This is a genomic window from Geothrix sp. PMB-07 (genome assembly GCF_030758935.1).
GTDB lineage: Bacteria > Acidobacteriota > Holophagae > Holophagales > Holophagaceae > Geothrix.
On sequence record NZ_CP132333.1, the window covers coordinates 3711486 to 3768350 of the forward strand.

52 protein-coding genes and 1 pseudogene (2 of these 53 running past the window's edge) are annotated in these 56865 nt (G+C 66.1%); 36 read left to right on the forward strand and 17 right to left on the reverse strand.

Going from position 1 to position 56865, the window contains the following annotated elements:
* Window positions 1-608 carry the 5' portion of a PAS domain S-box protein gene (locus Q9293_RS16145; RefSeq protein WP_306248301.1) on the reverse strand. The gene continues 1579 nt to the left of window position 1, outside the view, so the window shows 608 of its 2187 coding nt (coding positions 1-608); the start codon lies at window positions 606-608; the stop codon falls past the left edge of the window.
* 439 nt (window positions 609-1047) lie between these two features.
* Here Q9293_RS16145 and Q9293_RS16150 point away from each other — a divergent pair, with 439 nt between their 5' ends.
* Window positions 1048-1521: a (2Fe-2S)-binding protein gene (locus Q9293_RS16150; RefSeq protein ID WP_306248302.1), complete on the forward strand. Its 474-nt coding sequence runs from the start codon at window positions 1048-1050 to the stop codon at window positions 1519-1521.
* Between the two features lie 70 nt (window positions 1522-1591).
* The gene (locus Q9293_RS16155) at window positions 1592-3697 is read left to right on the forward strand and encodes a molybdopterin cofactor-binding domain-containing protein (protein WP_306248305.1); all 2106 of its coding nucleotides are present in this window, start codon (window positions 1592-1594) and stop codon (window positions 3695-3697) included.
* A gap of 16 nt (window positions 3698-3713) precedes the next feature.
* Here the strand turns inward: Q9293_RS16155 and Q9293_RS16160 are convergent, their stop codons facing one another.
* Together Q9293_RS16160 and ruvX are read right to left on the reverse strand one after the other, a co-directional pair.
* Window positions 3714-4358 carry an alpha/beta hydrolase gene (locus Q9293_RS16160; RefSeq protein ID WP_306248307.1) on the reverse strand — a complete coding sequence of 215 codons (645 nt, stop codon included), beginning with the start codon at window positions 4356-4358 and terminating at the stop codon, window positions 3714-3716.
* A 22-nt stretch (window positions 4359-4380) separates the two neighbouring features.
* Entirely contained in the window at window positions 4381-4818 is a 438-nt protein-coding gene (gene ruvX / locus Q9293_RS16165; RefSeq protein ID WP_306248309.1) for a Holliday junction resolvase RuvX, read from the reverse strand.
* A gap of 17 nt (window positions 4819-4835) precedes the next feature.
* Here ruvX and Q9293_RS16170 point away from each other — a divergent pair, with 17 nt between their 5' ends.
* Window positions 4836-5315 carry a methylated-DNA--[protein]-cysteine S-methyltransferase gene (locus Q9293_RS16170; RefSeq protein WP_306248310.1) on the forward strand — a complete coding sequence of 160 codons (480 nt, stop codon included), beginning with the start codon at window positions 4836-4838 and terminating at the stop codon, window positions 5313-5315.
* Here the strand turns inward: Q9293_RS16170 and Q9293_RS16175 are convergent.
* Together Q9293_RS16175 and Q9293_RS16180 are read right to left on the reverse strand one after the other, a co-directional pair.
* Window positions 5302-5961, reverse strand: a complete 660-nt coding sequence (locus Q9293_RS16175; RefSeq protein WP_306248312.1) for an NAD(P)H-binding protein — start codon at window positions 5959-5961, stop codon at window positions 5302-5304. The genes Q9293_RS16170 and Q9293_RS16175 overlap by 14 nt on opposite strands.
* The gene (locus Q9293_RS16180) at window positions 5958-7061 is read right to left on the reverse strand and encodes an MBL fold metallo-hydrolase (RefSeq protein WP_306248313.1); all 1104 of its coding nucleotides are present in this window, start codon (window positions 7059-7061) and stop codon (window positions 5958-5960) included. The genes Q9293_RS16175 and Q9293_RS16180 overlap by 4 nt, the downstream gene beginning before the upstream one ends.
* A 91-nt stretch (window positions 7062-7152) precedes the next feature.
* Between Q9293_RS16180 and Q9293_RS16185 the strand changes: the two genes are divergently transcribed.
* Together Q9293_RS16185 and murB are read left to right on the forward strand one after the other, a co-directional pair.
* The gene (locus Q9293_RS16185) at window positions 7153-7734 is read left to right on the forward strand and encodes a TetR/AcrR family transcriptional regulator (RefSeq protein WP_306248314.1); all 582 of its coding nucleotides are present in this window, start codon (window positions 7153-7155) and stop codon (window positions 7732-7734) included.
* A gap of 29 nt (window positions 7735-7763) precedes the next feature.
* On the forward strand, window positions 7764-8678 hold the full coding sequence (gene murB, locus Q9293_RS16190; RefSeq protein ID WP_306248315.1) for a UDP-N-acetylmuramate dehydrogenase: 915 nt from the start codon (window positions 7764-7766) through the stop codon (window positions 8676-8678).
* 61 nt (window positions 8679-8739) lie between these two features.
* Here murB and Q9293_RS16195 read toward each other — a convergent pair whose 3' ends face one another.
* Together Q9293_RS16195 and Q9293_RS16200 are read right to left on the reverse strand one after the other, a co-directional pair.
* Window positions 8740-9132 carry a YciI family protein gene (locus Q9293_RS16195; protein WP_306248317.1) on the reverse strand — a complete coding sequence of 131 codons (393 nt, stop codon included), beginning with the start codon at window positions 9130-9132 and terminating at the stop codon, window positions 8740-8742.
* A 77-nt stretch (window positions 9133-9209) separates the two neighbouring features.
* Window positions 9210-10457, reverse strand: coding sequence for an RNA polymerase sigma factor (locus tag Q9293_RS16200; RefSeq protein ID WP_306248318.1), 1248 nt, complete (start codon window positions 10455-10457; stop codon window positions 9210-9212).
* Window positions 10458-10522: 65 nt separating this feature from the next.
* On the opposite strand from Q9293_RS16200, the gene Q9293_RS16205 reads away from it, so the two are divergent.
* The 9 genes from Q9293_RS16205 (at window position 10523) to Q9293_RS16245 (ending at window position 20748) form a co-directional block, all read left to right on the forward strand.
* Complete coding sequence (locus tag Q9293_RS16205) at window positions 10523-11311, forward strand: cell division protein FtsQ/DivIB (protein WP_306248319.1); 789 nt, start codon at window positions 10523-10525, stop codon at window positions 11309-11311.
* Window positions 11312-11404: 93 nt separating this feature from the next.
* Window positions 11405-12619 (forward strand): cell division protein FtsA, encoded by a 1215-nt coding sequence (ftsA, locus tag Q9293_RS16210; protein ID WP_306248320.1) that lies wholly within the window; start codon window positions 11405-11407, stop codon window positions 12617-12619.
* Window positions 12620-12641: 22 nt separating this feature from the next.
* Entirely contained in the window at window positions 12642-13025 is a 384-nt protein-coding gene (locus Q9293_RS16215; RefSeq protein WP_306248321.1) for a GxxExxY protein, read from the forward strand.
* 110 nt (window positions 13026-13135) lie between these two features.
* Window positions 13136-14395: a cell division protein FtsZ gene (gene ftsZ / locus Q9293_RS16220; RefSeq protein ID WP_306248322.1), complete on the forward strand. Its 1260-nt coding sequence runs from the start codon at window positions 13136-13138 to the stop codon at window positions 14393-14395.
* A gap of 33 nt (window positions 14396-14428) precedes the next feature.
* The gene (locus tag Q9293_RS16225; RefSeq protein WP_306248324.1) at window positions 14429-18670 is read left to right on the forward strand and encodes an amylo-alpha-1,6-glucosidase; all 4242 of its coding nucleotides are present in this window, start codon (window positions 14429-14431) and stop codon (window positions 18668-18670) included.
* A 119-nt stretch (window positions 18671-18789) separates the two neighbouring features.
* Entirely contained in the window at window positions 18790-19047 is a 258-nt protein-coding gene (locus tag Q9293_RS16230) for a GlsB/YeaQ/YmgE family stress response membrane protein (protein ID WP_306248326.1), read from the forward strand.
* A gap of 109 nt (window positions 19048-19156) precedes the next feature.
* Window positions 19157-19561 carry a YidB family protein gene (locus tag Q9293_RS16235; protein WP_306248327.1) on the forward strand — a complete coding sequence of 135 codons (405 nt, stop codon included), beginning with the start codon at window positions 19157-19159 and terminating at the stop codon, window positions 19559-19561.
* Between the two features lie 99 nt (window positions 19562-19660).
* Entirely contained in the window at window positions 19661-19951 is a 291-nt protein-coding gene (locus Q9293_RS16240) for an Ada metal-binding domain-containing protein (protein ID WP_306248329.1), read from the forward strand.
* Between the two features lie 140 nt (window positions 19952-20091).
* Window positions 20092-20748: a nitroreductase family protein gene (locus Q9293_RS16245; RefSeq protein ID WP_306248331.1), complete on the forward strand. Its 657-nt coding sequence runs from the start codon at window positions 20092-20094 to the stop codon at window positions 20746-20748.
* Window positions 20749-20773: 25 nt separating this feature from the next.
* Here Q9293_RS16245 and Q9293_RS16250 read toward each other — a convergent pair whose 3' ends face one another.
* Both Q9293_RS16250 and Q9293_RS16255 read right to left on the reverse strand, forming a co-directional pair.
* Window positions 20774-21115, reverse strand: coding sequence for a DUF86 domain-containing protein (locus Q9293_RS16250; protein ID WP_306248333.1), 342 nt, complete (start codon window positions 21113-21115; stop codon window positions 20774-20776).
* Window positions 21105-21359, reverse strand: coding sequence for a nucleotidyltransferase family protein (locus tag Q9293_RS16255; RefSeq protein ID WP_306248335.1), 255 nt, complete (start codon window positions 21357-21359; stop codon window positions 21105-21107). The genes Q9293_RS16250 and Q9293_RS16255 overlap by 11 nt, the downstream gene beginning before the upstream one ends.
* A 156-nt stretch (window positions 21360-21515) precedes the next feature.
* Here Q9293_RS16255 and glgB point away from each other — a divergent pair.
* From glgB to Q9293_RS16275, 4 genes and pseudogenes are all read left to right on the forward strand, one after another.
* Window positions 21516-23420, forward strand: a pseudogene (gene glgB, locus Q9293_RS16260) (1,4-alpha-glucan branching protein GlgB); the annotation flags it as partial.
* Between the two features lie 28 nt (window positions 23421-23448).
* Window positions 23449-25575, forward strand: a complete 2127-nt coding sequence (gene glgP / locus Q9293_RS16265) for an alpha-glucan family phosphorylase (protein ID WP_306248339.1) — start codon at window positions 23449-23451, stop codon at window positions 25573-25575.
* A 63-nt stretch (window positions 25576-25638) separates the two neighbouring features.
* Window positions 25639-26268 carry a GAF domain-containing protein gene (locus Q9293_RS16270; protein ID WP_306248340.1) on the forward strand — a complete coding sequence of 210 codons (630 nt, stop codon included), beginning with the start codon at window positions 25639-25641 and terminating at the stop codon, window positions 26266-26268.
* A gap of 74 nt (window positions 26269-26342) precedes the next feature.
* Complete coding sequence (locus tag Q9293_RS16275; protein WP_306248341.1) at window positions 26343-27191, forward strand: HDOD domain-containing protein; 849 nt, start codon at window positions 26343-26345, stop codon at window positions 27189-27191.
* 12 nt (window positions 27192-27203) lie between these two features.
* On the opposite strand, the gene Q9293_RS16280 is transcribed toward Q9293_RS16275, so the two are convergent.
* From Q9293_RS16280 to Q9293_RS16315, 8 genes are all read right to left on the reverse strand, one after another.
* Complete coding sequence (locus Q9293_RS16280) at window positions 27204-28340, reverse strand: hypothetical protein (protein WP_306248343.1); 1137 nt, start codon at window positions 28338-28340, stop codon at window positions 27204-27206.
* A 1-nt stretch (window position 28341) separates the two neighbouring features.
* Entirely contained in the window at window positions 28342-29772 is a 1431-nt protein-coding gene (gene glgA, locus Q9293_RS16285; protein ID WP_306248344.1) for a glycogen synthase GlgA, read from the reverse strand.
* 4 nt (window positions 29773-29776) lie between these two features.
* Window positions 29777-31042 (reverse strand): glucose-1-phosphate adenylyltransferase, encoded by a 1266-nt coding sequence (gene glgC, locus Q9293_RS16290; RefSeq protein WP_306248346.1) that lies wholly within the window; start codon window positions 31040-31042, stop codon window positions 29777-29779.
* A 55-nt stretch (window positions 31043-31097) separates the two neighbouring features.
* Window positions 31098-31778 (reverse strand): leucyl/phenylalanyl-tRNA--protein transferase, encoded by a 681-nt coding sequence (aat, locus tag Q9293_RS16295; RefSeq protein ID WP_306248347.1) that lies wholly within the window; start codon window positions 31776-31778, stop codon window positions 31098-31100.
* Entirely contained in the window at window positions 31760-34006 is a 2247-nt protein-coding gene (locus tag Q9293_RS16300) for an AAA family ATPase (RefSeq protein ID WP_306248349.1), read from the reverse strand. The genes aat and Q9293_RS16300 overlap by 19 nt, the downstream gene beginning before the upstream one ends.
* The gene (locus tag Q9293_RS16305) at window positions 33999-34316 is read right to left on the reverse strand and encodes an ATP-dependent Clp protease adaptor ClpS (RefSeq protein WP_306248351.1); all 318 of its coding nucleotides are present in this window, start codon (window positions 34314-34316) and stop codon (window positions 33999-34001) included. Before Q9293_RS16305 ends, Q9293_RS16300 begins: the two co-directional genes overlap by 8 nt.
* Before the next feature lie 19 nt (window positions 34317-34335).
* Entirely contained in the window at window positions 34336-34689 is a 354-nt protein-coding gene (locus tag Q9293_RS16310) for a PqqD family protein (RefSeq protein WP_306248352.1), read from the reverse strand.
* Window positions 34690-34792: 103 nt separating this feature from the next.
* Window positions 34793-36922 carry an OPT family oligopeptide transporter gene (locus Q9293_RS16315; protein ID WP_306248353.1) on the reverse strand — a complete coding sequence of 710 codons (2130 nt, stop codon included), beginning with the start codon at window positions 36920-36922 and terminating at the stop codon, window positions 34793-34795.
* Window positions 36923-37006: 84 nt separating this feature from the next.
* Here Q9293_RS16315 and Q9293_RS16320 point away from each other — a divergent pair, with 84 nt between their 5' ends.
* The 18 genes from Q9293_RS16320 to Q9293_RS16405 form a co-directional block, all read left to right on the forward strand.
* Window positions 37007-37771 (forward strand): RNA methyltransferase, encoded by a 765-nt coding sequence (locus Q9293_RS16320; protein WP_306248354.1) that lies wholly within the window; start codon window positions 37007-37009, stop codon window positions 37769-37771.
* Window positions 37765-39288 carry an apolipoprotein N-acyltransferase gene (gene lnt / locus Q9293_RS16325; protein ID WP_306248355.1) on the forward strand — a complete coding sequence of 508 codons (1524 nt, stop codon included), beginning with the start codon at window positions 37765-37767 and terminating at the stop codon, window positions 39286-39288. Before Q9293_RS16320 ends, lnt begins: the two co-directional genes overlap by 7 nt.
* On the forward strand, window positions 39288-39788 hold the full coding sequence (locus Q9293_RS16330) for a GNAT family N-acetyltransferase (RefSeq protein WP_306248356.1): 501 nt from the start codon (window positions 39288-39290) through the stop codon (window positions 39786-39788). Before lnt ends, Q9293_RS16330 begins: the two co-directional genes overlap by 1 nt.
* Window positions 39785-40408, forward strand: a complete 624-nt coding sequence (locus Q9293_RS16335; RefSeq protein WP_306248357.1) for a nucleoside triphosphate pyrophosphatase — start codon at window positions 39785-39787, stop codon at window positions 40406-40408. Before Q9293_RS16330 ends, Q9293_RS16335 begins: the two co-directional genes overlap by 4 nt.
* Window positions 40409-40868: 460 nt before the next feature.
* Window positions 40869-41432: a cytochrome c3 family protein gene (locus Q9293_RS16340; protein ID WP_306248358.1), complete on the forward strand. Its 564-nt coding sequence runs from the start codon at window positions 40869-40871 to the stop codon at window positions 41430-41432.
* 11 nt (window positions 41433-41443) lie between these two features.
* Window positions 41444-41635: a hypothetical protein gene (locus Q9293_RS16345; RefSeq protein ID WP_306248359.1), complete on the forward strand. Its 192-nt coding sequence runs from the start codon at window positions 41444-41446 to the stop codon at window positions 41633-41635.
* A gap of 4 nt (window positions 41636-41639) precedes the next feature.
* A complete protein-coding gene (locus Q9293_RS16350; protein ID WP_306248360.1) occupies window positions 41640-44636 on the forward strand; it encodes a TAT-variant-translocated molybdopterin oxidoreductase in 2997 nt (998 codons plus the stop codon).
* Window positions 44626-46029, forward strand: coding sequence for an NrfD/PsrC family molybdoenzyme membrane anchor subunit (gene nrfD, locus Q9293_RS16355; RefSeq protein WP_306248362.1), 1404 nt, complete (start codon window positions 44626-44628; stop codon window positions 46027-46029). The genes Q9293_RS16350 and nrfD overlap by 11 nt, the downstream gene beginning before the upstream one ends.
* Complete coding sequence (locus Q9293_RS16360) at window positions 46022-47161, forward strand: quinol:electron acceptor oxidoreductase subunit ActD (RefSeq protein ID WP_306248363.1); 1140 nt, start codon at window positions 46022-46024, stop codon at window positions 47159-47161. The genes nrfD and Q9293_RS16360 overlap by 8 nt, the downstream gene beginning before the upstream one ends.
* Window positions 47158-48324, forward strand: coding sequence for a hypothetical protein (locus Q9293_RS16365; protein ID WP_306248364.1), 1167 nt, complete (start codon window positions 47158-47160; stop codon window positions 48322-48324). The genes Q9293_RS16360 and Q9293_RS16365 overlap by 4 nt, the downstream gene beginning before the upstream one ends.
* The gene (locus Q9293_RS16370) at window positions 48321-49022 is read left to right on the forward strand and encodes a cytochrome c (RefSeq protein WP_306248366.1); all 702 of its coding nucleotides are present in this window, start codon (window positions 48321-48323) and stop codon (window positions 49020-49022) included. Before Q9293_RS16365 ends, Q9293_RS16370 begins: the two co-directional genes overlap by 4 nt.
* 6 nt (window positions 49023-49028) lie before the next feature.
* A complete protein-coding gene (locus Q9293_RS16375) occupies window positions 49029-49856 on the forward strand; it encodes an SCO family protein (RefSeq protein WP_306248368.1) in 828 nt (275 codons plus the stop codon).
* On the forward strand, window positions 49853-51475 hold the full coding sequence (locus Q9293_RS16380; protein WP_306248370.1) for a cbb3-type cytochrome c oxidase subunit I: 1623 nt from the start codon (window positions 49853-49855) through the stop codon (window positions 51473-51475). The genes Q9293_RS16375 and Q9293_RS16380 overlap by 4 nt, the downstream gene beginning before the upstream one ends.
* On the forward strand, window positions 51472-52074 hold the full coding sequence (locus Q9293_RS16385; protein WP_306248372.1) for a cytochrome c oxidase subunit 3 family protein: 603 nt from the start codon (window positions 51472-51474) through the stop codon (window positions 52072-52074). The genes Q9293_RS16380 and Q9293_RS16385 overlap by 4 nt, the downstream gene beginning before the upstream one ends.
* A 10-nt stretch (window positions 52075-52084) precedes the next feature.
* Window positions 52085-52399 (forward strand): cytochrome C oxidase subunit IV family protein, encoded by a 315-nt coding sequence (locus Q9293_RS16390; protein ID WP_306248373.1) that lies wholly within the window; start codon window positions 52085-52087, stop codon window positions 52397-52399.
* 17 nt (window positions 52400-52416) lie between these two features.
* Window positions 52417-53364, forward strand: coding sequence for a cytochrome c oxidase subunit II (gene coxB, locus Q9293_RS16395; RefSeq protein ID WP_306248375.1), 948 nt, complete (start codon window positions 52417-52419; stop codon window positions 53362-53364).
* Window positions 53365-53515: 151 nt separating this feature from the next.
* Entirely contained in the window at window positions 53516-54409 is an 894-nt protein-coding gene (locus tag Q9293_RS16400; protein ID WP_306248377.1) for a protoheme IX farnesyltransferase, read from the forward strand.
* 135 nt (window positions 54410-54544) lie between these two features.
* Window positions 54545-56865 carry the 5' portion of a Pls/PosA family non-ribosomal peptide synthetase gene (locus Q9293_RS16405; RefSeq protein WP_306248379.1) on the forward strand. The gene runs 2071 nt beyond the window's last position, so 2321 of the gene's 4392 nt are visible here — the first part of the coding sequence; its start codon is at window positions 54545-54547; the stop codon falls past the right edge of the window.

A 56865-nucleotide genomic window follows, 5' to 3' on the forward strand; every position in this document is an offset into this window, starting at 1 on the left:
ATCACCGGCTGGCCCTGGGTCCGCACCCACTTGAGCACCCCCTTGGCGCTGATCAATTCCAGTTCGAGATCGTAGGGCCTGCCCAGTTCGATGGCCTCCTTCACCGCGCGCTCGATGGCTTCTTTGTACTTCCCCTGGTAGAAGCTGAGCCCTTGGGCCGCGGTGGCCGTGGTGCTGGGCTCCAGGTCATGGATGCGCGCCACTTCTTCGGTCCACTCCCCCGCACCGGTGGCCACATCAAAGCTCCAGCCGCCCACCTTGGCGAGGCGGCTCATGCGCACCAGCAGCTCTTCCCGGGATTTCGCAACCTCTCGCTTGGCCGCATCAAGGCGATCATGGAGCCGGCCGAACAGGGCCGCCATGCCCATGAACACGATGACCGAGGGCAGGAAGGCCAGGTTCGCCTTGTGGAAGGTCAGAGCCGGGGGGTGGAAACAGAACACAGCGAGCATCGCGGCCAGGGCTGCTGCGGGAAGGGCCCCAGCCAGCCCGCCCACCCAGGCGCTCATGAACACGGCAGGATAGAAGAGGAACCAGATGAACGGCTTGAACTGCCCCCAGAACACCCACTGGACCCCACAGGCCACCAGGGGAAGGGAAAGGGCCACGAGCATCCGTTGCGGTCGGCTCAGCCTGATCGGGAAGGGCCCCTTCTGAGTCATCGCGGGCATCGAAGCGGCGTCCATGATCAGCGGCCATCCCCTGGCGCCGGGAAACCGGAGACCCACGGCGGGAAACGGATGGAGCCGACCATGCTGGTCCTTCCGAAAGGTTTAGGAGATCGAATGATCCATAAGATCGGCGGTTCCGTGTCCACAGTCAATTTTTGAGGCCTGTTCTGAAAGCGAATAGGTTGATTCCGGCAACATCATGCGCCAAGCAGTCCCCCTTCTTGCGATGATGCGTCATCCCAAATACCCCCAGGCGAAGGATTGGCGATGCCCGTCGAGAATCTACCCGCCAAGCCCTTCCCTGAGCGGGAAAAGGAGGACAATGTGCCGACATCAGGTGCCGACATCAGCCTGCCTGGATAGGGAAGGAGCGGTCATGGCCAAGACCATCGCGTTCACTCTGAATGGCAAGAAGGTGTCGGTGGAAACCGATGACACCCGCATGCTGGCCACCATCCTTCGTGAGGACCTGGGCCACACGGGCACGAAGATGGGCTGCGGCCAGGGCTACTGCGGCGCCTGCACGGTGCTGGTGGATGGCGAAGCCGTGCGCTCCTGCTCCACGTCTCTCACCTCCGTGGCAGGCAGGGAGGTGCTCACCATCGAAGGCCTGGGCCTGCCCGACCACCTGCATCCCGTGCAGGAAGCCTTCGTCGCGCACCACGCCTTCCAGTGCGGTTTCTGCACGCCGGGCATGGTGCTCAGCGCCTATGCCCTGCTGAAGAAAACGCCGAAGCCCGATCGCCGGCAGGTGGCCGAGGCGCTCGATGGCAACCTCTGCCGCTGTGGCGCCCATGTTCGGATCCTCGCCGCCATCGAAGATGTCGCAGCCAAGGGAGGTGTCCGATGAGGCCGAAGCAGGAGCAGAGGGCCACGGGCCGAAGGCCCGCCCCGAAGGGGTTGGGCACAGGAGGTGCCCAATGAACCGCCGCGACTTCCTCAAAACCACCGGCGCCGCCACTCTAGGCGCAGGCCTGCTCATCACCTTCCCCATCACCGCGCAGGAACCCGAGAAGATCCCCAACGAAGTGCCTGAGTATCCGAAGGACTTCAACGCCTACCTCAAGATCAGCCCCGATGGCCGCGTGGGCTGCTTCGTGGGCAAGATCGAAATGGGCCAGGGCAACATGACGGCCCTGGCCATGCTCACGGCCGAAGAACTCGACGTGCCGCTCGATCAGGTGGACATGCTCATGGGCGACACGGATCTCTGCCCATGGGATGGCGGCACCTGGGGCTCTCTGAGCATCTGGCAGTTCGGCCCCGTGCTTCGCGGTGCCGCCGCTGAAGCGAAGGCCGTGCTGCTGCAGCTGGCCTCCGACAAGCTGGGCATCGCGCCGGATCGCCTGCAGGTGAAAGCGGGCGTGGTATCTGCCGTCAGCGACGCCACGAAGCGGGTGTCCTACGGTGAGCTGGTGCAGGGGAAACGGATCGAGCGTCACCTCGCCCACGTGAAGGTGAAACCGGTGTCTGAGTTCACCCTGGTGGGCAAGGATGCGCCCCGCAAGGATGCGCGGCTCAAGGTGAGCGGCGCCGCCCAGTACACCGCCGACATCATGCCTGCGGGCCTGCTGCACGCCTGCATCCTGCGCCCCCCCGCCCACGGCGCCAAGCTGCTTGCGGCCGATGCCTCCGCCGCCGAGAGGCTGCCCGGCGTGAAGGTCATCCAGATCGGCGAACTGGTGGCCACCCTCCATGCGCGCAGCGATCAGGCGCGCGAAGCCCTGAGTCACATCAAGGCCAAGTTCTCGCCCTCGCCTTCCACCCTGGACGACCAGAGCATCCACCAGCATCTGCTCAAAGCCGCGCCACCCGCGAAGGAGCTGGCGGCCAGGGGTTCCCTGGCCACAGGAGAAGCCCAGTCCGTTCATCGGGTGGAGGCCACCTACCGCGACGGCTACGTGGCCCACGCGCCCATGGAGCCGCATTCGGCGGTCGCCCAATGGGAGCGGGGCAAGCTCACCGTCTGGGCCTCCACCCAGGCCCCCTTCCTGCTGCGCAGCCAACTGGCCAAGGCCCAGGGCCTGAGCGCCCGGAATGTCCGCGTCATCACGCCCTTCCTGGGCGGCGGCTTCGGCGGCAAGGGCTCCTGCCCCCAGGCCATGGAAGCTGCCCGCCTGGCCAAGATCGCCGGTTGCCCCGTGCAGGTGACCTTGAACCGCCAGGAGGAGTTCTTTCTCGACAGCTTCCGCCCCGCGGGCATCGTCAAGATCCGCTCGGGCCTCGACAAGCACGGCCGGATCACCTTCTGGGAACACCAGGTCACCAGCGCCGGGGAATCCGAAGCGGAAACCATGTACGACATCCCCCATCAGCGCATCACGTCCGCGGGCACCTGGATGGGCGGCGGGCCTGCGGGCTACCACCCCTTCGCCATCGGCGCCTGGCGGGCCCCGGCGGCCAACACCAATGTGTTCGCCAAGGAATCCCACATGGATGCCCTCGCTGCCAAGGCAGGCGTGGATCCGGTCGAATTCCGCCTGCGGCACCTGAAGGATCCGCGCGTCATCGCCGCGCTGCAGGTGGCCGAGAAGGCCTTCGGCTGGACGCGCAAACCCGGGCCCACAGGCCGCGGCTTCGGCGTGGCCTGCGCCAACCACCGCGACACCATCGTGGCGGCCATGGCCGAAGTGGCCGTCGACAAGGCCACCGGCGCCGTGAAGGTGAAACGCGTGGTCATGGCCCAGGACATGGGCGTGGTGGTGAATCCCGATGGCGCGCGCCAGCAGGTGGAAGGCTGCGTGGTGATGGGCCTGGGCTACGGTCTGATGGAGGAAGTGAAGTTCAAGAGCGGCCAGGTGCTCAGCGAGAACTTCGACACCTACCAGCTGCCGCGCTTCTCGGACATGCCCACCATCGAGACCATCCTCATTCCCAACCCAGGCCTGGCCGCCCAGGGCGGCGGCGAACCCGCCATCGTCGTCATGGGCGCCCTCCTCGCCAACGCCATCCACGATGCCATCGGTGTTCGGATGCTGCAGATGCCCATGACACCGGAGCGGATCAAGGCGGCGCTGAAGGGCTGACCCACCCCACGGAAGCTCAGCTCTGGATGGCTTCGAGGAAACGTCCGGCGGCGATCAGGAATTCCGGTGCCCAGGCATGGCCGCCCTCGAAGCGGACCACCTCGGGTTTGACGCCGCGATTGGCCAGGGTCGCGAGATCCTGGTCAAGCTGTGCGGCCGTGTAGAAGGGATCCTCTTCCCCCCGCCCAAGCAGGATGCGAGGCAGCTGGAGATCCGCAGCCTCGGCCACATCCATGGGCAGGTCCCCGCCCAGCACCATCAGCCCCTCACACGGGCCGCAGTGCGCAACGGCACGCCAGGCCATGGCGGCCCCTTGCGAGAACCCCGCGTACACGAGGCGCCCATTTCCCTGACTCACCCGCAGCTCGGCCAGCACCCGCCGCACGTAGGCCACGTTGTCCAGGATGGCCTGTTCGCGGTCCTGTCGGGTCATCCAGGAAGCCACCACCTCCTGGGACTTCGGGCTGTAGAATCGGTGCAGGGCCTGGATCGCCACCCGAGTCCAGCGCTCCGCCCCAGGAATGCCGCGCAGGTCCTCCAGCAGCTGCTCGGCGTTCTGCCCATAGCCATGGAAGCCCACCAGCAGCGGGGCGCCCACCCCCGCTGACGCCACCAGGTAGCGCCCCTGAATGGTGGTGGAAAGGGTGCGGATCTCGCTCATGGCCACGCCTCGAATCTGCGGATCAATCCAACTGGGCCGCGGGGATTCCCTGGGCACGCCGCGCTTCCAGCAGTTCGCTGAGGATCACCGCCGCCGCCGCCGCATCAAGCATGGCCTTGCGCTTCTCGGGTTTGACACCCCGTTCGCGCAGGAGGCGCTCAGCCTCAGCGCTGCTCAAGTGTTCGTTCACGAAGCGGAGGGGCAGGCCCGTGCGGGCAGCCAGATCTTCGCCGAAGGCCCGCGCCGCCGGAGCCGTGGCGCTTTCAGCACCATCTTTGTGGCGCGGCAAGCCCACGGCCAGGGCCTGCACCCCCTCGTCCTTGCAGAGCCGGGCCAGCCTCATGAGGGTGCGCTCATCGTCCTGGGGCCACACTTCGAAGGGCGACGAAAGGATCTCCAGCTCGTCGGAAAAGGCGAGACCGATCTTCTTCGTTCCGTGGTCGATGGCGAGCCAGCGCATCCTGCCATCCTAGCGGCATGGCGCCCCATTCCCTCAGCTTCGCCACTGCCCTGGGCCGGGTTCATCTGGCCTGGACGCCTGAAGGCATCTGCGCCCTGCGCTTTCTCGATGGCATCCCGCAGGAGGAGGCCAAGGCGGCGCCCATGTGGGTTCTGAATGCCGTGCGGCGTCTTGGCGCGCACCTGGCCGGAACGCCCCAGAACCTCAGTGACATCCCCCTGGATCTGGCGGGCCTGACGCCCTTCCAGAGGCGGGTGGCCGAAGTGCTTCGCGGCACCCAGCCGGGCCAAACCCTCAGCTACGGCGAGGTGGCGCTGCTGGCGGGACGGCCTGGCGCCGCGCGAGCCGTGGGTCAGGCTGTGAAGGCCAATCCCATCCTCATCCTGGTGCCCTGCCACCGGGTGGTGGCCGCGAACGGGCCAGGAGGCTGGAGCGCCTTCGGCACGCCGGAGCGCAAGGCCCGCCTGCTGGAACTGGAATCGCTCACAGCCGATTGATGTCGCGCATCTCCAGCACCGCCTGCGGTGCCCCATGCAGGCCGGCACGAATCATGGCCCTGCCCAGCTGTTCGGTGGTGGTGAGGCTGTCCGGCGAGAACACTTTCAGCAGCGGCAGGAAGGGGCCCAGCACCACGTAGAGGGCCCGGTACAGCGGCGTGCGCGAGCGAATGCCATGCAGGGGCCGGATGGCGCCAGGACGGAATAGGTAGACCGCCTTGAAGGGCAGGCGCCGCAGCGCATTCTCGATCTGCCCTTTCACCCGGGCCCACATGACGCGGCCCGTCTCGCTGCTGTCGGCCCCGGCGCCGGAGATGTAGCCGAAGGTCATGGCGGGGTTCACACGGCAAAGCGTGGTCGCCGCCGCGAGGGGGAGATCGTAGGTCACACGCCGGTAGGCGGCTTCACTCAGGCCTGCCGAGGACACGCCCAAGCAAAAGAAGCAGGCATCGAGCCCGCGGAGCTGATCTTCGATGGCCGTGAAATCGAGGAAATCTTCGTGCATGATTTCCACCAGTTTGGGATGAGCTGTGCCGGAGGGCCGCCGCACCACGGAACGCACTTCGCTGATCTCAGGATCGAGCAGGCACTCCCGCAGCACCCCCTGCCCGATCATGCCCGTGGCGCCGAACAGCAGGACCTTCATGACACACCTCGCACATCCAACTGGGGATGGAGCCCATCCAGGGTGGCGCGGATGGGCACCTCGGCGCCGGTTTTCCAGGGCAGGGTCGGCCACCAACGCTCGAGCGGCGGCAGCGTGGCGGGCTCGAAACCCTGGCCCGGTCGCGGCACTGCCACGGTGGCGCCAGCCTCGTGCGCCGCCACCAGCACCCGCTCGATGGGTTCGGTCCAACCGTGGGCCGCCAGATCGAACAGCCCCCAATGGACTGGCATGAGCACCCGCCCCTGCACCATGGCGTGGGCCTGCACGGCCTGCTCGGGCCCCAGATGCCAGTCCGGCCAGGCCTGGCCGTAGGCCCCGGCTTCGATCAGGGTGAGGTCGAAGGGGCCGAGGCGCGCTCCGATATCAGCCAAGCCAGAGAACATGCCGGTGTCGCCCGAGTAGTACGCGCGGTGGCGGGGACCGGCGAGGGCGAAGCCGCCCCAGAGCGTGCGGTCCTTGTCTAGCAAGGTGCGGCCGGAGGCATGGCGGGCGGGCGTGCAGGTGATCTCCAGGCTGAGCACGCGGGTGCTTTCCCACCAGTCCAACTCAGTGACGCGGGAAGCGGGGACACCCCAATCCACGAGGCGCGCCCCCACGCCCAAGGGCACGATGAACCGCGTATCCCAATGGCGGATGCGGCGAAGGGTGCTGCGGTCGAGATGATCGTAGTGATCATGGGAGATCACCACGGCCTGGGGCACCGGCAGTTCCTCCAGGTCGATCAGAGGCGCGAAGAAGCGCTTGGGCCCAGCCCAGCGAAAGGGTGAAGCCCGCTTGCCCCACACGGGATCCGTGAGCACGCGGATGCCATTGATCTCCAGATACACGGTGGAGTGCCCCAGCCAGGTGGCCCGGAGGCCCGAGGCCGAATCCGTGGCCAGGTCCCTGGCGCTGGGCCGGAGCACCGGAAGCGGCTGCTTGGGCGTCGAATTCGCATCGCGGCGCAGGATGCTGGCGAGGGCGCCGAGGTAGTCGTTCCAGAGGGGCTGGGGATTGAGGAACCGCCCAGCCTTCCCCCGGGTGGCACCGGGAAGCGGGGTCCTCGACTTGATTTCGGCCTGCTCCGCAGGAATCGACATAGGTGTCTCCCAGACAATAATTTGACGTTTGGACGAATTTCGTCAAGAAGCCAGTATTGACATTCGGACATTTTTTGTCAACATCCTCTTCATGCGGGAAGCGAAAAAAGCCAAGGTGCTCGAGGCCGCCCAGGCCTCCTTCCTTCGTTACGGCTACCGTCGCGTCACCATGGGCGACATCGCCTCGGCGGCGGGCCTTTCCCGCCCCGCCCTGTACCTGCATTTCTGCAACAAGGAGAACATCTTCGAGGCCGTTCTCCGCGCCTTCATGGCCCGGGCCATCGAGGAAGTGCGCGCGGGCCTGCAGGGACACAGTTCCGTGGAGGATCAGCTCCGCTTCGCCTTCGAGGTATGGGCCGTGCGCCCCTTCGGCCTCCTCACGGCCACGCCGGATGCCAAGGAGCTCATCGACTGCCGCTTCGAATTTGCACGGGAGGCCATCGATCAGGGTGCCCAGGCCTTCGAGGCGGAACTGGCCACCATCCTCGCGCCTTTGCTGGCCCAGACAGCCTCCTCCGGGACTGGGCCTCAGGATGTGGCCCGCATCCTCACCCGCGCCGTCCAGGGCTTCAAGCAGACCGCCACCTCACCGGAAGATCTAAGGGCCCTGATCCACGGCCTGTTGAACCTGGTGCTTCCCTCCCTGGCAGCGGGCCGCGCTCAGGGCGCCTGAGCGCCGTCCAGTCATCCATACTGGTTTCGATGACGCGCCCCCTGCCCGATGCCCTGCTGCAGGTCCCCCACCGCCGGGACGTGCCCTTCTCGAAACTCACGACGCTGGGTGTGGGTGGGCTTTGCCACTGGCTGTTCGAGCCCACCACGGAAGCGGAGGCCCAGACCTTCGTGCGCGCCTGCGCCCAGGAGGGCCTGCCCTGGCGGGTGCTCGGGGGCGGCTCCAACCTGGTGGTGCTGGGCGATGTGACCACGCCGGTGCTGCGCCTGGCCCTGCCCAAGACGGTGCAGCGCGAGGGCAACACCCTCTGCGCCACCGCCAGCCACGGCCACATCGCCCTGGCCGAAGCCGCGGCGACCATCGGCCTGTCGGGCCTGGAATTCGCCAGCGGCATTCCCGGCTCCCTGGGTGGCGCCATCCGCATGAACGCCGGAGCCTACGGCCGCGAGTGGGTGGAGGTGCTGGCCCGCTACCGCTTCCTCACGCCAGAAGGCGACCTGGTGGAAAAGGCGCCTGAGCCTGGCGAGTTCCGCTACCGCTGGAGTTTCCTCACCGGAGGCCGGGTGATTCTTTCGGCCACGGCAGCGCTGGCCGAAGGCGATCCCGCGGGCATCCGCGCCCGGGTGGCGGAGTTCCGCGGGAAGCGTGGCACCAGCCAGCCCCTCTCCAAGCGCAACGCCGGTTGCATCTTCAAGAACCCGCCCGGCCAGAGCGCCGGCCGCCTCATCGACCAGGCGGGCCTCAAGGGCCTGCGCATCGGCGATGCGGAGGTGAGCCCCGAGCACGCCAACTTCCTGGTGAATCATGGCAAGGCCACCGCCGCCGAGTTCGCCGAGCTGATGGCCCGGGTTCAGGCGGCGGTGGCAGAGCGCTGGGGTGTGGCCCTAGAGCCGGAAGTGGAGATCTGGCGGGATGATCCGGATGGATCGTCCTCCGGTCACTAGGCTTCCCGCCCACCCCAGGTGAATGCTTGCCGTTGAATAGACGGTTTCAGGAAGGCCGCACCTATTTGGATGCAGCCCGCCGTGCCTGGCTTTCACGGATCACCTGATCCAGGTCCGCCGCTGGCCGGACCTCCCAGGGGCCCATCTTCACGCCGGGATGATTTGAGATGAGATGGATGGCGTGGTTGAGATCCCGGGCTTCCAGAATCAGGAGGCCGCCCAGCAGTTCCTTGGTCTCGGCATAGGGACCGTCGGTGACGGAGACCTTGCCGTCCTGATAGCGCACCATGGCCGCCGTGTCGGGCCCTTGAAGGCCTTCGCCACCGACCCAGTGGCCATCCCTTTTGAGGGTTTCGTCGTAGGCGAAGCAGGCGTCCACCATGGCGTTCTGTTCCGCCTGGGGAAGCTTCAGCCACTGCTCGACATCGAGGTATCCGAAGCAGATGTATTTCATGCAGGACTCCTTTGGGATGGGATGAAGGTTGCCTTCAACCCTAGTCGTTCGGAAGGCCCCGTTTTCGACAGGGCTCCTCACCTTTTTCCGAGCTCCGCCAGCCGTTTTTCGAGAAACCGCCGCTCCGGCTCCTGCCGCGCCCATTGAAGGGCCCGTTGGTAGGAGCCCCGGGCCTCCTCCGTTCGGCCCAGGCGGCGGCAAAGGTCCGCGTGAACCGCATGGGCCAGGTGGTACGCCTCCAGGCCAGGCCTGGCCATCAGGGCCTCCGTGAGCTTCAACCCGGCCTCCGGACCATCCCGCATGGCCACCGCCACCGCCCGGTTGAGATCCACCACCGGGGAAGGGGTGAGTCGGGCCAGCAGGGTGTAGAGCCCAACGATCCGATTCCAATCCGTGCTTGCGGCACTCATGGCCTCAGCGTGGGTTGCGGCGATGGCGGCCTGAAGCGCATAGGGCCCTACCTGGCGCGAGGCCAGGGCCCGATTCGCCCATGCGCGGCCCTCAGCCACCCTCGCCGCATCCCACAAAGAGCGGTCCTGAGCCTCCAACAGCACAAGCTCGCCCTGGGATCCGGTTCGCGCGGCGCCCCGGGCACCCTGCAGCAGCATGAGGGCCAAGAGACCCATGACCTCAGGTTCCGGCAACAACTCCAGGAGCAATCGGCCCAGGCGGATGGCCTCTTCCGACAGGTCCGGGCGCGTCACGGTGGCCCCCGAGGAGGCTGAGTATCCCTCATTGAACACGAGGTAGACCACCTGCAGCACGGCACCCAACCGCTGCGGCAGATGCTCGCGGCCTGGAACCTCGTAGGGAAGGCGCGCCTCCCGGATTCTGGCCTTCGCCCGGACAATCCTTTGCGCCAGGGCGGAAGGAGCGACCAGGAAGGCGCGGGCGATGGCTTCGGTGGTGAGGCCGCAGACCTCCCGCAACGTCAGCGCAGTGGCGGCTTCCAGAGGCAGGACGGGGTGGCAGCATGTGAAGATGAGCCGGAGACGGTCATCCTCCAAGGTTTCATCCAATCCATTGGGCTGGTCTTCCGTGGGCAGATCCACCACGGCCTCGAGAGGCGCCAGGAAACGTGCGGCTCGGCGCAGCCGGTCGATGGCCTTGAACCGGCCTGTGGATACCAGCCAGGCCCGGGGCTGATCCGGCACGCCATCCTTCGGCCAGGCTTCCAGGGCAGCGGCGAAGGCGTCATGCAGGCCATCTTCCGCCAGATCAAAATCCCCGAGCAGCCGGATGAGGGAGGCGAGAATCCGGCGCGACTCCGACTGGAAGAGGGCCTCCACCACCTGCGTAACGCCTTCGGTGCGGGTCGCGGTCATGCGGGCATCCTCCCATGAAGGCCCGGAGTCGGCCACCCGGCCCCGCAGGCGTTAGACTGGCAACCATGGCCATGCTTCCCCGAACCCGCCCCAAACGCCCCTGGATGCCCTGGGCGCGAGCAGGCATCACCCTCGCGGTGATCGGCGCCGCGGGCTGGGGCCTCATGGAGCTGGGAACCCGCTACCTGGGCCTGCAGAAACTGGTCATTGAACAGGTGAACGTGAGCGGCTGCCGGGGTGAACGGCAGGCCGAGATCCAGAAGCTGGCCGAACAACTGGTCCTGGGCAAGCCCCTGTTCTGGGTGGATGCCGAGGAGCTTCGCGCGCGCATCGAAGCCAAGCGCTGGGTGCGGGGCCTCCAGATTCGCAAGGACCCACCAGACCGTCTGAGCCTCGCCATCGAGGAGCGACGGCCCGTGCTCTGGCTGGTGCGCAGCAACGGCGTGTTCCTGGTGTCCGACGACGGCGTGCTGCTGGATCGCGTCAATCCTGCCAACTTAAACCCCATTCCCGTGGTGGTGGATCCCTCCAGCCAGACAGATCAGGGATTGGCCCGGTTAGTTAGTGCTGCGCGCATACTCCGGGAAAAACAGCAGGGCTTTTACGAACGCATTACAGAGCTTCGAGACAGCCCAAAGGGGCCTGTGGCCTACATCGAAGGGCTTAGCGCGCCTATTTTTCTTTCTCGCCAAGATGTGACGAAAAACGTTCCTAATTTTCAAGGACTCTTCGTGGATCGCCTCTCCCAGCGGCCGGATCTGGCCCGGCTCCGCTACGTGGACCTGCGTTGGGATGACGAAGTCGCCGTGGGCGAACCTGAGGACGCCCCCGCCCCGGCAAAGCCGCCACGCTGAACTGCGCCAGAACAAATCGCGGTTTTCCCCGCCGGGAATTCTCGATTTCCCGGGGGAAACTGGTATAAACCTAGAGCAAGGAAAAGGACTTTCATGCAGCAGCGCGCCGTACTTCTGGGACTCGACCTTGGGGCAAGCAAGGTGGTGGCGGTGGTGGCCGTCCAGGAGGAAGACGGGACCCTCAATGTGACCGGCACCGGCCAGGCTTCGCCGCAGGGGGGCATGACCCAGGGCCAGATCACCGACATGGACCTCAGCACCCGGGCCATTGTGCGGGCCGTGGAAGAGGCCATGAACACCGCGGGCCAGGCCAAAGTGGATGGCATCCGCGTGGCCGTGGACGGCATCCAGTTCAAGGGTGAGAACCTCCGCGATTCCATCACCATCAGCAGCGGCGACAAGATCATCACGGCCTCCGACCGCGACCGCGTGCTGGAGCAGGCCACCAACAGCTGCAAGCTGGCGAAGGAGGAGCTGGTCCTCCACCGCATCCCCCAGATCTTCCACATCAAGGGCCAGCGCGACATCCGGAACCCCGTGGGCATGTTTGGCGAAACCCTGGAGGCCGAGGTCCGCATCGTCGTGGCCCCCAGCCCCGTGATCATGAACATCCAGCTGGCGCTGAAGAACGCCGGCCTGCACGGCGCGGATCTGATGTATTCGCCGCTCGCGAGTGCCGAGGCCGTGCTGAGCCGTGAGGACCGAGAGAACGGCGCGGTGGTGGTCGACATCGGCGAACAGCTCACGCACCTGGGCATCTTCCTCCACGGCACCCTGTTCCATTCCGCCGTCATTCCCATCGGCGGCGCCCACTTCACCCGCGATCTGGAAATCACCAAGCATCTGGGAGGCATTGCGGCTTCGGAACGCATCAAGATGCGCTTCGGCACGGTGCTGCCCAGCCACGTGCCCGCGGAAGAATCCATCGAGCTGGAAGAAGAGGGCCGCCTGGTCTCCCGGCGCGAGATCGCCGAAGTGCTGCAGGCCCGCGCCGCCGAGCTGCTCAACCTGGTGCTCGCCGAAATGGGCCGCACGGGCCTCATGCACGAGATCCATGGCGGCGTGCACCTGGTGGGTGGCGGCGCCCTGCTGACGCACCTGCCCATCCTGGCCCAGACCCTGCTGGGCCGACCCCGCGTGGTGCTGGGCCGCATCCAGGGCGTGATGGGCCTGCCGCAGGCCACCGGCAACCCCTTCTTCGTGAACGCCCTGGGGGCCGTCAAGTCCCTCTCCCGTGACATGAGCGAAGTGCGCGGCAAGACCGACCGCGGCGATGGTTTCCTCGGCCGTTTCAAGAAGCTGTTCTAAAACAACACCACGGAGACACGGAGTGCACGGAGAACTGATTCACGGAGAGATCACGGAGAAGGTGCTGGGGGCCGCCATCGAGGTCCACAAGCACTTGGGCCCGGGTCTCCTTGAATCGACTTACGAAGCCTGCCTCTGTCACGAGCTCGAAATTCGCGGACTCTCCTTCCAGCGCCAGCTCCAGCTTCCCCTCGATTACAAAGGCCTTCGAGTGGATGCCGCGTTCCGCCTGGATCTGGTGGTCGAAGGCAAAATCATCGTCGAGCTAAAAAGCCAGGCTGGCGTCCTTCCTGTCCATGAAGCTCAACTGATGACTTACATGAAGCTCGCGGGTATGCGTGTGGGGCTCCTCTTGAACTTCAATGTCACCACCATGAAAGACGGCATCATCCGCCGAGTTCTCTAATATTCTTTTCGATTTTCTCCGTTCTTTTCTCAGTGCCCTCCTCCGTGTTCTCCGTGTCTCCGTGGTGAATCTTGTCCTCTGAATTGCCTCTATCCCCTTCGGGAGCCCCGATGTCCGAGACCCCCTTCCTGCCCTGCCCCCACAGCCTGCCTGGCGCCAACATCAAGGTGCTCGGCGTGGGTGGCGCGGGCTGCAACGCCATCAACCGCATGATTGAAAGCGGCGTCACCGGCGTGCAGTTCATCGCCATGAACACCGATCAGCAGAGCCTCGCCCAGAGCAAGGCCCACTTGAAGTTGCCTCTGGGGCCCCAGAGCAGCCGTGGCTTGGGCGCCGGCGGCAGCGCCGAGCGTGGCGCCGTGGCGGCAGAGGAAAGCAGGGAGGAAGTGCTGGCGGCCCTGCAGGGTGCCGACATGATCTTCATCACCGCCGGCATGGGCGGCGGCACGGGCACCGGTGCGGCTCCCGTGTTGGCCAGCTACGCCCGCGAGCTGGGCGCTCTCACGGTGGCCGTGGTCATCACGCCATTCGCCTGGGAGGGCCGCAAGAAGGGCGATCTGGCCCTCTCCGGCCTCGGCAACCTGCGCGACACCGCCGACACAGTGATCGTCGTCAGCAACGAGCGCCTCAAGAACGTCTGCGATGCCCGCGTCACCATGAAGGAGGCCTTCCGCGTGGCGGACGGTGTGCTCATCCAGGGCGTGCGCGGCATCGCTGATCTCATCCTCAAGCCCGGCATCATCAACGGTGATTTTGCGGACGTGGAAGCCGTGCTGCGCAATGGCGGCGAGGCCCTCATCGGCACCGGTGCGGGTCGCGGCGAAGAGGCCGTCATGGATGCCCTGCGCAAAGCCCTGGCCTGCCCGCTGCTGGAGCGCGCCCAGAGCGGCGCCGCGGCCAACGTCATGGTGTCCATCACCGCCGACTGGGAAGTGATGGAGGCCTCGGCCATCGAGACGGCCATGAACTACCTGCAGGATCACTACAGCGGACGGCCCGACATCAAGGCCTGCACCGTGGAAGGCGAGGGCATGGAAGATCGCGTGCTGGTGACCGTACTGGCCAGCGGCTTCGACCAGGAGGAGCGCCTCGAGGAAGAGCGCCGGATCAGCCTCCATCTGGGCTCGGCCAGCGACGGCCCCCACATGACCTACGCTTCCGCCGCGGCCATTCAGTCCCAGCCCCTGCCCCCCAACGTGGTGAGCGGCCGGGTCTACGGCGAAGTCCCCGCCGGGGAGCAGCAGGGCCCCACGCCCACGCGGCTGCTGCCCCAGGCGCCCACGCCCAGCGGCGAGCTGGCCGGCGGCGCGGATGACCTGCACGTGCCCGCCATCATGCGGCTGGGCCAAGGACGGCTGCCCATCGAGTAGTCCCTCGCCGCACCCGGCGATTGAAGGGCCTTCATGTCCATGCCCGAGATGACCCCGCCCCCCGGCACCCCGCTCCTCCGCTTCGTGGGCGACCGGATGGTTTTCACCCTCGGCCAACCCGATCTCACGGCGGCGGGCTGGCGCGGCTTCCTGCGCACCAACCTCACCCGCGGCAAGCGCAGCCGCGAAGAGACCCTGGCCCTGCTCGGGGAAGGCTCCGGCGATCCCGGGGGCTCCGCCTGGCGCGACATCCCGCTGCAAGAAACGGCACAGGGATGGAGCCTCGACCTGGCCCTGACAGAGCCTGGCTACTTCTCCGCCAAGGCCTACTGCGTAGATCCCCAGGGGCGCCAGCACTGGCCCATGGGCGGAAACGTCGATCTCGCCATCCACCCCAGCCATCTGCGCACGGCCAACACCATCTACTGCGCCTTCCCCCGCATGTTCGGCGGCGCGGCCGCGCGGCAGCGGCCCGATCTGGCCGAGGCCGTGGCAGCGCTGGATGCTTCCGGCTACGCCGTGATTCCCCCGTCGGGGCGCCTGCGGGACCTCACGGCCGCCGTGCCTCACATCATGGATCGCCTGGGCAGCCGCATTTTGCATTTGCTTCCCGTGGGCCCCGTACCCACCACCTTCGCCCGCATGGGTCGCTTCGGCAGCCCCTACGCCCAGCTCGATCTCACGGCCATCGATCCCGCCCTGGTGGAGCTCGACCGCCGCACCACCGCCGTGGAGCAGTTCCGGGAATTGACAGCGGCTGTCCACCAACGGCAGGGACAGGTCTTCCTCGACATCCTGGTCAACCACACGGGTTGGGGCTCGCGGCTGCTGGAGCACCGGCCGGACTGGTTCCAACGCAACGCGGACGGCACCTTTCACAGCCCCGGCGCCTGGGGCACCACCTGGGAGGATCTGGTGGAGCTGGATCACGGCAGCCCCGCCCTCTGGGATACGGTGGCCCGGGCCCTGCTGGTCTGGTGCAGCCGCGGCGTGGATGGCTTCCGCTGCGATGCAGGCTACATGGTGCCCCTGCCCGCCTGGCAGTACATCACCGCCAAGGTGCACCAGGCCTATCCCGATACGGTGTTCCTCCTCGAGGGACTGGGAGGAGCCTGGGAAGCCACGGAGGCCCTCATCACCCAGGGCGGCATGCAGTGGGCCTACTCTGAGCTCTTCCAGAACCACCACCCCATCGAGGTGGCGCACTACTTGGATCACTGCCTGCGCCAGGGACAGCGCACGGGCCTGCTGGTGCACTACAGCGAGACCCACGACAACCTGCGTCTGGCCGCGCGAGGCGCGACCTGGTCCCTGCTGCGCAACCGCCTCTGCGCCTTGGCGGGCCAGAGTGGTGGCTTCGCCTTCACCTCAGGTGTGGAATGGTTGGCCACGGAAAAGGTGGACGTGCATGAGGCCCGCGATCTGGCCTGGGGCGCCACGCCGAACCTCGTGGAGGAACTGGCGGCGCTGAATCGCCTGATTTCCGACCACCCGTGTTTCTTCGACGGCGCGGAGGTGCTCCGCCTCAGTGCGGACGATGCCTCCGTGCTGGCCCTGCAGCGGACTTCTGCCGAGGGCCTCGACCAGGTACTCGTGCTGGTCAACCTCGACATAGAGAAAGCCCAGTGCTGCCAACTCACTGCGGCACCCTGGGCCCCGGGCACCGAAGCCATCCTCGACTTGCTGGGACAACCGCTCCCCGAATTGCAGGCCAAGTCCGGGGATGGATGCGCTTGGCTGCTGCCCCCGGGAGCCAGCTACTGCCTGTCCGCCCATGCTGCGCCCCAGGGCCTCGCGGGCGAGGCCTACCGCCACGCCCGCGCCCAGGCTGCCTGGGCCTTGGAAGGCCTTGCTGCCATGCACCCGGCAGAAGCGTTAGGTCCCGCCGATTGGCGCGCCCTGGCTCAGCGGGCGGGCCGTGATCCGGAAGCCTTCCTGGCGGCCCTGTCCCGGATCGATACGGCCCTGATGCGGTGCGATCTGCTGGCAGCGCTGGACGCCGCGTTGGCCTCACCGGGCTTTCCCCGCGTGACGAGCTGGCGGGCCGAGGAGGCACGCCGGGTGAGCCTGGTGGCGCCGGACCACTGGCTGCTGGTGCGCGATGCCGCCCCCTTCACGCTCACCCTGAGCCTGCCGGAACAAAGTGATCTCCACCTGCGCAGCGTGCCCATGGATGAGGGCTTCGCTGCAGCCATTCCACCACTGGCCATGCGCCAGGGTGAGGCGACTTTGCGCCTGCAGCAGCACCGAGAGGGCGCAGTGCCCCTGCAGGTGAGCCTCCAATTTCTTCCCGCTACGCCACCCCTGCCCTGCCCTGGGCGCGAAGGGCTGGCGCTGCTCACCAATGGCCGCGGCGGCATGGTGCGCCTTCACGGCGACTTGGGAGCGGTCGCCTCCAAGTACGATTGCCTGCTGGCCGCGAACCTTCACCCCACGGCGCCTTCGGACCGGCACGTGCTGGCCAAGCGGCTGCGGGCCTGGGTGAACGCCGATGGTTTCATCACAGCGCTGGACGGCCACAACCTCCTGAGCTTCGAGGGTGGCCCCAAGGCCAAGTGGACCTTCCTGGCCAGCGCCGGGGACGGGCGACGGGTGGAAGTGCGCCTGGAAGCGCACATGCCCGAGGACGAGAACGCGGTGCTCTTGCGCTGGACCCGCCCCGCCAACGAAGGCGCGGAGTCGGAGCTGCCTTCGCAGCATTCCGTGCGTGTGACCGTCCGCCTGGACCTGGAGGATCGCTCCTTCCATGGTGAAACCCGGTTGGACGAGGGCCTGGAAAGCCACTTCCTGGCCTCCACCGAGACGCTGGAAACCCGCATGGGGTTCCGCTTCGCCCCGGGTGCGGAGCGCCACCTGGAAGCCTGGGTGGAGGGCGGCACCTACCACCCCCAACCAGAAGCCTGCCGGGGCATCGCCCATCCCATCGAAGCCACCCGCGGGCTGGCAGCCTCCGGCGATGCCTGGAGCCCCGGCTGGTTTGATCTGCCCCTGACGCCCGGATCGGACCTCCGCATGGTGGTTCATGCCGAAGCGAAGGAGCCGCAATCCTTCGAGTTCCCGGAAACCACGAGCGCCCACGACTTGCCCAGCCGACTGGAAGTGGCGCTGCAGGCCTTCCTGGCCCGACGCGAGGACGGCCTCACGGTCATCGCCGGGTACCCCTGGTTCCTGGATTGGGGCCGGGACACGCTCATTGCCTGCCGGGGCCTCCTGGCTGCGGATCGCGCCGAGGACGCGGGCCTCATCCTCCGCACCTTCGCCGCTCTGGAATTGGAGGGCACCCTCCCCAACATGCTGGGCGCCGAGCACACAGGCGACCGCGACACCTCGGACGCCCCGCTCTGGCTGGCGGTGGCCTGCGAGGAGGCGGCCGATCACCTGGGCACCGCCTTCTTCCATTCCAAAGCCGGTGACCGCAGCGTTCTGGAGGTGCTGACCTCACTCGGGGAACACCTTCGCCGCGGCGCTCGCAACGGTGTCCGCATGGATCCGGAATCGGCCCTGCTCTGGAGCCCGGCCCACTTCACCTGGATGGACACCCGCTACCCCATGGGCTCGCCCCGGGAGGGCTACCCGGTGGAGATCCAGGCCCTGTGGATCCGCCTACTGAACCTGCTGGAGCGCCTCTGCGCCCCCAGCGACGGCGAGCCCTGGTCGGCCACCGCCGCCCGGGCCACGGCCTCCCTCGAGGCCTTCTGGCTGCCCGAGCGGAGCTGGTTCGCGGACCTGCTGGTGGCGGCGCCGAACATTCCGGCCCGGCAGGCCCAGCCTGCGGATCACCTGCGCCCCAATCAGCTGTTCCTGGTGGCCCTGGGGCTGGTGACCGGCGAGCGCGCCCGCAGCACCGTGGCCGCCTGCGCCCGCCATTTGCTGGTGCCCGGGGCGCTGCGCAGTCTGGCGCCGATCCCCGTTGCGGTACCATTGCCCATTCCCGCGCCCTGGGGCGGCACGCTCAACGATCCGACGCGGCCCTACCAGGGGCGCTACGAAGGCGACGAGGACACCCGGCGCAAACCCGCCTACCACAACGGCACGGCCTGGGTCTGGCAGCTGCCCCTGCTCTGCGAAGCCCTGGACCTGGCCTGGGATGGGGATCCTGCGGCCAGGGCCACGGCCCGGGCCTGGCTGGGTTCCCTGGCGCCGCTGTTGGAGGAAGGCTGCCTGGGCCAGTTGCCGGAAATCCTGGATGGCGACGCGCCGCACACCCCGCGGGGCTGTGATGCCCAGGCCTGGAGTGTCAGTGAGGCTCTGCGCGTGTGGAAGCTGCTGGACTGAGTCTCACGCAGAGCACCGCCTCGTCATCGGTTTATTCCAAACATTCTGAGGAAATGTAAGGAATTTAAGCCATAAGCTCCGGGTACCTTCATGGGAACCAACCACCCTGGGAGTGCACCGTGATCCATCTCATCTGGACATTCATTCTGGGCATCATCGTCGGGCTCGTGGCCCGGTGGATCCTTCCGGGCGCCGACCACATGGGCTTGTTCATGACGGGCCTCGTGGGCGTCGCGGGTTCCTTCGCCGGGCACTTTCTGGCCAAGGCCATCGGGCTCGAAGCGGATGGAAAGCCCAACGGCCGCTTCTTCAGCGCCCTCATCAGTGTCGGTGGCGCGGTGCTGTTGCTTCTGATCCTCCGCTTCTTCCACCACTGAACAGACAGCCCCTTTGGACATGGACTGTCCAGGTTCCGTTGATTCAGAGCCGTACACCCCCAACCCATCTGGCCGGATTTCCTGGCCGCTGCGCGAAAAGGAGGGTCCCATGGGCCTCTTCGATCTGGCTGGACAACTCCTGGGCCAAGGCCAAGGGGATGATTCCAAATCCCAACTGCTGCAGGCCGCCCTCGGTTTGATTCAAAACCACCCCGGTGGCCTCCAGGGACTCCTCGGCAAGTTTCAGGAAAGCGGCTTGGGAGACCATGTGGCCTCGTGGGTGGGCACCGGCGAGAACCTGCCCATCCAAGGCGAGCATGTGGAGCAGGCCCTGGGCGGTGAGCAGCTGGCCGCTCTTGCTCAACAGGCGGGAGTGCCTGCGGAACAAGCCAGCGGCAGCCTTGCGGCCCTCCTTCCGGACCTGATCAACCACCTCACCCCCCATGGGCAGGTTCCCCAGGAGGCGGCCCTGCCGGAGGGCCTCGGCGGGCTGCTCGGCAAACTGATGAGCTGACCGACTGACCCCCAGAACCACCAAACGACACCATGCCGTGGAAGATCTCCTTCCGCGGTTGCCACCCCATGAGTCGTCTTATCCACCAAGGAGAACGCCATGAAACGCCTGCTCATCACCCTGCTGGTCCTGGGATCCACCGCCTTGGCCCAGGCTCCCGCCCCAGCCAAGAAGGCCGGTCCTGCACCAGCCCCCACCGCCAAAACGGAGGCCAAGCCCGCCCCCGCGCCAGCCGCTGGCGGCTATGTGGGCAACAAGGATTCCAAAGTGCTGCACAAGGCCGATTGCAAGCAGGGCGCCAGCATGAAGGCCGCCAACCGGGTGCCGTTCACGAGCAAGGCCGAAGCCGAGAAGGCCGGCTACAAGGCATGCAAGGTCTGCAAACCCTGAGGTCGGCCTAAGCGGAGCCACCGAATCACGCCAAGGCGTCTTTCCATGGCCAAGACATCTACCCTGGGTAAGAATGGGCGGGTGCCTCGCGGAATCAGGCCCTCCAGCCGACCCGTGATGGCCCCCGGAGGTACCCCCCGATGCCCCTGCCCACGGTCCCCTACCACGTCGATGCCCTCAGCGATCAGGAGCACCTGGCCCAGGCCCGGTGTTTCTACGAGCTGGTGAATCAGCGCCGCACCGTGCGCGAGTTCAGCGACCGGCCCATCCCCGAGGGCGTGCTGGAGCAGTGCCTGCTGGCGGCGGGCACCGCGCCCAGTGGGGCCCACAAACAGCCCTGGCGCTTTGTGGTGGTGCGCGATCCCGCCATCAAGAAGGCCATCCGCGAAGCCGCCGAAAAGGAAGAACACGACAACTACGACTGGCGCATGAGCGAGGCCTGGAAGCGCGATCTGGAACCCCTGGGCACGGATGAGCACAAGCCCTTCCTGGAAATCGCGCCCGCTCTCGTGGTGGTCATGGCCCTCAAGCACGGCGATGCGGGCCCGGAGGCCATGCACTACTACGTGCAGGAGAGCGTCGGCATCGCCACGGGCATGCTCATCTCCGCCATCCACGCCGCGGGCCTGGCCACCCTCACCCACACGCCCAGCCCCATGGGCTTCCTGCAGAAGGTGCTGAACCGTCCCAGCCACGAGCGCCCCTTCGTGCTGCTGCCCGTGGGCTACCCCGCCGAAGGCTGCCAGGTGCCCGATCTGCACCGCAAGAGCCTGGACGAAATCAGCGTCTGGGTCTGAGCAGGCCCTCAGCTTTCACCAACCCTCATCCAAGCCCAGCAAGCAGCGTGCGAACCGCTTCCTCTAAGGGCACCAGTTTGGTGGTGAGGATGTCCCAGACAATTTCCTCATCTACTCCAAAATAGGCGTGGGCCAGGAAATCCCGGAATCCTGCGATGTTCTTCCAAGCCACTTGCGGGTGCAGCGAGGTCAGCTCACTGGGCAAGTGCTTGACGGCTTCGCCAAGGATTTCCAAATTGCGCAGCGTGGCGTCCAAGGTGCGCCAATCCTCCTGGAACTGCTCGAATGCCACTCCTTCATTGAGAATCCGCACCCGCCGAATGGCCTCCAGAATGTCCGCCAGATAGAGCCTGGGATCACGCGACATCAAGCAGATCCTTTTCGACCATGGCTCTCAAAGCAGGTCGGAGGCTCCTGGCTGTGGCCAAGTCCACGCGTGCATCTAACAGGTTCTCCAGCGCCGCCTTCAATCCCATGAAGCCATCCAGCGTGGCAGGCCCCGCGAACTCGACCAGGATATCCACGTCCGAATCCGGATGGGCCTCGCCCCGGGATACGCTCCCGAACAAGGCCAGGCGCGCCACGGCGAAGTGGGCTTTGAGATCTGGCAAGGCTTCATGCAAGCGCAAGAAAGTGGTCTCTCGATCCATGGTTTCGACTCTCCCGCGAGTATAAGGCACCCTCTCTGGGCAACCAAACGAGCGAAAGGAAGGAACTGGTGAATACAACCGCACCAAGGCCCCCTCCGCACCCTAGAATGACCCATGGAACCGCCCCGTCCCACCTCGACCCTTGGCGATCTGGATCTGCACCTGCTGGGCGAGGGCACGCATTTGCGGGCCTATGACAAGTTGGGCGCCCATCCCCGAACTGTGGATGGCGTGGCGGGTGTGGGCTTTGCCGTATGGGCGCCCAATGCGCGATCCGTGAGTGTGGTGGGCGATTTCAACGGCTGGGATGGCCGCGCCCATCCCATGGCCCAGGTGGGGCCCAACGGTTTCTGGGAGGTTTTCGTACCGGGTCTGGTGCCGGGAATGCTCTACAAGTTCGAGCTGCACGGCCCCAATGGCCGCCTGCTGCCGCTCAAGGCCGATCCCTACGCCTTCCGCTGCGAACGCGCCCCGGGCACCGCTTCCATCATCCACGGCATCCAGCCCCATGCCTGGGGGGATGGCGCGTGGCTGGAGCGGCGCCGGAACACCCAGCCCCACCAGGCGCCCATCAGCATCTACGAGCTGCACCTGGGCTCTTGGCGGCGGCGGCCCGACGGCAGCTTCATGAGCTACCAGGAGATCGCCGCTGACCTGGCGCCCTATGCCAGCTGGCTGGGTTTCACCCATGTGCAGCTGCTGCCGGTGACGGAACACCCCTTTGATCCCTCTTGGGGCTACCAGCCCCTGGGCCTCTTTGCGCCCACGAGCCGCTTCGGCGGGCCCGAGGATTTCAAGGCCTTCGTGGACACGCTGCACCAGGCGGGCCTGGGCGTCATCCTCGACTGGGTGCCGGCCCACTTCCCCGAGGATGACCATGGCCTCGGCACCTTCGATGGCACCCACCTCTACGAGCATGCCGATCCGCGCCAGGGGCGCCACATGGATTGGGGCACGCTGATCTACAACTACGGCCGGGTGGAGGTGCAGAACTACCTCATCTCCAACGCGCTGTTCTGGCTGGATCAGTTCCACATCGATGGGCTCCGCGTCGACGCCGTGGCCTCCATGCTCTACCTCGACTACAGCCGCGAACCGGGCCAGTGGATTCCCAACCGCGACGGCGGACGCGAGAACCTAGAAGCCGTGGCCTTCCTGCGGCGCCTGAACGAAACGGTGTACGCGCAGTTCCCGGATGCCTTCACGGTGGCGGAGGAATCCACCGCCTGGTCCGGCGTGTCGCGGCCCACGGACCGGGGTGGCCTGGGTTTCGGTTTCAAGTGGGACATGGGCTGGATGCACGACACCCTGCGCTACCTGGGCGAGGGCATGATGGCCCGCCCCCACCACCACGACGGCATCACCTTTTCGATGCTGTACCACGATGCCGAGAACTACGTGTTGCCGCTCTCCCACGACGAGGTGGTGCATGGCAAGCGCAGCCTCTACGGCCGCATGCCCGGCGACGCCTGGGAGCGCATGGCGAACCTGCGCCTGCTCTACGCATGGCTCTTCGCCCATGGCGGCAAGAAGCTGCTCTTCATGGGTGGCGAGTTCGCCCAGGGCCGGGAATGGAACCACGACACGGCCCTGGACTGGGACCTGCTCAACCAGCCTGCCCACAAGGGCGTTCACGACCTCCTGCGGGACCTGAACGACCTCTACCGCCGCTATCCCGCCATGCACGAGGGGGACTGCCATCCGGGAGGCTTCGCCTGGGTCGACTGCGGTGACCGCTTCAACAGCGTGCTCACGCTGCTACGCCGGGCCAACGACCCCGAAGATTTTGTGGCCATCGCCTTCAATTTCACTGCCCTGCCCCAGCGCGGGTACCGCATCGGCGTACCCTCAGCAGGAACGTACGTGGAATTGCTCAACACCGATTCCACCTATTACGGGGGACACAACGAAGGCAACACGGGCCGCATTCAGACGGAAGCCATTCCCGCTCACGGCTTCCCCCAATCCTTGAACCTCACCCTGCCGCCCCTGGCAGCGCTTTTCCTCAAACCCGAAGCGTAGGCACCCTCGCATTTTCTAGGAATTCGTCATGGACAAGCTCCTCCCCAAACTGCAGAAACTCACCCAGAACCTTTGGTGGACCTGGAAACCCGAAGTGCGGACCATCTTCCGCGACCTCGATCTGGAGCTCTACCACCAGGCCCACCAGAACCCCATGTCCGTGCTCAAACAGATCGCGCCGGACCAGCTGGAGAAGCGCGCCGCGGATGTGGACATCCCCGCCAGGGTGGATCGCGCCCTCCGCCATCTGCAGGAATACCTCACGCCCGTCACCACCTGGGGTCTCACCCATGCCGGCGCGATGCGCTCGCGCCCCATCGCCTACTTCTGCATGGAATTCGGCATCCATGAATCCCTGCCCATATACTCCGGCGGCCTGGGCATCCTGGCAGGCGATCACCTGAAGGCTGCCTCCGACCTGGGCGTGCCTCTGGTGGGCGTGGGGCTGCTCTACCACGAGGGCTACACCTCGCAGGTGCTCAATGCCGAGTTCTGGCAGCAGGATGTGGTCGAGCCCTTCGACATCGCCGACCTGCCCCTGGTGCCCGCCCTGGACCGTTTCGGCGAGCCCGTCCATGTATCCGTGGAACTGCCCGGGCGCCTGGTCCACGCCGCCGTACTGGAAGTCCAAGTGGGCCGCATTCGCCTCATCCTCCTCGACACCCGCGTGAAGCAGAACGATCCCAAGGATGTGGCCCTGGCCGCGCGCCTCTACGGTGGTGATCAGCGCATGCGCATCGAGCAGGAACTGCTGCTGGGCGTCGGCGGCGCCCGCGCTCTGCGCGCCCTGGACATCAACGCCAGCGTGTTCCACCTGAACGAGGGCCACTCAGCCTTCGCCCTGCTGGAGCGGGCCCATTACCGCATTCAACACGATGGCCTTGATCCTCACACCGCCCTGCAGGAAGTAGCCGCGGCCACGGTGTTCACCACCCACACGCCCGTGGACGCCGGCCATGACCGCTTCCCTGCCGACCTGGCCGCCGAGCATTTGCGCCCCCTGGCCGAAGGCCTGAAGCTGCCCCTGGATGAAGTCATGGGCCTGGGCCGCGTGAACCCCCACGACCACGGTTCCCCCTTCCTGCCCACGGTGCTCGCGCTCAAACTGTCGCGCCGCGCCAACGGTGTGTCCGCCCTGCACGGCGTGGTCTCGCGCAAAATGTGGAACCACCTCTACCCCGGGCGCCGCGAAGAGGAAGTGCCCATCGGCCACGTCACCAACGGCGTGCACCTGCCCACCTGGCTGGCCACGGAGATGCACCACCTCTACGAATCCCACCTGGGCGTGGACTACCAGAGCTCCCTCACGCGCCCGGCCACCTGGTCGCGGATCACCTCGGTGTCGTCTGCCGAGATCTGGGAGACCAAGCAGGTGCTGAAAGCCCGCACCATCCGCTTCATCCGTGAGCGGAGCGCCGCGACTCGCGCCCGCCTGGGCCTGCCCGAGATCAACCCGGCCCCTCTGGATCCCGACGCGCTCACCATCGGCTTCGCCCGCCGCTTCGTGCCCTACAAGCGGCCCGACCTGCTCTTCTCCGACCTGGATCGCCTGGACCGCCTCGTCAACAACCCCGAGCGACCCGTGAATCTGATCTTTTCGGGCCGCGCCCACCCGGCCGACAACACCGGCAAGGGTCTCATCCAGAAGGTGGCCAAGATCCTGGAAGATCCCCGCTTCCGCCACCGCATCCTCTTTGTCGAAAACTACAACATCCACGTGGGCCGCATGCTCTACCAGGGCATCGATGCCTGGCTGAACAACCCCCAGCGCCCTTTGGAGGCCTGCGGCACCAGCGGCATGAAGGTGGTGCTCAACGGCGGCCTGCACATTTCCGTCCGGGACGGCTGGTGGGCGGAATCCTACGATGGCGAGAACGGCTTCGCCATCGGCAGCGGGGAAACCCACGCCAATCAGGCCATTCAGGACGAGCGGGATGGCGACGACCTCTTCCGTCTCCTGGAAGAGCAGGTGGTGCCCCTCTACTACGAGAACCGCAATGCCGCCGGTGTTCCCCGCTGCTGGGTGGACCGCCAGAAGCAATCGATCCGGACCCTGGCATGGCGCTTCAATGCCGACCGCATGGTGCAGGACTACGTTGAGCACCTGTACCTGCCCGCCGCCGTGGGCAGCAGCTGCCAGATGCCCCCTCCCTGAGACGGGCCCGCTCCTCATGCCCCCGTGACCAGGCTCCGATAAGCAGGTGAAGGAGCTTCGGCCATGGCCGGAACAGCTCAAGCCACCTCAACCTCCAGGCGCCTGGATTTGGAGCGCAGGGCCTTCCTGGATCTGCTTCGCATGGCCAACACCCTGGCCACGCCCGAGGAGATCGCCCGGCAGGTGGTGGTGGTCGCCAGCCACCTGTCCGGCTGTGAGGCCGTGGCCCTTCGTCTGAAATCCGGTCCCGGTTTCCGCTACGTGGGCAGCCTGGGCTTCACAGAAGCCTTCATCGCCCTGGAGGACGATCTCTGCGCCCGCGATGAGCAGGGACACCTCCTGCGCGACGAAAACCGCCAGCCCGTCCTGGCCTGCCTCTGCGGCCGGGTGTTGAGTGGGCAGGTGGAGCGCAGCCACCCCAGCTTCACGGATCGGGGCAGCTTCATCACCGCCTCCACCAGTTTGCTGCTCGCGTCCCACACCGAAGACCAGTGCCTGGGCCGGACGCGGAACCGCTGCCACGGCGCGGGCTATGAAACGGTTGGACTCTTCCCCATCCGGCGGGACGATGTCACCTACGGGCTCATCCAGTGCAATGATCGGCGAATGGGCCGACTCAGCGCCGAGGCCATCGACCTGCTGGAAAACCTGGCCGCCACCGCCGCCCACCTCTTCCAGCTGGCCATGACCTGAGGGCTACCCTGAATTCATGTCCCCGCCCGGTAATGAAGATGAGTTGGAGAGATGCACGACCGAGGTATTCCGCCATGCCCATGACTCCGCAGGAATTGATCCAGAACCTGGGCGACCTGCCGCCGCTGCCGCAGGTGGCCACCCGGGTCATCCGCCTTTCCGCCAACGCCGACACCTCTTCCGACGCACTCCAGACCCTCATCGGAACAGACCAGGCCCTGTCCGCCCAGCTGCTGAAAGTGGCCAATTCCGCCATGTTCGGCCGGGTGCGGGAGGTCACCACCCTCACCCAGGCCATCCTGACCCTGGGTTTCTCCGCCGCCCGCAGCGTGGTGCTGGCAGCCAGCGTCAAGAACCTCTTCTCCCGGGGCCCGGCTGGTGTGCAGGAGCGCCTGCTCTGGGAGCATGCCCTGGTCACAGGCCTGACGGGCAGCGCCCTCTGCCAGGCCGTGGGCCAATCCGGCGCCGAGGAAGCCTTCCTGGCCGGCCTCATGCACGACATTGGCAAGTGCGTGCTGGCCTTGAAATTTCCCGAGGGTTACTCGGCGCTGCTCCACCGCATCCAGGGTGAAGAGACCGAGGGCATCGGCCTGGAGCTGGACACCTTCGGCTTCGACCACACCATGGTGGGCGAAGCCCTGTTGCGCTCCTGGAACATCGGAGAAAGCATCCAGTCCGTGGTGCGCTGGCACCACGACCCCAGGCAGGCCCCGGCGGAGCACCAGAAGCTGGTCGCCCTGGTGGCCCTGGGCAACCAGGTGGCCACGGACCTGCAGGTGGGCCTGGACATGCCCGATGCCCTCACGAGGCCCACCCGCGAAGCCCTGGACATCCTGCGCTTGGATGACAAGGCCTACCAGGAGCACCGCACCGCGGCCCTGGAAGCCCTGGAACGGGACAAGGGCCTCATCGCCGAGTTTTGATCCGGGCCGCCCTCAGGCGAGTCCCAGCCGTTTGAAGGTGCGCTTTTTCCCGTCCTCCACTTCGGGCTGATCGAAGGGGTCGAGGTCCAGGCCCACGCCCACCAGGCCCACGATGGCCTGCCAGGCCATCATGAAGGCGCCCACCTCCCGTTCGCTGAGGCTGGGCATCGACCAGCGCAGCACGGGCACACCCGCCGCTTCCAAGGCCTCGGCAGAACCCTCAGCCTGGGCGCGCAGGATGTCGGCGCCCTGCAGGTTGGCCAGGCCCGGATAGGGCGAACCCGCCGGTGGATCGAGCTTCTCCGGGGCGGGCTTGCCATCCACGGTCATCACGATGACGCCGAGGTTGCGGGGGCCCGCCATCCAGCGCTGCAATTGGCTGTGCTGGTCCACGGGGCCCACGGCGCGGATGGGCGTGAAGCCCTTACGGGTGCCATCCTTGGCGACCTTGCCCAGGGACTCGGCGATGAGCTGCACCCACCAGGCCGAAAGGTTGTCCAGGCTCATGGCGTAGGGCATGAGCACCCACTCGCTGATGCCGCGGGCGTGGGCATCCAGGAGCAGGTCCACCGTGCTGGCGATGCGGTCGAACCAGGCGCCCCGGCCCGCCTCGATCTCTGCGATGACCTCGCGACCGCCCTGAAGGAAGGCCGAGGCATCGCGGCCCATCCAGGCCAGCGGCAAGGTGCCGATGGGCGTGAAGGCCGAGAAGCGGCCCCCCACTTCCACGGGGATGGGCAGGATCTGGCAGCCGTTGGCGCGGCCCCAGGTGGCCAGCGGGTTGGCATCATCCTGGGTGATGAGGATGGGCGCGGCCAGCTCAGCGAATCCCGGCAGCGCGCGCAAGCGGGCCATCCAGGTCCACAGTTCCAGGGTCTTGCCGCTCTTGGAGGCGAAGACCAGCTGATCCCCGGCTCGCAGATGGAAATCCGGCGTGGGCTCGGGCGAGGCCAGCGGCACCCAGTTCTGGAAGGCACGCTCCTGGCCGAAGGCCCGCACCAGGGTTTCCGAGGGCAGCAGGGAACCGCCGATGCCGCACCAGAGCAGGCGTTTCGCAGGATCCAGGGTCGGCAGCGCGGGTTCCGCCAGGGCGCGCCAGCCGCCCATGGGGTGCGTTTCGATGGATTGCCAGGAGGATCGGATGTCCATGTCAGTGACCTTTCGAAATGGTGCGGTAAAGATCGAAGTAAGTGCGGGCCGGACCTTCCCAGCCGAATTCCGCCTTCATGCCGCGGCGCTGCATCTGCCGCCAGGCGAGGGGATCCTGGAACAGGGCCAGAGCGGCATTGATCGCTTCCCCCAGGGCCCAGCCATTGGCTGCCTCGAAGGTGAAGCCCGTCGCAGTGTCATCGGCCAGCGTCGCGGGGCTCACGCCCACCACCGTATCCGCCAGCCCGCCGGTGCGGCGCACCAGGGGCAGGGCCCCATAGGCCTGGGCATAGAGCTGGGTGAGGCCGCAGGGTTCCTGCCGCGAGGGCACCAGGATCACGTCGGCCGCCGCGAAAGCGCGGTGGGCCAGCGCCTCGTCGTAGCCGATGAACACGCCCACGCGGCCGGGATGGCGCTGGGCCGCCTGGCGGAAGGCTTCTTCGGCATGGTGATCGCCGGTGCCGAGGATCGCCAGCTGGGCGCCACGGGCCACCAGATGATCCACATTGTCGAGCACCAGGTCGAGGCCCTTGAGGGGATCCAGGCGGCTGATGGCCGCGAAGAGCGGTGCCTCGGCATCAGCCTGGAGGCCCATCCGCGTCTGGAAGCCCTGCCGGTTGGGCAGGCGCCGCGCGGGGTGCTTCAGGTCGTAGCGGCTGAGGAGACTCGGATCCTTCGCCGGGTTCCACACCTCGCGGTCCACGCCGTTGAGGATGCCCCAGAGATCCTGGCTCCGATGGGCCAGCAGCCCCTCCAGCCCGTGGCCGCCCGATTGTTGGATTTCACGGGCATAGGTGGGGCTCACGGTGCTGATGCGATCCGCCAGCCGCAGCCCCGCCTTGAGGAAGCCGATGTCGCCGTGGAACTCGACGCCCTCGGGGGTGAAGGCGTGGCGGGGCAGCCACAGCTCCTGGAGCAGCGAGGCCGGGAAGCGCCCCTGGAAGGCGATGTTATGGATGGTCATCACCGTGGCAGGCCGGGGGCTGTCCCCATAGGCCACGTAGGCGGGCATGAGTCCCACGGGCCAGTCGTGGCCATGCAGCACCTCCGGCCACCAGCCCTCGGCATCGCCATGACGCCCCAGATGCGCCGACGCCCAGGCCAGGGCCGCAAAGCGGCGGGCCAGGTCCTCGGGGTTGCCGTAGGGGTTGCCGGGCCGATCAAAGAAGGTCGGCTGATCCAGCAGGTACAGGGGCAGCCCCGGGGCCTCAGCCTTGAGGATGCGTGCTGGACCACCGCCCATCAGATCAGGGAAGGAGGCCGTCACTTCCTGGATCAGCACCGCGTCCCGGATGGCCGGGTAGGCGGGCACCAGCATGCGTACATCAGCCCCCAGCCCGCGCATGGCGCGGGGCAGTGCAGCCATCACATCACCCAGCCCGCCGGTCTTGACGTAGGGGAACAGCTCAGAAGCGACGAAAAGGACTCTCAAAAGGCTAGGGCTCCAGCTGGCTCAGCATGCGCTGGGAGATGAGGGTGACACCTCCGGGCGTGCGGTAGAAGCGTCGGCTGTCCTCTTCGGGGTCTTCGCCCACCACCAGGCCTTCCGGAATGCGGCAATCCCGGGCCACAATGCACCGCCGCAGGCGGGCGTGCCGCCCGATGTCGCAGTTGGGCAGCACCATTGCACCATCCAGCCGCGCGTGGGAATGCACGAAAACCCGGCTGGAAAGCAGCGAATGGTGCACGTGGGCGCCGGAGATCACGCAGGCCCCGGACACCAGGCTGGACAGGGCCACGCCGTTGCGCATCTCGCCGGCATGGACGAACTTCGCGGGGGGCAGCTGTTCCTGATGGGTGGTGATGGGCCAGGCCTCGTCGTAGAGGTTCAGGGCCGGCAGCACACTGGTGAGATCCATGTTGGCCTCCCAGTAGGAATCCACGCTGCCCACATCCCGCCAGTAGGGCTCAGGATGGCCTTCATTCGGAATGCAGCTACGCTCGAAGCGGTGAGCGAAGACCCGCGCCTGGCCCACCATCCGGGGGATGATGTCCTTGCCGAAATCGTGGCCGGAATTCGGATCCGCCGCATCCTCGATGAGCGCCTTGTAGAGGAATTCGGCGTTGAACATGTAGATGCCCATGGAGGCAAAGGCACGATCAGGCTTGCCGGGAATGGCCGGCGGATCCTCCGGCTTCTCGACGAAGGACACAATGCGGTCCTCGGCATCCACGTGGGCGATACCGAAGCCCCGCGCGGCATCGCGCGGCACTTCCAGGCAGGCAATGGTCATGTCCGCCTGGTTCTCCAGGTGGTCACGCAGGAAAATTTTATAGTCCATGCGGTAGATGTGGTCGCCAGCCAGGATGAGCACATTCTTCGGCTGGGCCGATTGGATGTTGCTGAGGTTCTGATAGACGGCATCCGCCGTGCCGCTGTACCAGGCGTTCTTGTCGAAGCTCTGCTGGGCGGGCAGCACATGGACGTACTCGTTGAGCTTGCCCGGCAGGAAGGTCCATCCGAACTGCAGGTGTTCCAGCAAGCGGTGCGAGTTGTATTGCGTCAGCACCATGATTCGGCGGAAACCCGAGTTCACGCAGTTCGACAGCGTGAAGTCGATGATGCGGTATTTGCCGCCGAAATCCAGGCCCGGCTTGGAGTAGTAGTCCGTGAGGTCCATGAGCCGCTTCCCGCGCCCCCCGGCCATCACAAGGGCGATGGTGTGCCGCGGAGAAAGACGCGATTCCGAAATGGTCAGCATGGAAGTCCTCAGTCTGGGCTTAAGGGCATGATAGCCAGCCTATGTGACGATCCGCCTACTGATCTGACCAACTTCCCGGTCGGCCTTCCAACTGGAGCGCCTCCGCCAAACCCGCCAGGAACTTGATCCGCGGAGTCCTCTGAAATCCGTACCCCATCAACCCCTCATGAGGCAGCTGGCCATCCAGGAGCGTGAAGCCCCAGGCTGCCAGCCGTGCATCGAGCGCCCTCAGCGCCGCGCGGCTGGCTTCGGCTTCGAGGCTGAACATGCTTTCGCCGAAAAAGGCCCCGCCGAGGGACACGCCATACAAGCCACCCCGCAGCTCCCCTTCCCGCCATGCCTCCACGCTATGCGCATGGCCTGCGTGGTGCAGCTCGAGGTAGGCTTCGCGCATCTCCACGGTGATCCAGGTGCCGTCCTGGCCCAGCCGTGGCGCCGTCGCACAGTGGGTGATGACCTGCTCAAAGGCGGTGTCGAAACGAATCTCGAAGGGCCGCTGGCGCAGGCTCCGAAGGGTCCGCGCCGACAGGTGCAGACAGCCCGGACGCAGCAGCGCGCGTTCCGGCGGCGACCACCACAGCAGGGGATCCTCCTCACCGAACCAGGGGAAGATGCCACTCTCATAGGCCAGCACGAGCCTCGGCACGCTGAGGTCGCCGCCGATGGCCAGCAGGCCGTCTTCGGCCAGTTCTGGATCGGGGAAGAGCAGCTGCTCCGTCAGCCGAAAGACAGGCACAGGCGGCCATTCTCCAGATCCACCTTGGCGCTGCCCCCCTTGGCCAGGGGGCCGAACAGCAGGGCCTCGGCCAGGGGGCGGCGCAGTTCGCGCTCGATGAGGCGGGCCATGGGTCGGGCGCCGAAGGCGGGATCGTAGCCCTTGTCCGCCAGCCAGGCCCTGGCGGTCGGCGTGCACGTGAGCGTGACCGCTTTCTCAGAGAGCTGCGCCTGCAGCTCGGCCAAGTGCTTGTCGGCCACACGCTCCATGTCCACGCGGCCCAGCGGGGCGAACTGGAGGATGCCATCCAGCCGGTTCCTGAACTCGGGACTGAAGGCCTTTTCGATGGTGCCATTGGCGGAGCGGCGTGCCCCGGCCTCGGCGAAGCCCACCTGGCGCGCCGACAGCTCGCGAGCCCCCACATTGGTGGTCATGACGATCACCGTGTGGCGGAAATCGGCGCTGCGGCCATGACTGTCCGTCAGCGAGGCATGGTCCATCACCTGCAGCAGCACCCCGAAGAGATCGGGGTGGGCCTTCTCCAGTTCATCCAGCAGCAGCACCGCGTGGGGCTGTTTGCGCACGGCATCCGTCAGGAGGCCGCCCTCCTCGTAGCCCACGTAGCCCGGCGGGGCGCCGATGAGCCGCGCCACCGAATGCTTTTCCTGGTACTCGCTCATGTCGAAGCGCAGGAAGGCGATGCCCAGGGCCTTGGCCAGTTGCTTGGAGAGCTCGGTCTTGCCCACGCCCGTGGGCCCGGCAAACAGGAAGCAACCCATGGGTTTCAGCGGGTCGCGCAACCCTGAACGGGCCAGCTTGATGGCACTGGCCACAGCCTCGCAGGCCGCATCCTGGCCGAAGATCTGCCCCTTGAGGGCCGTCTCCAAATGGGCCAGGGCCTCCCGATCATCGGCGCTCACGGAAGCCACGGGCACGCGCGCCATGTGGGCCACCACAGCTTCGATTTCCGCGGGCCCCACCTTCTTCACCTGGCTCTTCTTGGGCAGCAATTTCTGGGCCGCGCCCGCCTCGTCCAGCACATCCAAAGCACTGTCCGGCAGGCGACGATCCGGCAGGTGCTTGGCAGCCAGCCGCACAGCGGCCTCCAGCCCATCCTCCGAGTACTTCACGCCGTGATGCGTTTCGTAGGAGGGCTTCAGCCCCCGCAGCACGCCCAAGGCGTCCTCGCTGGAAGGTTCGCTCACTTCCACCACCTGGAAACGCCGGGAAAGGGCCCGGTCCCGGTCCAGCGATCCCTTCAGATCCTGGAAGGTGGTGGCGCCGATGCAGCGAAGTTCGCCCGAGGCCAGGGCCGGTTTCAACAGATTGGCCGCGTCCATGGCGCCGCCGCCGGTGGCGCCAGCGCCCACCAGCGTGTGCAGCTCATCCACGAAAAGGATGGCGCCAGGCTCGTCGGCCAGAGCCTTCAGTACGGCCTTCAGCCGCTCCTCGAAATCACCGCGGTAGCGGCTGCCGGCCAGCAGGGCGCCCAGGTCCAGGGCGAAGATGCGGGCGGCCTTGAGGGGCTCGGGCACGGCCCCTTCGTGGATGCGCCGGGCCAGGCCTTCGATGATGGCCGTCTTCCCCACGCCCGGTTCGCCCACCAGCAGGGGATTGTTCTTGCGACGGCGGCAGAGCACCTGGGCCATGCGCGTGATCTCCGCGTCGCGGCCCACCAAGGGATCGAGCCGCCCCGCCGCGGCCCGGGCCACCAGATCGGTGGCATAGGCCTCCAGTGGATTGGGCGCCACGAGCGCCTCGTCTTCCTCTTCCTCCGCGGCGGGCTGGCGCGGTGAAACCTTCGGATCGGCCGTGCCGTGGCTCAGCACCTTCAGCAGCGGCAGACGCCTCACACCATGTCGCTCCAGCAGGTGACGGGCATGGCTGGATTCCTCCTCCAGAAAGGCCGGCAGTAACTCACCGCCATGCACTTCCGCGCGCCCCGAGCTGAGGGCGTGGACGAGGGCCCGCTCCACCACCCGAACGAAGCCCAGGGTGCTGTGGGGCTGGAAGGGCACGGCCTCGGGCAGGGCCTCGAAGGCGCGATCCAGAACCGCTTCCAGGTCGGCACGCAGCGCCTCCAGCTTCACGCCGCAGCCCATCAGGGCCTTGGCGGCGTGGACATCATCCAGCAGCGCCAACAGCAGGTGCTCCAACCCCACATCCTCGTGGCGCCGCGACTTGGCGAGCTCGAAGGCGCGCTGGAAATCCTGGTTCAACTTGGGACTGAGCTGCGGGGCCTCAGACATCCTCTGCCTCCACGGTGAGCAGCAGGGGGAAGCCCTCCCGTTCCGCCAGTTGGCGGCCCCGTTCGGCGCGGGTTTCCGCCACATCGCGGGTGTATACCCCCGCCACGCCCACGCCAGCCCGGTGGACCGCCAGCATGATGGCCGTGGCCTCCGACTCCGCCTTGCGGAAGACCGTCTTCAGCAGAAACACCACGAATTCCTGAGTCGTGTAGTCGTCGTTGTGCAACAGCACTTTCCACATGCCCGGCTCCCGCAGCTTCTCGCGCTTGCGGGTGAGAACCTGCCCGTCTTCCTTGGGCTGCCTGGCCATGGATGATGCCTCCGGGGCCTCAGGATACCGGGTTGGGCCGGTGAAACAGGCTGATGAACTTGCCCCGGGCCAGCTCCTGAATGAAGAGGGCGGTGCGCAGCGTGGTGTCCTTCTCTTCCGGGAAGGCCGCCGTCACCACCTCTGCGATCTCCGCCACGGTCCGCGCACCATCGCAGGCCTGCCACACGGCGGTGCCGCGGGCGTCGAGCTTCACGCGGTAGGTGGGTTTCTTCATCATCCGCAGCACCCAGCCCCAGCGAGGGGAAAGGATCTTGGGCCGCAGCAGGATCACTGTGCCGCCTTCGCCAAATTCAGAGGCGAGCACCTGCACGGGGATGGCAGAGAGAAAGGCTTCATCAGGAAAGGCGGACATGGGCAGCTTTCAAAAGAAAAGATCACCACCAAGGCGCCAAGGCACCAAGAAAAGCACAAGCCCTTCTTGGTGCCCTGATGTCTTGGTGGTGAAAGACAGCGCTTTAGAAATTGGCGCTGGGAGGCGCGGGCTCGTCGGCGGCACCGGCATTGGCCAGGGGCACGCGCACCAGGTAGATGGCAATGCCAGCCAGGATGACGAGGCTGATCCAGAACATGCCAGGGTTGGCGATGATCTTGTACTTCACCTCGAAGAAGGCCAGGGACGCGAAGACCAGGCCCACCAGGGCCTCGCCCGCGATCAAGCCCGCGGCCAGCAGCACACCGTTGTTCTCAACCCGCACCTTCTGGGCTTCATTGAGGCCACGCTTGGCGCCGACCATTTCCACCACGCCCTTGATGAGGCCGCCGAGGAAGATGGCGAAGGTGGTTTCCAGGGGCAGATACATGCCCACGGACACGAGCATGGGGCTCTTCACCTGCATGAGGATGAAGGCGAGGCCCATCATCATGCCGACGATGATCAGCGGCCAGGCCATCTTGCCTTCCACGATGCCGCGGCTGAGCAGAGCCATCAGGCCCGCCTGGGGGGCCGCCAGCTGCTTGGAGCCGAAGCCGGCATCCAGGGCGAGGACGGCCTTCTTCTGATCGGCGGGCAGCTTCTTCACTTCATCCAGGGTGTAGGTCTTGACGACGCCGTTGGCATCAGCGGGAGCCGTGACGACCTGCACCTGCTGGGCGGTCAGCTCGGCAATGCGCTTGGTGCCCTGGGCCGAGATGTCACCTTCGTGAAGCACCATGAGGGGGATGAACAGCACGATGGAGGCCAGGGCCACACCCAAGAGGTCGCCCATTTCCATGCGCCAGGGGGTGCCGCCCAGGATGTGACCAGCTTTAAGGTCCTGCAGCATCTCGCCGGCGACGGCAGCGCTCACGCAAACGATGGCGGCCACACCAAGCACGGCAGCCACGCCCTCGCGGCCCTTCACGCCCAGCAGCACCATGACGAGCGCGGTGAGCACCAAGGCGGTGAGCGTCAAGCCGGAGATCGGGTTGTTGCTCGATCCCATGATGCCCACGAGGTAGCCGCTGATGGCGGCGAAGAAGAAGCCCAGGATGACCATCACCAAGGCGGCCACGAAGGACACCAGGGGGGCCACATGGAAGATCTGCCAGGTGATGAGGAAGGTGACAGCGGCGGCGAAAGCGAGGCCACCCAGAACGTAGGTGAAGGGCAGGTCCTTGTTGACGCGGTCCACCACGTGGTCGCCGGAGGCGGCCTTCTTGACGTCAGAGACGGAGCGGGTGAGGCCCGTCATGAGGCTCTTGCGCATTTTGAAGAGGGTGAAGCAGGCGCCCATGAGCATGCCGCCGATGGCGATGGGGCGAACGATGAATTTCCAGACCGACACCGACAGGGCGATCCAGTCGCTCTGGGGAGCCCCCTCAGGCAGGACGCCGGGGGCCAGGAAGTAGGTGATGATGGGCACCAGCAGGCCCCAGGCCATGATGCCGCCGGAGAAATTCAGGGCGCCCAGTTTGGGCCCGATGATGTAGCCCACACCCATGTAGGCGGGGCTGATGCCGGGGGAGGTCAGCAGCATGCCGCCGGCCACCTTGGCCTTCCAGGTGCCTGCGAGGTTGATGGTGGCAGTCTTGAAGGCCGCGAACTTCTCCCAAGCACTGGCGAACAGCGAGAGCTGTACCAGGGCCTGAATGCCAGCGCCGAGGCCCATGGCGCCGAAGAGGAACGTGGTGCCACTGCCACCGCGGGCGCCGGCCTTGTGGATTTCGGCGGCGGCCACGCTCTCGGGGTAGGGCAGTTCGGCGTCTTCCACCATGACGCGGCGGAGCAGGGCCACGAACATGATGCCCAGCACGCCGCCCGTGAACATGATGAGGGAACTGGTGATGTAGTTGCCGGCCGTGAAGAACTTGGGCCAGATGCCGCTGATGACGAAGGCAGGAATGGTGAAAATGGCGCCAGCGGCCACGGATTCGCCGATGCTGCCCACGGTGCGGGCCATGTTCTCTTCAAGGATGGTGCCCTTCATGAGCTTGATGAGGGCCATGCCGATGACCGCCGCAGGATAGGTGGCGGCGATGGTCATGCCCGCTTTCAACCCGAGGTAGGCATTGGCCGAGCCGAGCACCACGGCCATGACGAGGCCGATGAGCACCGCCCGGAGGGAAAATTCCCTCAGGTTCTGGTCAGAGGGGACAAAGGGTTGCATCGGTGCTCCTGAAAAGGCGCCATAAGGGGGGGAGGCGGTCAGATGGACGCGGATAGTCTATTACATAGATGATTCCCCAATCCTATGCCGACCCTCACAAGTAAAGCCAACCCCCGATTCAAAGACCTCCTGGTCCGCTTGCGCCCCAGCGGCGCACGGCGGCAGGCCTCCCTCCTGCTGGGCGCCAAGCTCATCGAAGCCTGGGCCGAGGTGCAAAACACCTCTGCCGGAAAACGCCTAAGACCTGCCATGTGGCTCAGGCTCGAACAGATGGATTCGCACCCCCTCGAAGCCACCCTGGGCGTGGAAACCCTGGTGCTGGGTGAAGCCCTCATGCGCGAACTGGCCGATGCGGGCAGCCCCCCGGACCACGCCCTGCTGGTGGAAGTAGGTCCCGAACCCGCGGGCGCACTGCCCCCTCGGATCCTGGGCGCCTGGGGCATCCAGGATCCCGGCAACCTGGGCGCCATCCTCCGCAGCGCCGCCGCCTTCGGCTTCCAGGAAGTCCTCCTCGGCCCAGGCTGCACGGACCCTTTCCACCCCAAGGCCCTGCGCGGCAGCATGGGCGCGGCCTTTCTGCTGCCTTTGCGCCGAGTGGATGCGCTCCGGCCCGATGACGGGCACTGGTACGCCCTGGATGGTGGGCCCGGTGCGGTGGCCCTGGCCCAGGCGGACCTTTCGGAGCCGCTTCGGTTGTGGGTTGGCAACGAAGGCCACGGCTGGCAGGGCGTGGACCTTCCAGGCGAAGTACAACGGCTCGCCATTCCCATCCAGGGGGTCGAAAGCCTGAACGCGGCGGTGGCCGCGGGCATCGCCTGTTATGAAGTGGCACGGAGAACGCCATGCTGAAAAGTGGGCTGAAATCGGGTTGGCTCCTCAGCGTTCTCAGTGCCTTCATCCTGTCCCTGTTCTTCGTGCTGGCCTTCCGCTTCCCCGGGGCCCTGGGTGGCTGGCTGGAACCGATCATGGCGCTGCTGTTCCCTCTGCTGCTGCTGGACGGCCTCTACAAGGGGCGCCATGCGTTCTGGGTGTGGATCACGCTGCTGATGGGTCTGTTGCTGCTCTATCAGTGGGTGCCCCAGACCCTGGCCTCCAAGGGGGATCTTCCCTTCGGCTTGGCCCTGCTGGGCACGGTGCTTCTCAGCCTCTGGGAGGCCACCGGACTCTGGTTGGTGGTCATGGGTTCCCGCTGGGCCTTCCGCCGCGCCGGGGCTCCCACTGCCGCCTGTGCCTTGGCCCTGCTGCTGCTGGCCTGGGAGGGTTGGGGCTTCCACATCTATCCCTGGACCTGGGGCGCCGCCTTTGGGTCGCTCCCCTGGCTGGCCCGCTCGGCGGCCTTCCTGGGCGCCTCGGGGCTGTCAGCCCTGGCCTGGGGCGCAGGCGCCTGGGCGGCGGGAACCCTGGCCGAAGGCGGTTCGCCACGCCGCGCCCTCGCAGGCCCCGGCGCAGCCATCGCGTTCCTCGTTCTGGCCGGTGGCGTCTGGTACCTGCTGCCCCGCGATGCCGAGCGCCGTCTCGATGTCGCCATGATCCAGCCCAACTTCCAGGCAGGATCGCGCGGCGCGGGCATGGAAGCCGAGATGTGGCGCCGCAGCGATGCGCTGGTGAAGGCCCAAGGTTGGCCCCGTTCGGGTCGCGCCACCCTGCTGCTGTGGCCGGAAAGTTCGGTGCTGGGTCGGGATGATCGCAGCACCAATCCCCGCCTGAACGCCGAAGCCTCATCGCGTGGCATCGCCTGGCTGTACGGCACTGAGGGCGGCCTCTTCAACCTGGTTCGCGGGGAGGTGGCGGGGCGCCCGACCTTTCTCTTCGCCAAGACCGAACCCATGCCCTTCGGGGAACGCAACCCGGGCCCCGAGGCCTTCCGCCGCTGGATGGATCGCCAGATGGGCATCACTTCCCAGGAGGCGGGTGAGTTGACTGCGGACTCCGCCTTCGTTGTGCCCACTCAGGCGGGCGAGGTGCGCGTCCATCCCCTCATCTGCAGTGAGGCCCTCATGCCCGAACGGGCCCGGCGGGGCCTGGCGCTCAGCCGGGCGGATCTGCTGAGCAACCACACCAACGACGGCTGGTTTGATCGCAGCATCGCCACCGATCTGCATGCGGCTCAGATCCGCCTGCGGGCCACGGAACTGGGCGTGCCCTTGCTGCGGGCCACCCTGTCCGGCAAGTCTGGCTTCTTTCGGGAGGATGGCCGCTTCGAGCTCTGGGGTGAGCCCTTGAGCGAAGGCGCCTACGCCTTGGATTTGCAGTGGCGGCCCATCCACACGCCAGCACGATCCCCATGGCTGCAGCCCCTGCTGATGGCGGGGCTGCTTGCTGGAGGGCTGCTGCTAGGATTGAAAACCCTTCCCAGGACTTCCTGATGGATCGAGATTTTCTCACTCCGGAACCGCTCGCCACCCCCCACGGCACCGTCGCCTTCTTCGACGAAACCTGGAGTGTGGATCCCCGTGAGCTTCAGATCTTCTTCCAGGCCGAGGAGGTCTACTGGACGGCCTACCGCACCGTGGAGCAGTGGCGTCGCCTGCTCTCCTGCTCACGCATGCTCACGGCGCGGCTGGTGCCTGAAGGCCACAAGGGCGGGCGACTGGTCGGCGCCACGCGCCTTTGGTCCGATCACGCCTACGAGGCCAAGCTCTATGACGTGGTGGTGGCCAAGGATCTGATGAACCTCGGCATCGCCTCGGAGCTGGTGAAGTGGGCCCTGCGGCATCCCTGGTCCGGCGAGGTCTACCGCTACGTGCTGGAAACCCGGGATGCCTCCGACTTCTATCCGCGCTTCGGCTTTCAGCTGGGCCATGAAACCGAAAGCCTGCACATGCGGGTGAAAACCGCCGACCTCCAAGCCCGGGGCCTCCGATGACTGAAACCTTGCCTGGCCTCGCCGAGGTCGCCCTTCAACCTCTCATCCTGGCCAGCGGCAGTCCCCGGCGACGCCACTGGTTGGAAGCCATGCGCATCCCCTTCGAGCTTCAGATTCCCGATGTGGACGAAACGCCCCTGCTGGATGAAGACCCCTCAGACCTGGTGCTGCGGCTGGCCGAGCTCAAGGCCGAAGTCATCGCCCGCCGCAACCCGGGACGCTGGGTCATGGCCGCAGACACCACGGTGGCCGTCGATCACCACACCCTGAACAAGCCCGTGGATTTGGAAGACGCGGTTCGGATGCTGAGCCTCATCCAGGGTCGGGCCCACCAGGTGCACACCGGCTTCTGTCTGCAGAAGAACGACACCACCCACAGCTTCGTTGACACGGCCCAGGTGTTTTTCCGGCCCATGAGCGAGGCGCAGATGCGCTGGTACATCAACACCCGTGAACCCATGGACAAGGCCGGGGCCTACGCCATTCAGGGCATCGGCGCCCTCTTCATCGAGAATGTGGAGGGCAGCTTCTCCACCGTGATGGGCCTGCCCGTGGAGCGGATGGGCGCCCTGTTCCGGAATCTGGGGCTGTTGAAACCCTGGATGGGGTTCCCGGTCTAGTTCAAACGACCTTTCAGGTGGAGAGGTTTCCGAGGGAAAGGCTCCGGCCTGTGGCCTCTCCAAATGAGCTGAATTCTCCGGGCCTTCTCAGGAGGAAATCGCCCCTGAAAACCAGGGCCCTATAAACTACCGATAAATCCCTTTAAGCGTCGATTCAAACCCATAAAAAATAGGTAAACATTCGGCTTACCTTATTCTATCCTTGTGACCTGCGACACATTGTCGCGCCCGGGATCCCTGGATTCGGGTATGGCCCAAATGTCCGAATTCATCTTCAGACTTTTTTTGGGCCCGTACGCAACCGATGGGGACCAGCTGCCGATAGAACATCAGCTCCTGAATTCTTCACGCATCGGTCGGTTTCCTGGGTTCAGGCCCTGACGCTCGTTTCGTTTGTACCGTTTCCTGATGACACCTCCCGGCTTCCGCCCGTGAGTCTGCGCTTTCCAAGGGGTTGTGCATGCACCAGTTCGACCGAGCGTTCCGCTTCGTCCTGCCGGCCGCGGCCGTGGCGATCCTCGCCACCGTCCTGAGCGTGGGTTGGTTCACCCAGCCGGACCGCTTCGCCAAGGGCTACGCCCCCGAGCAGCCCATCCCCTTCTCCCATGAACTGCACGCAGGCACGCTCCGCATGCAGTGCCAGTACTGTCACTCGGGCGTGGACAAGTCCCGTCATGCGGGCATCCCGAGCGTAGATCTCTGCATGGGTTGCCACAAGGTCACCAAGGTCGACAGCCCCGCCATCAAGAAGCTCACCCAGATCGCGAATGCCAATGCCCCCATGCCCTGGCAGCGGGTGCACACCCTGCCCGACCACGTGTTCTTCGACCACCGCCCGCACGTGAACGCCGGCATCGCCTGCCAGAGCTGCCACGGCGAGGTGCAGACCATGAAGGTGCTCACCCGCGAGATGGGCATGCGCATGGGCAACTGCCTGGGCTGCCACCGGGATCCCCATGCGGCGCTGCCCCCGGGCTCGAAGATCACCAAAGGCGCCGAAAACTGCGCCGCCTGTCATCGCTAGGAGCACCGACGATGACCGACGTGATCCGCACACCGATCGTGGAGAGGGCCACTGCCCTTCTGGCGGGCCCGTTTCTGCTTGGCCAGAAAGCCCTGAGCCTCGTCTTCCAACAGGCCAAGGATGCTCCCTCCGACCCGCCGCCCGAGCCCACTCTCCGAATCTCCATCACGCCCCCTGAACACGCCATCAAGCGCCGCGGATGACCCGATGAAGACACGACTCCCCGATCATGGCCCCGTAGAAGCGCCGAAGTTCTGGCGCACCCTCGAAGAGCGCATTGAAACGCCGGAGGCGCGCCAGGCCGCCCACGACGAATTCCTGCCCGGCGCAGTTCCAGGCAACTTCGACGATGTCCACGGCCTGCCCGCCGGAGACGGCTTTTCCCGCCGCGACTTCTTCGGCCTGGTGGGCGCCGCCGCCGCAGTGGCCGCCACCGTGGCCTGCGATCGCAAGGGCCAGGGCACGGTGGTGCCCTACACCAAGCGCCCCGTGGAAGTGACGCCCGGTGTGGCCAACTACTACGCCAGCGCCACGAACGAAGGCCGCCGCATCTACCCCGTGCTGGTGAAGACCCGGGAAGGCCGCCCCATCCACATCACCGGCAATGACGAGCACCCCGGCGTGAAGGGCAAGACCAGCCCGCGCACCCTGGCCGACGTGCTGCGCCTCTATGATCCCGACCGCCTCCGCGCGCCCAAGGTCGGGGGACGCACCACCAATTGGGCCGACGCCGAGGGCCAGCTTCAAAGCGCCCTCCGCTCTGCCAAATCCTCTGGCAAGGCGGTGCTGCTCGTGTCTGGCGCCGTCGTCTCACCCAGCCGCAAGGCCTTGCTGGCGGACCTCAAGGCCGCCCTGCCCACGCTCGAGCACCTGGCCTACGAGCCTGTCGCTGGCGACGGTGCCGAGGAAGCGGCCAAGGCCAGCTTCGGCCAGCCCGTGGCGGTTCAGCCCAAGCTCGACAAGGCCCAGGTCATTCTCTCCCTGGGCGCCGACTTCCTCAGCGGCGAAGACCCGGAGGCGCTCGGTGCCTGGGGTGCCAAGCGGAAACTGAAGCACGCGAAGGAGGAGATCAACCGCCTCTGGGTGCTGGAAGGCCCCCTCACGTTGACGGGCACCAACGCCGATCAGCGCGTTCCGGTGGCGCCCTCACGCCTGGCCGCAGTGGCCTTCGCCCTGGCGAAGGACCTGGCTGCCAAGGGCGTTCCCCTGCCCGCGGGGACGGACCTGTCCGCCATCCCCTCCCAGACCGAAGTCCCCGCCAAGGCCTGGTCCAGCCTGCTCAAGGATCTTCATCATGCGGGCCAACATGCGGTGGTGGTCTGCGGGGCTCAGATGCCCGCCGAGGCGCATCAGGCCGCCCATCTGCTGAACGCCATGCTTGGTTCCGCTGCCGTGGCGGTGCGTCCCGCCGAACCCCTCGCCACGGTGAAGGATCTCGAGGCTGCCGCCAAGGGCATGGCCGAGGGGCACTACGCCGTGGCCCTCTTCTGGGATGTGAACCCCGCCTACACCTTCCCCAAGGCCTCGGCCTGGAAGGAAGCGGTGGCCAAGGTGCCATACAAGGCCTGGATCGGTCAGGTGGAGGATGAAACCTCGGCCCAGTGCCAAGTGCTGCTCCCGGAAAACCACTGGCTGGAAAGCTGGGGCGATTTCACCACGCCTGAAGCCGCCGTGCTGCAGCAGCCCACCGTCGGCACCCTCTACGACACCCGCCAGGGCGAGGACATCCTCCTGGGCGCCCTCAAGGCCCTTGGCTCCGCGTCCGCCGATGACTACCACGCCTACCTCAAGGCCCGCTGGCAGAAGAGCCTGCCCCTCACCGTCTCCTTCGAGCAGGCCCTGCATGATGGCCTGGTAAAGGTGGAAGACAAGGTTGTGCCACCTGCATTCAAGGGCGCCTCGGTGGCTACCGCCGCCAAGGCCGCCGCCGCGGCCAAGACCCAGAACCTGGAGCTGGTGCTCTTCCCCGGCTTCGCCACCCACGACGGCCGCCACGCCAACAACAGCTGGCTGCAGGAAACTCCGGATCCCATCAGCAAGATGACCTGGGACAACCCCGTGGCCGTGTCCGTGCAGGACGCCCAGGCCCTGGGCATCCAGGAAGGCGATCTGGTCAGCCTATCGCTGGAGGGCACCACCCTCACCCTGCCCGCGGTCATCCAACCCGGCCAAGCCAAGGGCGTGCTGGCCTTGGCCCTCGGTTACGGTCGCAGCACCGGCGGCGTCGCCAAGGGTGTGGGCGTGAACGCCTTCCCCCTGCTGGGCCTCGATCCCGCCAGTGCCCATGTGCGCAAGGGCGCGCGCCTGGCCAAGGCCGGTGGCAAGAAGGAGCTCTCCCGCACCCAGAGCCACCACCGCATGGAGGGCCGCGACATCGTCCGCTCCCTCACCATGGACGAGTTCGAGCACCACCCCCAGGGCCATCACCACATGCCCGAGTTGGTGACCCTCTACGAGGACCAGAAATTCCCCGACCACAAGTGGGGCATGGTCATCGACCTGGCGGCCTGCACCGGCTGTTCCGCCTGCGTCGTCGCCTGCCAGTCCGAGAACAACGTGCCGGTGGTGGGCCCCGAGCAGGTGGCCCGGGGCCGCGAGATGCACTGGATCCGCATCGACCGCTATTACGAAGGTGAACTGGAAAACCCGAAGGTGGTCCACCAGCCCATGCTCTGCCAGCACTGCGACAACGCGCCCTGCGAGAACGTCTGCCCGGTGAACGCCACCAACCACAGCCCCGACGGCCTCAACCAGATGGCCTACAACCGCTGCGTGGGCACCCGCTACTGCGCCAACAACTGCCCCTACAAGGTGCGCCGTTTCAACTTCCTGGAATACACCTCGTACAAGACCGAGCCGGAGACCCTGGCCAACAACCCCGAAGTCACCGTCCGTCCCCGCGGCGTCATGGAGAAGTGCTCCTTCTGCGTGCAGCGCATCAACGACGTGAAGATCCGCGCCAAGGGCGATGGCCGCGCCATCCTCGACGGCGAAGTGACCACCGCCTGCATGGCGGGCTGCCCCTCGGACGCCATTGTCTTCGGCGATCTGAAAGACCCCAAGAGCAAGGTCTCCCAGTTGGTGAAGGCCAGCCGCGCTTACCGCGTGCTGGAGGAGATCGGCGCCAAGCCCGCCATCACCTACCTGGCCGACCTGAAGAATCCCGCTGGCGAGGCGATCGTTGGAGGTTCCCATGCGCACTGACGCCGCCCACGCCGGCGCCATTCCGGAGGCCCTGCTCGAGCCCGCGCTCACCGAGGGTCGGGTCACCCCAGGCAGCCTCGACGATCAGGTCCTCGCGTTTCCTGAGACCAAGCCTCCCAAGCAGTGGTACCTCGGCCTGGCTGTCACCCTCTCGGCCATGTTCGTGGGCCTCGCCTGCATCGGCTACACCTTCTACAAGGGCATCGGCGCCTGGGGCAACACCAGCCCCGTGTTCTGGGCCTTCGATATCATCAACTTCGTGTTCTGGGTGGGCATCGGCCACGCCGGCACGCTGATCTCGGCCATCCTCTTCCTGTTCCGCAAGCGCTGGCGCAACGCCATCGCCCGCTTCGCAGAGGCCATGACGATTTTCGCGGTCATCTGTGCCGTGATCTTCCCCTTGATCCACGTCGGCCGACCCTGGCTGGCCTACTGGCTCTTCCCCTACCCGAATCAGCGGGCGCTCTGGACCAACTTCCGGTCGCCGCTGCTGTGGGACGTCTTCGCGGTGAACACCTACTTCTCCGTGTCGCTGATGTTCTGGTACCTGGGCCTCATCCCCGACATCGCCTCCATGCGCGACCGCACCACCAGCAAGCTGCGCAAGACCATCTACACCATCCTGGCCGTGGGCTGGCGCGGTGCGGCCACCCACTGGCAGCACTACGAGAAGGCCTACCTGCTGCTGGCTGGCCTCGCCACGGGCCTGGTGCTTTCCGTGCACTCCGTGGTGAGCTTCGATTTCGCGACGTCCGTGGTGCCCGGCTGGCACATGACCATCTTCCCGCCCTACTTCGTGGCGGGCGCCATCTTCGCCGGGTTCTCCATGGTGGTGATCGTGCTGGTGGTCGTGCGCGAAACCATGCAGTTGAAGAACCTCATCACCCTGCGCCACCTGGATGTGATGAACAAGGTCATCCTCGCCATGAGCTGCATCATGGGCTACAGCTACATGATGGAAGGGTTCACGGCCTGGTATTCCCAGAACGAGTTCCTCCATCACGGCTTCAAGAACATCATCAGCGGCACCTACGGCTGGGCTGGCTGGGTCACCATCAGCTGCAACATCCTCATCCCCCAGATCCTCTGGTTCAAGAAGGCCCGGGCCAGCTACTTCTGGATGATCTTCGTGGCCATCGGCGTGACCATCGGCATGTGGTTCGAGCGCTTCGTGATCATCGTGATCTCGCTGCACCAGGACTACCTGCCCTCGGCCTGGCGCATCTACAAGCCCACCTTGACCGACTTCGGCATCCTGCTCGGCACCTTCGGGATCTTCTTCACCCTGGTGCTCATCTTCGCCCGGGTGCTGCCGGTCATCGCCACCACCGAGGTGAAGGCGATCCTGCCGGACGCGCAGCCCTCTCACCATGGAGACGACCACCATGTCTGAGACCTCTTACGCCGTCCTCGGCCTCTTCGACACCCCTGACGCCCTGATGCAGGCCATTCCCAAGGCCCGGGGCGCCCAGCTGGGCACCGTCGAGGCCTACACACCCTACCCCATCCACGGCATCGATGATGCCTTGGGCCACCGCAAGTCGCCGCTCGGCGGCATGGTGCTGGTCATGGGCGTCCTGGGGGCCCTCACGGCCTTCGGGTTCCAATACTGGATCAGCGCCATCGACTACCCCATCATCACCGGCGGCAAGGCTGCGAACTCCTGGGAAGCCTTCATCCCCATCATGTTTGAAGTGACGGTGCTGTTCTCCACCTTCACCGCCGGCCTGGGCATGCTCCTGTTGCTGAACAAACTGCCCTTCTTCGGCCACCCGGTGCTGTCGTCGAAAGCCATCACTGGCATCACGCGTGACCGCTACGCCCTGGCCATTGAGGCTGAAGGCGAAGGCTTCAACGCCGCCGCTGCCGCCCAGGCCCTGAAGGAGGCAGGCGCCGCCTTAGTGGAAGTGTTGCCGGCTCCCGATCGAAGCCCCTTCCTCACCAGCGACTACATCCTGCGCACCCTGGGCGGGATCTTCGTGGCCTGTGTGGTGGCCGGTCTGGCCATGTTCTTCGCCATCAAGTGGTTCCCCCTGATGCGGCCCATGGTAAACATGCAGGATCAGCCACGCCTCAATGCCCAGAAGGCCTCCGCCTTCTTCAAGGATGGGCACGGCATGCAGCAGCCCGTGGCCGGCACCGTGGCCCGCGGCCACCTGCCCACGGCCACCGGCACCCAGGATGCCTCCGCCGCCCTGGCCAATCCCCTGCCCCGCACCCCTGAGGTGTTCGCGGTGGGCAAGAAGGCCTACCACAACCGCTGCGAGGTCTGCCATGGCGCCCTCGGCAACGGCATGGGCAGCCTGACCTCGGCCTACGGCGGCAAGCCCGCCAACCTGCAGTCCCAGCAGTTCCGGGACTACACCGACGGCAAGATCTACTGGGCCATCGTGAACGGCAAGAATTCCATGCCTTCCCACGCTCCCTACCTATCGGAATCGGAACGCTGGTCGGTGGTGCACTACGTGCGTGCCCTCCAGCGCGCGCAGAACGCCAAGGACGAGGACCTCAAGGTGGCACCATGAGCCAGCACAATACTGCGAGCCAGAATAAAACCGCTTCTCCCCTGCTCCTGGGAGCCACGGCCCTGGGTGCCCTGGGCGTCATCGGCAGCTATGCCGCCGCCGGGCACGAACGCTTCTGGGCCAACTGGGTCCTCTGGTTCGTGCTGATGTTCACCCTGGGGCTCGGCGCCCTCTTCATCGTGGCCCTCGAGCACCTCGTGAGCGCCCGGTGGAGCGTGCCCGTGCGCCGCATTCCCGAGCGCCTGGCCACCCTGCTGATCCCCGCCATCCCCGTGGGGCTCATCGGCCTCTTCGCCCTGCCCGTGCTCTACCCGGGCACCCGGCCTGAGGCGGCCCACCACCCCATCCTGGCGGGCAAGGCCTTCTGGTTGAGCATTCCCTTCTTTTCCGTCCGCACCCTGATCGCCTTCGCCCTGGTCCTCCTGGGACTGGCCGTCCTGGTGAAGGGCTCCTTGAACCAGGACACGACGAAGGATCCCGCCTTCAACATCCGGGCCCGCAAGTTCGCCCCCGCCTTCATGGCGATCTTCGCCCTGGTCATCACCCTCATCGCGTTTGATTGGATTTCGGGCCTGACGCCTGAGTGGTACAGCGACATCTTCGGCGTTTACGTCTTCGCCGGGGCCTTCCTGAGCGGCCTGGCCGCCACGGCGCTGTCCGTGCTTTACCTCCAGGATCAGGGCCGCCTTGAGGGAGTGAAGGGGGACCACCTCTACAACCTGGGCGCCTTCCTCTTTGCCTTCACCGTGTTCTGGTCCTACATCGGCTTCGCCCAGTACATGCTCATGTGGTACGCCAACCTGCCGGACGAGGTCATCTACTACAAGGTGCGCCTGGCCGGTTCCTGGCGGGCCCTCACCATCGCCCTGGCTTCCCTGCACTTCGTCCTCCCCTTCTTCGCCCTGGTGACCCGGGATGCCAAGAAGGATCCCAAGCGGCTGCGCCGCGTGGCCTACCTCATGCTCGGCGCCCATGTGCTGGACATGTACTGGCTCATCTTCCCCATCCTCGGCGTCACCCCCCACTTCTCGTGGCCCGAGCTCAGCTTCGCCCTCTTCTTCATCGGCGGCATGGTTCTGTGGATCCGTGGCGCCATGCAGAAGGGTGAAGACATGCCTGTCGGCGATCCCTTCCTCCGCGAGGGTCTGGAGTTCCGGCTATGAAGATCAACGACTACCTCTCTCCCGAAGAGTTGAAGCGCCTCTTCACCGCGCTGCTGGTGGTGATCGGCTTCATTTTCATCGCCGCCTTCTTCGGCTTTATCGCCGTGCCCGGCATGCGCTATCAGGCCCATACCGCCGCCGATGCTCCGGTCCAGGCCGTGCAGGGTGAGACCGGCTGGCTGGATCCCACAGACTACCCCGCCATGCCCCGCGAGGTCATCCCGCCCATCGACCCCGCCACGGTGATGACGCCGAATCCAACCCTCATGGCCCGCGGCAAGGCCCTCTACGCTCAGAACTGTGCCACCTGCCACGGTCCCGAGGGCAAGGGCGACGGCGCTGCGGGCAAAGGATTGAACCCCAAGCCGCGCAACTTCACGGAGAACGCGGGTTGGAAGAACGGCGCCCACCTGGAGCACATCTACAAGACGCTGGATGAGGGCATCAAGGGCAGCTCGATGGTGTCCTACAACTACCTCTCGAAGAAGGACCGCATGGCCTTGGCCCACACGGTGCAGGCCCTGGGCGCTTTCGACCACGGCGCCAACGACCCCAAGGCGATGGCAGCTCTGGAAAAGCTCTTTGCCAGTGCCGGTGAAGTCATTCCCAACCGGATCCCTGTCCGTCGCGCCATCGCGGCGCTCTGCCGGGAGTACGAGGCCTCCAAGCCCCAGGCTCCCGCCTCCACGATCCGCTGAGACACCATGAGCACACCCATCCTCCGGCGCATCCTGACTCCGCTGACCCTGGCGGCACTCCTGGGCCTCCCTGGCGTTTTGCGGGGACAGGCTGCACCCACGGCAGCCCCCTCCTTCAGCCCTGAGGAAGTGGGCATCAACGAGAAGCTGGGCGCCACCATTCCCCTCGACCTCGAATTGAAAGGCGAGGACGGCAAGCCCGTCACGCTTCGCCAGCTCATCGACAAGCCCACCATCCTCACCCTCAACTACTTCCGCTGCGCTGGCATCTGCACGCCCCAGCTCAGCGGCGTGGCCGAAGTGGTCAACCGCACCAAGGCCGAGCCGGGGAAGGATTTCCAGGTCATCACGGTCAGCTTCGATGAACGGGATGAGCCTGAGGTCGCCGCCCAGAAGCGCACCAACTACATCGCCGAGATCACGCGCCCCTTCCCACCGGCCGCCTGGCGCTTCCTCACGGGCCCTGGCGCCACCACCAAGGCCCTGGCGGATGCCGTAGGCTTCAAGTTCAAGCGCGTCAACGATGACTTCGTCCACGCCGGCGCCATCATCTTCCTGAGCCCCAAGGGCCAGGTCACCCGCTACATGTACGGCGTCACCTACCTGCCGGCCGACCTCGAATTGGCGGCCCAGGAGGCCGCCCGCGGCGAGGCCCAGCCCACCATCAACAAGTTCCTGAAATTCTGCTTCAGCTACGACCCGGCGGGACGGCGCTACGTCCTGAACTTCACGACCATCGGCGCCACGGTGATTCTCCTGGCCGCCGCGATCTTCCTGATCGTGATCACCCGCAAGGGCCGGAAAGCCACGGTCAAGCCAGAGGAGGGCGCATGAGCACCCACGCCGCAACCCCACAGCCGAGCTTCCTGGTGGACACCGGGGAGCGCAAGGGCCTCATGGCCTGGCTGACCTCCACCGACCACAAGCGAGTGGCTCTGCTCTACCTGTACTCCATGGTCATCTTCTTCTTCGTGGGCGTGGGCATCGGCTTCGTGATGCGCCTGGTGCAGCTCACCAGCTTCCAGAAGATCATCACGGCCCAGACCTACAACGCCCTGTTCACGGTCCACGGCGTGATCATGATCTTCCTGTTCGTGATCCCGGGCCTGCCGGCGGTGTTCGGCAACTTCTTCTTGCCCATCCTCATCGGTGCGAAGGACGTGTCGTTCCCCCGCCTGAACCTGGCCTCCTGGTACTTCTTCATCGCCGGTGCCATCCTGGCCGTGCTCTCCCTCTTCACAGGCGGTGGCGCGCCGGACACGGGCTGGACCTTCTACGCCCCCTTCAGCCTGAAGACCGGCACCAACGTGAGCCTCGCGGTGTTCGCAGCCTTCGTGCTGGGCTTCTCGTCCATGCTCACGGGCATCAACTTCATCACCACCATCCACCGCCTGCGGGCCCCGGGCATGAAGTTCTTCCGCATGCCGCTGATGTGCTGGGCCCTCTACTCCACCTCCTGGATCCAGCTGCTGGCCACGCCCATCGTCGCCATCACCCTGGTGCTGGTCATCCTGGAGCGTTTCTTTGGCATCGGCATCTTCGATCCCGCCAAGGGCGGCGATCCCCTCCTCTACCAGCACCTGTTCTGGATCTACTCGCACCCGGCCGTCTACATCATGATCCTGCCGGCCATGGGCGTGATCTCGGAGATTATCCCCACCTTCACCAAGCGCCCCATCTTCGGCTACAAGGCCATCGCCTTCAGCTCCATGTCCATCGCGGGCGTCGGCAGCCTCGTGTGGGCCCACCACATGTTCACCAGCGGCATGAGCCCCTTCGCCCACCTGCTGTTCTCGCTGTTGACCATGGTCGTGGCCGTGCCTAGCGCCATCAAGGTGTTCAACTGGGTGAGCACCCTCTACAAGGGCAGCATCGACTTCCAGCCGCCCCTCTTCTTCGCGCTGACCTTCATCTTCCTGTTCTGCATCGGCGGCCTCACCGGCGTGATGAACGGCGCCCTGGCCCTGAACGTGCACATCCACGATACCTACTTCATCGTGGGCCACTTCCACTACGTGATGTTCGGCGGCACCGGCATGGCGCTCTTCGCGGCGCTGCTCTACTGGTTCCCCAAGATGTTCGGGAAGATGTACTCCAAGAAGGCGATCTACGCCTCCTGGTTCCCCATGTTCATCGGCTTCAACACCCTCTACTTCGGCATGATGATCGCCGGGATGATGGGCATGCCTCGCCGCTACTACGTGCATCTGCCCCAGTTCCACACCATCCACGTGGTCATGACTGTGGGCAGCTGGTTCCTGATCCTGGGGCTCATCCTGTTCTTCGGAACCCTGGTCTACGCCCTCTTCAAGGGTGAGAAGGCCGAGGACAACCCCTGGGGTGGCATCACCCTCGAGTGGACCATCCCCAGCCCGCCGCCTCTCGAGAACTTCGAGGAGATCCCCACCATCACGCAGGGCCCCTATCAGTTCGGGCCGACGGAGGCGAAATGACCGGCCACGTTCATCGCGACGACTTCGGTGCCCGCCTTGGCATGTGGCTGTTCCTGGTCACCGAGATCGTTCTCTTCTCCGGCCTTTTCATCAGCTACACCTACATGCGGAACAAATACCCCGTGGAATTCCACCACGGCGGCGCCGAGCTGAACGCCACCCTGGGCATCATCAACACGGTGGTGCTGCTCACCAGCAGCCTCACGGTGGTGTTGGCCATCGTGGCCATCCAGCGCTCCGAGAAGAAGCGGGCCATGCTGGCCCTGGGCACTACGCTGGTCCTGGGCCTGGTCTTCCTGGTGATCAAGTCTTTCGAGTGGGGTGCCAAGTTCCACCACGGCCTCTACCCCAACTCGCCCCATCTGGCCACGCTGCCTCCGGGCGAGCAGGTGTTCTTCGGCCTCTACTTCACGATGACCGGCATCCACGGGCTCCACGTGATCGTGGGTCTGGGCGTGCTGAGTGTCATGCTCTGGTGGGTGGCCACGGACCGCATCCGCGCCGACCGCTACGTCCACCTGGAGAACAGCGGTCTCTACTGGCACATCGTGGACGTGATCTGGATCTTCCTCCTCCCCCTGTTCTACCTGGCCGCGTAGGGGCATGACCATGAGCGAACACGCCGCACACACCGCCGACCACCCGAGTGAAGCCCATGTCGAACACCCGGGCTACGCCATCTTCTTCAAGGTCTGGGTGGCCCTCCTGATCCTCACCGGCTGCCTGGTGAGCCTCAGCCACTTCGGCCAGACGGCCGCCGTCTGGGGCCTGCTCATCCTGACGCCCCTCAAGGCGGGTCTGGTCTTCTACTACTTCATGCACCTCAAATACGAAGGGCCGCTGCTGAAGATCGTCGTGCTGGTGACCCTGGGCACGCTGCTGATCTTCTTCGCCATGCTCTTCTCTGACGTCGCTTTCCGCTGAGGCCTCCCATGGAATGGATGAACCAAGCCGCCCTCTCAGCGCAGAAATCCGACGCCGTCTTCTTCTACATCTTCGGCCTCTCTGTGGCCTTCCTCATCTTCATCACGGCGCTGATGATCTACTTCGTGGTGCGCTACAGCAAGAAGCGCAATCCCGTCGCCTCGCAGATCGACGGCCACGTGGGCCTCGAAGTTCTCTGGACCACCATCCCTCTCGTGTTGTTTCTCACGATCTTCTACTACGGGTGGACCAACTTCGAATACATGCGCCTCGCTCCCCGCGATGCCATGGCCGTGAAGGTCACCGCCCGCCAGTGGAGCTGGTCCTTCCAATACCCCAACGGCAAGCAGACCAAAGTGCTGTTCGCGCCCATCAACAAACCCATGAAGATGGACGTCAACAGCGTGGACGTGGTGCACGGCTTCTTCGTACCCTCTTTCCGCATCAAGGTGGACGCCGTCCCCAGCCGCACCAACACCACCTGGTTCCAGGCCACCAAGCTCGGTTCCTATGACATCGAGTGCACCGTCATCTGCGGCGTGGATCACAGCCTCATGCTGAGCAAGGTCGTGGTCGTGCCCGAGGATGAGTTCAAGGCCTGGTACTTCGGCGGCGAGGATGCCCCCGAACCCGGCAAGGCCATCCGCGCCAACGATGCCCACCCCGACCTGAAGGACCTGCCCAAAGGCCTCCAAATCCTCACGGAGAAGGGCTGCACCGCCTGTCACTCCGTGGATGGCAAACCCAAGGTGGGCCCCACCCTCAAGGCCCTCTACGGCCGTGAGGAGCAGATCCTCATGGCCGGCGCCATGAAGATCATCCGCGTGGATGACGCCTACCTGCGCCGTTCCATCCTCAAGCCCGGCGAGCAGGTGGTGCGCGGCTATCCGCCCGCCATGCCCCAGATCCAGCTTTCTGAACAGGAGCTGAACGAGGTCGTGGGTTACATCAAGGGCCTGAACTAGGATCATGAAAAGCGGAACACAGTTAGGACACTGTGGACGGAATACCATCCAGGGCCAGCCCGTCCTTCTCTGTGAGCTTCTGCAAGATTTCCGCATCCTCTGTGTTCCGCAATAAAAACCGATCAACCCGGAATTCCCGAGAGAGACTCTTTTGAGCGCAGCCACCGCGACCCTTCCCAAACCCAGTCCGGTTTCCATCTTCCTGGAGCTGACCAAGCTCCGGATCTCCGGCGCCTCCACCTTCACGGCGGCGGCGGGCTACGTGGCCTTCCTCCGGGGGGCGAACGCCGGGCTCATCACGACCCTGCTGGGCATCCTCCTGCTGGCCATGGGCAGCAGCGCGTTCAATGAGGTGCAGGAGCACAAGCTCGACGCCCTGATGCCCCGCACCGCCAACCGGCCCATTCCGCGCGGCGACCTCACCCCTGCCATGGCTGCCATCATCGCTGGCGTCATGGCCATCTCGGGCTTCCTGGTACTGTGGCTGGCCCACAACCTGACTTCCGCCCTGCTCGGGGCCCTGGCCCTGGTTTGGTACAACGGCTTCTACACGCCCCTGAAGCGCGTCAGCGCCTTCGCCGTGGTGCCCGGCTCCCTCATCGGCGCCCTGCCTCCGGCCATCGGCTGGACGGCCGCAGGCGGCGGTGCCGCGGATCCTTCCGTGCTGGCCCTGGCCTTCGTCTTCTTCATCTGGCAGGTGCCCCACTTCTGGCTGCTGGTGGGCCTCCACGCCGAAGGCTACGAAGAGGCGGGCTACCCCACCCTCGTCGGCCTCTTCGGACGTCCCCGCCTTTCGCGCCTGACCTTCACCTGGACCTGCGGCACGGCGGCCGCCTGTGGTCTGCTGCCGATGTTCCGCGTGCTGGTGTCCCGGCCCGCGGAGATCATGCTGGGCCTCGGCGCCGTTTGGCTTGTCATCGGATCCCTGCCTCTTCTGAACCCCGGCCAGGATGCTCCGCTCTACCGGCGCGTTTTCATGAACATCAACCTCTTCGCCCTGGTGCTCACGGCGGCGGTGATCCTGGATCCCTTCTTCAGCCGCTGAACAGCCCCGTCTTCAACCCTCCCGTTCCGCCTCGGGTCCTAGGGGATAGGCCGACACACCGCGCATGGGAGGATGTCCCAGAGCCGGATGTCTCCGGGAAACCCTCCCGATTCCACCCTGGTTCCTGGACAACCCATGCTTTCTTCCACGGCCATCACCCCCAGCACGGCGGCCCTCCTCGCCTTCGCGCGCCTGGCGCAGGGGCACCTGGGAGAAGACGACCTGCTGCTGGAGGCAGAGGCGGATGGCGGTCTGCGAAGCGCTTCCCTTCAACTGGGTGAAGGCCCCTCGACACAGATAACCGCCGAGACCCTGGCCCTTCAACTCGGACGCCCCGAGGCCTTCGCGCTCACCGCGAAAACCTCGGCGGAGGGCATGCCCTTTCGCGGGCGCATCCAGATCAGCGGCCAGGAGGCCCGGCTGCAGATGGAAGCCGGCGCGACACCCCCCATGACGCCCTGGATCCTGCGTCACTTCAGTCGACTGTACCGATTGATTCTGGACGGGCCCGAATCCGCCTTGGAGGGGCTGTCCATGCTGGATGACGAAGAGCGGGCCGTGCTGCTGGGCCCCTTCTCCGGCCCGGCCTTCGATCCTGAACTGAGCACGCCGGGATCCCTGGCCGACCTCTTCGCGGCCACCCTACGCCGTCATGGGGCCCTGCCCGCCATCGAAGAGGATGGTCGAACCTGGACCTATGCCGAGCTGGATGCCTTGGCAGAGGCCATTGCCCTCGGCCTTCGGCAACGAGGCCTGGGCCAGGGTTCCCTGGTGGGGCACTGGATGCCCCGCGGGCTGCAGGCCTACGCGGCCCTGCTGGGAATCCTCAAGAGCGGAGCCGCCTACGTGCCCCTGGACCCCGGCCTTCCTCCGGCCCGCGTCCGGCAGGTGGCCCTGGAATGCGGCATGCACCTGCTGCTGGCTTCGCCCTCGCTGGGAACCGTTCCCGATCTGCCCTGCTCCCAGGTCGATTCCACCGCTTTGGGCGCCGGGGGCACAGAGAACGAACCTGCTTCCGTCGGCCCCGGGGCCGAGGATCTGGCCTACGTCATCTTCACCTCCGGCTCCACGGGCACGCCCAAGGGTGTGCCCATCACCCACCTTGCAGCCTGCACGCTGGTGCGGGCCGAGCAGCGGCTCTTCGCGCCGCATGCAGAGGACCGCATCTTTCAGGGTTTTTCCCTGGCCTTCGACGCTTCGGTGGAAGAGCTCTGGCTGGCATGGGCCAGCGGGGCCTGCCTGATTGCGGGCACGCCCGCGCTGATGCAGTCGGGACCGGATCTTGGGAAGCGACTCACCGAAGCCGGAATCACCGTGCTGTCCACGGTGCCCACGCTGCTGGGCCTCCTCGCGGACCGCATTCCCACCCTTCGCCTGCTCATCCTCGGGGGCGAAGCCTGTCCTGAAGATCTGGTGGCCCGCTGGTGGCGCCCCGACCTCCGGCTGGTGAACACCTATGGCCCCACGGAGGCCACGGTCATCTCCACCTGGACCGATCTGAGGCCCGGACAGGCCGTCACCATCGGCAAGGCCGTGCCCAATGACCGGGTCTACGTGCTGGATGCCGAGAGGCGCCTGTGCCCCATCGGAGTGCCCGGGGAGCTGCACCTTTCAGGAGCGGGCCTGTCCCGGGGCTACCTGGGTCGGCCCGATCTCACGGCCGAACGATTCATCCCGAATCCTTTCTCGGATGGGCCCCTCACCGAGCGCCTCTACCGCACCGGGGATCGCGTGCGCTTCAACGCTGACGGAGATCTAGAATTCCTCGGTCGCATCGACACCCAGGTGAAGCTGCGGGGGTTCCGCATCGAGCTGGAGGAAATCGAAGCCGCGCTCCGCGTGGAAGCAGAGGTTGTGGCCGCAGCGGTCACGCTCTGGAAGGCGGATGACCCCGAGCGACTGGTAGCCTACGTCGTTCTGCAGCCAGGAGCCCTCTTCGATGCGGATCGCCTGTTGCGGGCCCTGCGCCAGCGCCTGCCCAGCTACATGGTGCCTGCCTCCATCGATGCCCTGGCGGAGCTGCCCACCCTCGCCAGCGGGAAGCTGGACCGGAAGCGCCTGCCCGCGCCCACCCGGCGACGGGCCCTCCCATCCACCGAGAGCGATGCACTGACACCCACGCAGAAGCGGCTGCGCGAACAGTGGGCGCGCCTCTTCCAGGGCCGTGCACCGGGCTTGGATGAGGATTTCTTCCGCGATCTGGGCGGGCATTCGCTGTTGGCCGCGGCCATGGTTTCAGAGCTTCGTCAGCACGCCGGATTCGAGAGCCTGGCAGTGCCCGATGTGTACGCCTTTCCCACCCTGCGCGTTCTGGCCGCGGAACTGGATGCCCGCCAGGAATCGGGGCCCGTCTCCGATCAGGCGCAGCTTCCCCCCGCGGAACCACTGCCGGCCTGGCGCTATGGGCTCTGCGTCCTGGCCCAGCTCCTGTCGCTCTATCCCCTGCTGGGGTTCTA

Excerpts from the sequence above, each read along its gene's own strand:
- Q9293_RS16150 (WP_306248302.1), top strand. The coding sequence starts at position 1,048 with ATGGCCAAGACCATCGCGTTCACTCTGAATGGCAAGAAGGTGTCGGTG.
- Q9293_RS16155 (WP_306248305.1), top strand. The coding sequence starts at position 1,592 with ATGAACCGCCGCGACTTCCTCAAAACCACCGGCGCCGCCACTCTAGGC.
- Q9293_RS16160 (WP_306248307.1), bottom strand. The coding sequence starts at position 4,358 with ATGAGCGAGATCCGCACCCTTTCCACCACCATTCAGGGGCGCTACCTG.
- ruvX (WP_306248309.1), bottom strand. The coding sequence starts at position 4,818 with ATGCGCTGGCTCGCCATCGACCACGGAACGAAGAAGATCGGTCTCGCC.
- Q9293_RS16170 (WP_306248310.1), top strand. The coding sequence starts at position 4,836 with ATGGCGCCCCATTCCCTCAGCTTCGCCACTGCCCTGGGCCGGGTTCAT.
- Q9293_RS16175 (WP_306248312.1), bottom strand. The coding sequence starts at position 5,961 with ATGAAGGTCCTGCTGTTCGGCGCCACGGGCATGATCGGGCAGGGGGTG.
- Q9293_RS16180 (WP_306248313.1), bottom strand. The coding sequence starts at position 7,061 with ATGTCGATTCCTGCGGAGCAGGCCGAAATCAAGTCGAGGACCCCGCTT.
- Q9293_RS16185 (WP_306248314.1), top strand. The coding sequence starts at position 7,153 with ATGCGGGAAGCGAAAAAAGCCAAGGTGCTCGAGGCCGCCCAGGCCTCC.
- murB (WP_306248315.1), top strand. The coding sequence starts at position 7,764 with ATGACGCGCCCCCTGCCCGATGCCCTGCTGCAGGTCCCCCACCGCCGG.
- Q9293_RS16195 (WP_306248317.1), bottom strand. The coding sequence starts at position 9,132 with ATGAAATACATCTGCTTCGGATACCTCGATGTCGAGCAGTGGCTGAAG.
- Q9293_RS16200 (WP_306248318.1), bottom strand. The coding sequence starts at position 10,457 with ATGACCGCGACCCGCACCGAAGGCGTTACGCAGGTGGTGGAGGCCCTC.
- Q9293_RS16205 (WP_306248319.1), top strand. The coding sequence starts at position 10,523 with ATGGCCATGCTTCCCCGAACCCGCCCCAAACGCCCCTGGATGCCCTGG.
- ftsA (WP_306248320.1), top strand. The coding sequence starts at position 11,405 with ATGCAGCAGCGCGCCGTACTTCTGGGACTCGACCTTGGGGCAAGCAAG.
- ftsZ (WP_306248322.1), top strand. The coding sequence starts at position 13,136 with ATGTCCGAGACCCCCTTCCTGCCCTGCCCCCACAGCCTGCCTGGCGCC.
- Q9293_RS16225 (WP_306248324.1), top strand. The coding sequence starts at position 14,429 with ATGTCCATGCCCGAGATGACCCCGCCCCCCGGCACCCCGCTCCTCCGC.
- Q9293_RS16235 (WP_306248327.1), top strand. The coding sequence starts at position 19,157 with ATGGGCCTCTTCGATCTGGCTGGACAACTCCTGGGCCAAGGCCAAGGG.
- Q9293_RS16240 (WP_306248329.1), top strand. The coding sequence starts at position 19,661 with ATGAAACGCCTGCTCATCACCCTGCTGGTCCTGGGATCCACCGCCTTG.
- Q9293_RS16245 (WP_306248331.1), top strand. The coding sequence starts at position 20,092 with ATGCCCCTGCCCACGGTCCCCTACCACGTCGATGCCCTCAGCGATCAG.
- Q9293_RS16250 (WP_306248333.1), bottom strand. The coding sequence starts at position 21,115 with ATGTCGCGTGATCCCAGGCTCTATCTGGCGGACATTCTGGAGGCCATT.
- glgP (WP_306248339.1), top strand. The coding sequence starts at position 23,449 with ATGGACAAGCTCCTCCCCAAACTGCAGAAACTCACCCAGAACCTTTGG.
- Q9293_RS16270 (WP_306248340.1), top strand. The coding sequence starts at position 25,639 with ATGGCCGGAACAGCTCAAGCCACCTCAACCTCCAGGCGCCTGGATTTG.
- Q9293_RS16275 (WP_306248341.1), top strand. The coding sequence starts at position 26,343 with ATGCCCATGACTCCGCAGGAATTGATCCAGAACCTGGGCGACCTGCCG.
- Q9293_RS16280 (WP_306248343.1), bottom strand. The coding sequence starts at position 28,340 with ATGGACATCCGATCCTCCTGGCAATCCATCGAAACGCACCCCATGGGC.
- glgC (WP_306248346.1), bottom strand. The coding sequence starts at position 31,042 with ATGCTGACCATTTCGGAATCGCGTCTTTCTCCGCGGCACACCATCGCC.
- Q9293_RS16300 (WP_306248349.1), bottom strand. The coding sequence starts at position 34,006 with ATGTCTGAGGCCCCGCAGCTCAGTCCCAAGTTGAACCAGGATTTCCAG.
- Q9293_RS16305 (WP_306248351.1), bottom strand. The coding sequence starts at position 34,316 with ATGGCCAGGCAGCCCAAGGAAGACGGGCAGGTTCTCACCCGCAAGCGC.
- Q9293_RS16310 (WP_306248352.1), bottom strand. The coding sequence starts at position 34,689 with ATGTCCGCCTTTCCTGATGAAGCCTTTCTCTCTGCCATCCCCGTGCAG.
- Q9293_RS16315 (WP_306248353.1), bottom strand. The coding sequence starts at position 36,922 with ATGCAACCCTTTGTCCCCTCTGACCAGAACCTGAGGGAATTTTCCCTC.
- Q9293_RS16320 (WP_306248354.1), top strand. The coding sequence starts at position 37,007 with ATGCCGACCCTCACAAGTAAAGCCAACCCCCGATTCAAAGACCTCCTG.
- lnt (WP_306248355.1), top strand. The coding sequence starts at position 37,765 with ATGCTGAAAAGTGGGCTGAAATCGGGTTGGCTCCTCAGCGTTCTCAGT.
- Q9293_RS16330 (WP_306248356.1), top strand. The coding sequence starts at position 39,288 with ATGGATCGAGATTTTCTCACTCCGGAACCGCTCGCCACCCCCCACGGC.
- Q9293_RS16335 (WP_306248357.1), top strand. The coding sequence starts at position 39,785 with ATGACTGAAACCTTGCCTGGCCTCGCCGAGGTCGCCCTTCAACCTCTC.
- Q9293_RS16340 (WP_306248358.1), top strand. The coding sequence starts at position 40,869 with ATGCACCAGTTCGACCGAGCGTTCCGCTTCGTCCTGCCGGCCGCGGCC.
- Q9293_RS16345 (WP_306248359.1), top strand. The coding sequence starts at position 41,444 with ATGACCGACGTGATCCGCACACCGATCGTGGAGAGGGCCACTGCCCTT.
- Q9293_RS16350 (WP_306248360.1), top strand. The coding sequence starts at position 41,640 with ATGAAGACACGACTCCCCGATCATGGCCCCGTAGAAGCGCCGAAGTTC.
- nrfD (WP_306248362.1), top strand. The coding sequence starts at position 44,626 with ATGCGCACTGACGCCGCCCACGCCGGCGCCATTCCGGAGGCCCTGCTC.
- Q9293_RS16360 (WP_306248363.1), top strand. The coding sequence starts at position 46,022 with ATGTCTGAGACCTCTTACGCCGTCCTCGGCCTCTTCGACACCCCTGAC.
- Q9293_RS16365 (WP_306248364.1), top strand. The coding sequence starts at position 47,158 with ATGAGCCAGCACAATACTGCGAGCCAGAATAAAACCGCTTCTCCCCTG.
- Q9293_RS16370 (WP_306248366.1), top strand. The coding sequence starts at position 48,321 with ATGAAGATCAACGACTACCTCTCTCCCGAAGAGTTGAAGCGCCTCTTC.
- Q9293_RS16375 (WP_306248368.1), top strand. The coding sequence starts at position 49,029 with ATGAGCACACCCATCCTCCGGCGCATCCTGACTCCGCTGACCCTGGCG.
- Q9293_RS16380 (WP_306248370.1), top strand. The coding sequence starts at position 49,853 with ATGAGCACCCACGCCGCAACCCCACAGCCGAGCTTCCTGGTGGACACC.
- Q9293_RS16385 (WP_306248372.1), top strand. The coding sequence starts at position 51,472 with ATGACCGGCCACGTTCATCGCGACGACTTCGGTGCCCGCCTTGGCATG.
- Q9293_RS16390 (WP_306248373.1), top strand. The coding sequence starts at position 52,085 with ATGAGCGAACACGCCGCACACACCGCCGACCACCCGAGTGAAGCCCAT.
- coxB (WP_306248375.1), top strand. The coding sequence starts at position 52,417 with ATGAACCAAGCCGCCCTCTCAGCGCAGAAATCCGACGCCGTCTTCTTC.